This is a genomic window from Chengkuizengella axinellae (genome assembly GCF_030730905.1).
GTDB classification, from domain to species: Bacteria; Bacillota; Bacilli; order Paenibacillales; family KCTC-33759; genus Chengkuizengella; species Chengkuizengella axinellae.
Genome location: NZ_JAVAMP010000005.1, coordinates 115,344 through 173,014, shown reverse-complemented (window position 1 = coordinate 173,014; position 57,671 = coordinate 115,344). Strand labels below are relative to the sequence as shown.

At 35.3% G+C, this 57,671-nt stretch carries 50 protein-coding genes and 1 riboswitch (2 of these 51 cut by a window edge); of the genes, 39 read left to right on the top strand and 11 right to left on the bottom strand.

Annotated features, from left to right (window positions below; genetic code table 11):
- From queG to Q5Y73_RS12915, 7 genes are all read left to right on the top strand, one after another.
- On the top strand, positions 1–1,111 hold the 3' portion of the coding sequence (queG, locus tag Q5Y73_RS12945; protein ID WP_305992329.1) for a tRNA epoxyqueuosine(34) reductase QueG. The gene continues 62 nt to the left of window position 1, outside the view; only the last 1,111 of its 1,173 coding nucleotides appear in the window; the start codon falls outside the window, past its left edge; it ends in the stop codon at positions 1,109–1,111.
- 87 nt (positions 1,112–1,198) lie between these two features.
- Positions 1,199–1,411 (top strand): YneF family protein, encoded by a 213-nt coding sequence (locus Q5Y73_RS12940; protein WP_305992328.1) that lies wholly within the window; start codon positions 1,199–1,201, stop codon positions 1,409–1,411.
- A 31-nt stretch (positions 1,412–1,442) separates the two neighbouring features.
- On the top strand, positions 1,443–2,036 hold the full coding sequence (gene folE, locus Q5Y73_RS12935) for a GTP cyclohydrolase I FolE (RefSeq protein WP_305992327.1): 594 nt from the start codon (positions 1,443–1,445) through the stop codon (positions 2,034–2,036).
- 189 nt (positions 2,037–2,225) lie between these two features.
- The gene (locus Q5Y73_RS12930) at positions 2,226–2,930 is read left to right on the top strand and encodes a CpsB/CapC family capsule biosynthesis tyrosine phosphatase (RefSeq protein ID WP_305992326.1); all 705 of its coding nucleotides are present in this window, start codon (positions 2,226–2,228) and stop codon (positions 2,928–2,930) included.
- A gap of 6 nt (positions 2,931–2,936) precedes the next feature.
- On the top strand, positions 2,937–3,788 hold the full coding sequence (locus Q5Y73_RS12925) for a helix-turn-helix domain-containing protein (RefSeq protein WP_305992325.1): 852 nt from the start codon (positions 2,937–2,939) through the stop codon (positions 3,786–3,788).
- Between the two features lie 100 nt (positions 3,789–3,888).
- The gene (locus Q5Y73_RS12920; protein WP_305992324.1) at positions 3,889–5,355 is read left to right on the top strand and encodes an amidase; all 1,467 of its coding nucleotides are present in this window, start codon (positions 3,889–3,891) and stop codon (positions 5,353–5,355) included.
- Positions 5,356–5,544: 189 nt separating this feature from the next.
- Positions 5,545–7,503 carry a GTP-binding protein gene (locus Q5Y73_RS12915; protein WP_305992323.1) on the top strand — a complete coding sequence of 653 codons (1,959 nt, stop codon included), beginning with the start codon at positions 5,545–5,547 and terminating at the stop codon, positions 7,501–7,503.
- A 144-nt stretch (positions 7,504–7,647) separates the two neighbouring features.
- On the opposite strand, the gene Q5Y73_RS12910 is transcribed toward Q5Y73_RS12915, so the two are convergent.
- Positions 7,648–8,775 (bottom strand): Fe-Mn family superoxide dismutase, encoded by a 1,128-nt coding sequence (locus Q5Y73_RS12910; protein WP_305992322.1) that lies wholly within the window; start codon positions 8,773–8,775, stop codon positions 7,648–7,650.
- Positions 8,776–9,002: 227 nt separating this feature from the next.
- Between Q5Y73_RS12910 and Q5Y73_RS12905 the strand changes: the two genes are divergently transcribed.
- Both Q5Y73_RS12905 and Q5Y73_RS12900 read left to right on the top strand, forming a co-directional pair.
- On the top strand, positions 9,003–9,497 hold the full coding sequence (locus tag Q5Y73_RS12905) for a hypothetical protein (protein ID WP_305992321.1): 495 nt from the start codon (positions 9,003–9,005) through the stop codon (positions 9,495–9,497).
- Positions 9,498–9,696: 199 nt separating this feature from the next.
- Positions 9,697–10,437: an IclR family transcriptional regulator gene (locus Q5Y73_RS12900; RefSeq protein WP_305992320.1), complete on the top strand. Its 741-nt coding sequence runs from the start codon at positions 9,697–9,699 to the stop codon at positions 10,435–10,437.
- 113 nt (positions 10,438–10,550) lie between these two features.
- Here the strand turns inward: Q5Y73_RS12900 and Q5Y73_RS12895 are convergent, their stop codons facing one another.
- Positions 10,551–11,843 (bottom strand): homocysteine synthase, encoded by a 1,293-nt coding sequence (locus Q5Y73_RS12895; RefSeq protein WP_305992319.1) that lies wholly within the window; start codon positions 11,841–11,843, stop codon positions 10,551–10,553.
- Positions 11,844–12,396: 553 nt separating this feature from the next.
- The gene (gene acnA / locus Q5Y73_RS12890) at positions 12,397–15,108 is read right to left on the bottom strand and encodes an aconitate hydratase AcnA (RefSeq protein WP_305992318.1); all 2,712 of its coding nucleotides are present in this window, start codon (positions 15,106–15,108) and stop codon (positions 12,397–12,399) included.
- 185 nt (positions 15,109–15,293) lie between these two features.
- On the opposite strand from acnA, the gene Q5Y73_RS12885 reads away from it, so the two are divergent.
- The 11 genes from Q5Y73_RS12885 (at position 15,294) to Q5Y73_RS12835 (ending at position 28,383) form a co-directional block, all read left to right on the top strand.
- Positions 15,294–16,313 carry an amidase domain-containing protein gene (locus Q5Y73_RS12885; protein ID WP_305992317.1) on the top strand — a complete coding sequence of 340 codons (1,020 nt, stop codon included), beginning with the start codon at positions 15,294–15,296 and terminating at the stop codon, positions 16,311–16,313.
- Positions 16,314–16,430: 117 nt separating this feature from the next.
- Positions 16,431–17,585 (top strand): D-alanine--D-alanine ligase, encoded by a 1,155-nt coding sequence (locus tag Q5Y73_RS12880; protein WP_305992316.1) that lies wholly within the window; start codon positions 16,431–16,433, stop codon positions 17,583–17,585.
- Between the two features lie 32 nt (positions 17,586–17,617).
- Complete coding sequence (locus Q5Y73_RS12875; protein ID WP_305992315.1) at positions 17,618–17,941, top strand: hypothetical protein; 324 nt, start codon at positions 17,618–17,620, stop codon at positions 17,939–17,941.
- A 289-nt stretch (positions 17,942–18,230) separates the two neighbouring features.
- Positions 18,231–21,509, top strand: a complete 3,279-nt coding sequence (locus tag Q5Y73_RS12870) for a DEAD/DEAH box helicase (RefSeq protein WP_305992314.1) — start codon at positions 18,231–18,233, stop codon at positions 21,507–21,509.
- A 169-nt stretch (positions 21,510–21,678) separates the two neighbouring features.
- Positions 21,679–23,025 (top strand): alpha/beta hydrolase, encoded by a 1,347-nt coding sequence (locus Q5Y73_RS12865; RefSeq protein ID WP_305992313.1) that lies wholly within the window; start codon positions 21,679–21,681, stop codon positions 23,023–23,025.
- A 111-nt stretch (positions 23,026–23,136) separates the two neighbouring features.
- A complete protein-coding gene (locus Q5Y73_RS12860; protein ID WP_305992312.1) occupies positions 23,137–23,664 on the top strand; it encodes an NfeD family membrane protein in 528 nt (175 codons plus the stop codon).
- Positions 23,665–23,759: 95 nt separating this feature from the next.
- The gene (gene floT, locus Q5Y73_RS12855) at positions 23,760–25,217 is read left to right on the top strand and encodes a flotillin lipid rafts scaffold protein FloT (RefSeq protein ID WP_371320204.1); all 1,458 of its coding nucleotides are present in this window, start codon (positions 23,760–23,762) and stop codon (positions 25,215–25,217) included.
- A gap of 98 nt (positions 25,218–25,315) precedes the next feature.
- Positions 25,316–25,993, top strand: a complete 678-nt coding sequence (locus tag Q5Y73_RS12850) for a PspA/IM30 family protein (protein WP_305992311.1) — start codon at positions 25,316–25,318, stop codon at positions 25,991–25,993.
- Between the two features lie 105 nt (positions 25,994–26,098).
- Positions 26,099–26,509 carry a DUF350 domain-containing protein gene (locus tag Q5Y73_RS12845; RefSeq protein ID WP_305992310.1) on the top strand — a complete coding sequence of 137 codons (411 nt, stop codon included), beginning with the start codon at positions 26,099–26,101 and terminating at the stop codon, positions 26,507–26,509.
- 131 nt (positions 26,510–26,640) lie between these two features.
- The gene (locus Q5Y73_RS12840; RefSeq protein ID WP_305992309.1) at positions 26,641–27,456 is read left to right on the top strand and encodes a sulfite exporter TauE/SafE family protein; all 816 of its coding nucleotides are present in this window, start codon (positions 26,641–26,643) and stop codon (positions 27,454–27,456) included.
- A gap of 90 nt (positions 27,457–27,546) precedes the next feature.
- Entirely contained in the window at positions 27,547–28,383 is an 837-nt protein-coding gene (locus Q5Y73_RS12835; RefSeq protein ID WP_305992308.1) for an inositol monophosphatase family protein, read from the top strand.
- A gap of 83 nt (positions 28,384–28,466) precedes the next feature.
- On the opposite strand, the gene Q5Y73_RS12830 is transcribed toward Q5Y73_RS12835, so the two are convergent.
- From Q5Y73_RS12830 to Q5Y73_RS12820, 3 genes are all read right to left on the bottom strand, one after another.
- A complete protein-coding gene (locus Q5Y73_RS12830; protein WP_305992307.1) occupies positions 28,467–29,129 on the bottom strand; it encodes a response regulator transcription factor in 663 nt (220 codons plus the stop codon).
- A 42-nt stretch (positions 29,130–29,171) separates the two neighbouring features.
- The gene (locus Q5Y73_RS12825; RefSeq protein WP_305992306.1) at positions 29,172–31,562 is read right to left on the bottom strand and encodes a sensor histidine kinase; all 2,391 of its coding nucleotides are present in this window, start codon (positions 31,560–31,562) and stop codon (positions 29,172–29,174) included.
- 239 nt (positions 31,563–31,801) lie between these two features.
- The gene (locus Q5Y73_RS12820) at positions 31,802–32,818 is read right to left on the bottom strand and encodes a TolB family protein (protein ID WP_305992305.1); all 1,017 of its coding nucleotides are present in this window, start codon (positions 32,816–32,818) and stop codon (positions 31,802–31,804) included.
- 188 nt (positions 32,819–33,006) lie between these two features.
- Between Q5Y73_RS12820 and Q5Y73_RS12815 the strand changes: the two genes are divergently transcribed.
- A complete protein-coding gene (locus Q5Y73_RS12815; protein ID WP_305992304.1) occupies positions 33,007–33,309 on the top strand; it encodes a hypothetical protein in 303 nt (100 codons plus the stop codon).
- Between the two features lie 124 nt (positions 33,310–33,433).
- Here Q5Y73_RS12815 and Q5Y73_RS12810 read toward each other — a convergent pair whose 3' ends face one another.
- Genes Q5Y73_RS12810 through Q5Y73_RS12800 form a run of 3 tightly spaced genes read right to left on the bottom strand, consistent with a single transcriptional unit; the run spans position 33,434 to position 36,884 of the window.
- Positions 33,434–34,081, bottom strand: a complete 648-nt coding sequence (locus tag Q5Y73_RS12810) for a class II aldolase/adducin family protein (RefSeq protein WP_305992303.1) — start codon at positions 34,079–34,081, stop codon at positions 33,434–33,436.
- Positions 34,082–35,341, bottom strand: coding sequence for an MFS transporter (locus Q5Y73_RS12805; RefSeq protein WP_305992302.1), 1,260 nt, complete (start codon positions 35,339–35,341; stop codon positions 34,082–34,084).
- A gap of 13 nt (positions 35,342–35,354) precedes the next feature.
- On the bottom strand, positions 35,355–36,884 hold the full coding sequence (locus Q5Y73_RS12800; protein WP_305992301.1) for a xylulokinase: 1,530 nt from the start codon (positions 36,882–36,884) through the stop codon (positions 35,355–35,357).
- Positions 36,885–37,568: 684 nt separating this feature from the next.
- Between Q5Y73_RS12800 and Q5Y73_RS12795 the strand changes: the two genes are divergently transcribed.
- From Q5Y73_RS12795 to Q5Y73_RS12760, 8 genes are all read left to right on the top strand, one after another.
- Complete coding sequence (locus Q5Y73_RS12795; protein ID WP_305992300.1) at positions 37,569–38,138, top strand: TetR/AcrR family transcriptional regulator; 570 nt, start codon at positions 37,569–37,571, stop codon at positions 38,136–38,138.
- A 23-nt stretch (positions 38,139–38,161) separates the two neighbouring features.
- On the top strand, positions 38,162–39,616 hold the full coding sequence (locus Q5Y73_RS12790) for an aspartate aminotransferase family protein (RefSeq protein WP_305992299.1): 1,455 nt from the start codon (positions 38,162–38,164) through the stop codon (positions 39,614–39,616).
- A 249-nt stretch (positions 39,617–39,865) separates the two neighbouring features.
- A complete protein-coding gene (locus tag Q5Y73_RS12785; protein ID WP_305992298.1) occupies positions 39,866–41,668 on the top strand; it encodes a M3 family oligoendopeptidase in 1,803 nt (600 codons plus the stop codon).
- 148 nt (positions 41,669–41,816) lie between these two features.
- Positions 41,817–42,776 (top strand): UV DNA damage repair endonuclease UvsE, encoded by a 960-nt coding sequence (gene uvsE, locus Q5Y73_RS12780; RefSeq protein WP_305992297.1) that lies wholly within the window; start codon positions 41,817–41,819, stop codon positions 42,774–42,776.
- Positions 42,777–42,945: 169 nt separating this feature from the next.
- Positions 42,946–43,051: riboswitch (TPP riboswitch) on the top strand.
- 89 nt (positions 43,052–43,140) lie between these two features.
- Entirely contained in the window at positions 43,141–43,830 is a 690-nt protein-coding gene (tenA, locus tag Q5Y73_RS12775) for a thiaminase II (RefSeq protein WP_305992296.1), read from the top strand.
- Between the two features lie 60 nt (positions 43,831–43,890).
- Positions 43,891–44,481 (top strand): ECF transporter S component, encoded by a 591-nt coding sequence (locus Q5Y73_RS12770; RefSeq protein WP_305992295.1) that lies wholly within the window; start codon positions 43,891–43,893, stop codon positions 44,479–44,481.
- A gap of 15 nt (positions 44,482–44,496) precedes the next feature.
- Positions 44,497–45,942, top strand: coding sequence for an ABC transporter ATP-binding protein (locus tag Q5Y73_RS12765; protein ID WP_305992294.1), 1,446 nt, complete (start codon positions 44,497–44,499; stop codon positions 45,940–45,942).
- Positions 45,943–45,980: 38 nt separating this feature from the next.
- On the top strand, positions 45,981–46,781 hold the full coding sequence (locus Q5Y73_RS12760; RefSeq protein WP_305992293.1) for an energy-coupling factor transporter transmembrane component T family protein: 801 nt from the start codon (positions 45,981–45,983) through the stop codon (positions 46,779–46,781).
- Between the two features lie 5 nt (positions 46,782–46,786).
- Here the strand turns inward: Q5Y73_RS12760 and Q5Y73_RS12755 are convergent, their stop codons facing one another.
- Positions 46,787–47,617, bottom strand: coding sequence for a hypothetical protein (locus Q5Y73_RS12755; RefSeq protein WP_305992292.1), 831 nt, complete (start codon positions 47,615–47,617; stop codon positions 46,787–46,789).
- Positions 47,618–47,828: 211 nt separating this feature from the next.
- Between Q5Y73_RS12755 and deoR the strand changes: the two genes are divergently transcribed.
- The 7 genes from deoR (at position 47,829) to Q5Y73_RS12720 (ending at position 54,691) form a co-directional block, all read left to right on the top strand.
- Positions 47,829–48,770, top strand: a complete 942-nt coding sequence (gene deoR / locus Q5Y73_RS12750) for a DNA-binding transcriptional repressor DeoR (protein ID WP_305992291.1) — start codon at positions 47,829–47,831, stop codon at positions 48,768–48,770.
- Between the two features lie 275 nt (positions 48,771–49,045).
- Positions 49,046–50,260 carry a NupC/NupG family nucleoside CNT transporter gene (locus Q5Y73_RS12745; protein ID WP_305992290.1) on the top strand — a complete coding sequence of 405 codons (1,215 nt, stop codon included), beginning with the start codon at positions 49,046–49,048 and terminating at the stop codon, positions 50,258–50,260.
- Between the two features lie 200 nt (positions 50,261–50,460).
- On the top strand, positions 50,461–51,765 hold the full coding sequence (locus tag Q5Y73_RS12740; RefSeq protein ID WP_305992289.1) for a pyrimidine-nucleoside phosphorylase: 1,305 nt from the start codon (positions 50,461–50,463) through the stop codon (positions 51,763–51,765).
- 33 nt (positions 51,766–51,798) lie between these two features.
- The gene (gene deoC / locus Q5Y73_RS12735) at positions 51,799–52,470 is read left to right on the top strand and encodes a deoxyribose-phosphate aldolase (protein ID WP_305992288.1); all 672 of its coding nucleotides are present in this window, start codon (positions 51,799–51,801) and stop codon (positions 52,468–52,470) included.
- A 22-nt stretch (positions 52,471–52,492) separates the two neighbouring features.
- A complete protein-coding gene (locus tag Q5Y73_RS12730; protein WP_305992287.1) occupies positions 52,493–52,669 on the top strand; it encodes a XapX domain-containing protein in 177 nt (58 codons plus the stop codon).
- 274 nt (positions 52,670–52,943) lie between these two features.
- A complete protein-coding gene (locus Q5Y73_RS12725; protein ID WP_305992286.1) occupies positions 52,944–53,393 on the top strand; it encodes a hypothetical protein in 450 nt (149 codons plus the stop codon).
- 371 nt (positions 53,394–53,764) lie between these two features.
- Positions 53,765–54,691, top strand: coding sequence for an MBL fold metallo-hydrolase (locus tag Q5Y73_RS12720; RefSeq protein WP_371320207.1), 927 nt, complete (start codon positions 53,765–53,767; stop codon positions 54,689–54,691).
- A gap of 136 nt (positions 54,692–54,827) precedes the next feature.
- Here Q5Y73_RS12720 and Q5Y73_RS12715 read toward each other — a convergent pair whose 3' ends face one another.
- A complete protein-coding gene (locus Q5Y73_RS12715) occupies positions 54,828–55,190 on the bottom strand; it encodes a DUF6176 family protein (RefSeq protein WP_305992284.1) in 363 nt (120 codons plus the stop codon).
- A gap of 209 nt (positions 55,191–55,399) precedes the next feature.
- Here Q5Y73_RS12715 and Q5Y73_RS12710 point away from each other — a divergent pair, with 209 nt between their 5' ends.
- From Q5Y73_RS12710 to Q5Y73_RS12700, 3 genes are all read left to right on the top strand, one after another.
- Positions 55,400–55,846, top strand: a complete 447-nt coding sequence (locus Q5Y73_RS12710) for a hypothetical protein (protein ID WP_305992283.1) — start codon at positions 55,400–55,402, stop codon at positions 55,844–55,846.
- 169 nt (positions 55,847–56,015) lie between these two features.
- Positions 56,016–56,459: a hypothetical protein gene (locus Q5Y73_RS12705; protein ID WP_305992282.1), complete on the top strand. Its 444-nt coding sequence runs from the start codon at positions 56,016–56,018 to the stop codon at positions 56,457–56,459.
- Between the two features lie 171 nt (positions 56,460–56,630).
- Positions 56,631–57,671: the 5' portion of an MBOAT family O-acyltransferase gene (locus tag Q5Y73_RS12700; protein ID WP_305992281.1), read on the top strand. Its footprint extends 375 nt past the window's final position; the window shows 1,041 of its 1,416 coding nt (coding positions 1–1,041); it begins with the start codon at positions 56,631–56,633; its stop codon lies beyond the right edge, outside the window.

Genomic DNA, 57,671 nt, shown 5'->3' with positions numbered 1-57,671 from the left:
ACAAGCTGCTTCATCGCTTGGTATAGATAAAATAGGATTTGCCTCGGCAGATCCTTTTTTGGAACTAAAACAAATTTTAATAAATCATCGTGAAAAAGGTTTTGAGTCTGGTTTTGAAGAGCCGGATCTAGACAAGAGAACCCATCCAAACCTTACATTTGATCAACCAAAGTCAATCTTATCCATCGCCATTGCGTATCCATCTAAGCTAAAAGATCCTCCTAAATCGACACCAGGTGCTTATAGAGGGATAATTTCAAGATCTGCTTGGGGAGAGGACTATCATCATGTCTTAAAAAAACGTCTTTTAAACTTAGAAAACTTTATTAAAGATAGAGTCTCAGATGTCAGACTTGAAAGCATGGTGGATACAGGTGTACTAGTAGATCGAGCGGTTGCTGAGCGAGCTGGTATTGGTTGGCTCGGAAAAAATTGTGCGGTGATAACACCAGAGTTTGGATCTTGGGTATATCTCGGAGAAATGATTACAAACTTACCGTTTCCACCAGACACGCCTGTGACGGAAGATTGCGGTGACTGTACGATATGTATTGATGCTTGTCCTACTGACGCTCTAGTAGGTTCAGGTCAACTAAATTCCAATCGATGTATATCCTTTGTTACGCAAACGAAAGGTTTCGTGAGCGATGAACTGAAACAGAAGATCGGCAATCGTTTATATGGTTGCGACACTTGTCAGGTCGTATGTCCCAAGAATAAAGGAAAACACTTTACACATCAACCAGAACTTGAACCTGACCCTGAAATCGTAAAACCATTGCTTAAACCACTGTTAACACTAAGTAATCGAGAGTTTAAAGAAAAGTATGGATTTAGCGCAGCAGCTTGGCGAGGGAAAAAGCCAATACAAAGAAATGCAGTCACTGCGCTTGGAATTTTCAAGGATCAAAGTGCGATCCCTATTTTAAAAGATATTCTTATTAAAGATCAAAGACCAGAATTAAGAGAAGCAGCAGCATGGTCATTAGGAAAAATTAGTACGCGAGAAACTTATGAAATCATTAAACAAGCGATCCATCATGAAAAAAATGATGCTGTATTGGATGCTTTATATAAAGCAGAACAATCCGTAGTTATCGCAGAGTCGTAATAGATTTGACGAAATCATTTGAATCAAGTAAAGTGAATATTGGTTATTTGAAGTTTTATTGAACAAATTGTATAGAGGTGAAAATGAATGGCAGCAGATATTATCATTCCAATCGTGACTCTTATTGTAGGTCTAATTATTGGATTTTTTGTCGGAGTATTTTATTTGCGTAAACAACTTGAAAATATGCAAAACAATCCGGACATGATTAAGGAAATGGCTCAGAAAATGGGTTATAATGTGAACAAACAGCAAATGAATCAAATGCAAAAAATGATGAAAAATAAAAAATTTAAATAAATTGTAACTCGTTAGAAATGAGGAATTTATCATGGCAGGTTTTAAGGATTATAAAAATGACCTAGTAAGTGATAATAGAGAAACAGTAGAGCATCATGTCAGAGAAATTTTAAAGCTTATTGGGGAAGATGTTGAGCGAGAAGGATTATTGGACACCCCAGCTCGTGTAACTCGCATGTATGAAGAGATTTTTGCAGGATACAATGTTGACCCTCGTAAAATTTTAGATGTAACCTTCAATGAGGATCATCAAGAGTTGGTCATTGTCAAAGATATTGTGTACTACAGTCAGTGTGAGCATCATATGGCTCCTTTCTTTGGTAAAATTCATATTGGATATATTCCAAATGGAAAAATAGCTGGATTAAGTAAATTTGCAAGATTGGTGGATGCTGTTACACGTAAATTACAAGTTCAAGAGAGAATTACATCAGAAATCGCCGACATTATAGTAGAAGTGTTGGCACCTCAAGCAGTCATGGTTATTGTTGAGGGTGAACATTTGTGTATGTGTTCACGTGGTGTCAAGAAATACGGTAGTCAAACAATTACTTCAGCGATGAGAGGATTATTTTTAAAAGATTCAGCATCCCGAGCAGAATGTCTATCGTTGTTAAAAAACTAACAATGATAATATTTTAAACAAATCAACACCAGTGTTCAACAATCACTGGTGTTTTTCTTTTTGTAATTTAAAGATTGACTCTCTAGCTGTATTTAGAATAATATTAAACAAGCTAGAAAAACCAAAATATAGAAAATATACATTTATACGTATATATATCCATTCATGAATTAAGAGGTGTGATCATATATGAATGAAGTAAATAGTAAATTAATATATCGTAATGACTCCAAGGATTGGTTTTATAAAGTAAAGATAGTGGAGGAAACTAACTCAAACGATATTTTATCCACTGAAGATGAGTTAGAAGAAAAAGAGAAAGTGATGGATATAAATATTAAAAAGTTTCTTGATCAACAAGTTTATATTTATGAAGTTTTGCTTCAGGACATGAAGAAAGACTTAGTGGTAACCCTTAAAAATAGTCAAAAATACGTATTTATAGAATTGCCTGCTTTTAAAATACCTGCATGTACTTTTAAGCTGGTATATGAATTACAAATGATGGGTTTTATCCCTGTCATCGTTAATCCTGAACTTAATCAGCAAATTATACATAATCCAAATTTATTGTATCAATTAGTGAGATATGGTGCACTTACACAAGTTGGAGGTGCCAGTATTTCTGGAAAATTAGGTAGGAAAACACAGGTTTTATCCTTGCAGTTCATTAAAAATCATTTAGCGCATTTTGTTGCTGATGATGATACTGAATTCTCAAATCATAAAGCTTATTTAAATAAATCATACAAAAAAATTAGAAAAAAATATGGAGAACAAACAGGCTCTAACCTTTTGAAAAACTCGCATAAATTAATTGAGGGCGGAAAGGTTGATTCTCTAGAACCGACTAGATTTAAAAAAAGGACACTCTGGAACAAGTGGGTTGGATAAAAGAATATGGAATATATTCAAAACCTATCGAAAACGATAAACTACATTGAGAACAATTTGAAACAAAAGTTAACTATTGAAGAGATCAGTCAATATTGCGGTTATTCGAAATTTCATTTTCAAAGGCTTTTTCATCAAGTTGTAGGTGAATCAGTAGGCCAATATATCATGAATAGGCGCTTAGCTGAAGCGGCAAAAGCCCTAGTAAGTGATTCGAGGCGTATTTTGGATATAGCATTGGAATTTGGTTTTGATTCGCACGAGGTTTTTACGAGGGCATTCAAAAGAAGATTTCAATTAAATCCATATCAATTTAGAAAAAGTGGACTAACTACAGAATTTGTTTATAAAAAACCTATCGATATTCAATATCTTAAAAATAAGAATTTGAACTTAATAGTCGATATGGAGGAATTGTCTTTGGAAAGTTTGTTGCTTAAAGGTTATCAGGCTGCAAATGGTTCTAGAGAGGCGATTCTATTAAGTTGGTCAAAATTACGTAATAACATTCAATCAAATGAAAATGGAGATTTTGCAGCTTACGGTGTGATACAATATCCCGATTCTTTTGGTTTAGACATTCATTTTACATATCTTGCAGCTGCTGAGTCTATACACATTCATAATAAAACGGACTCGACATTAAAGGAAGTTATCTTACCTGAAAGCAAATATATTATTTTTTCCCATAAAGGTTCTACAGAGGACTTGCCTTTATCGTATGAATATATCTATGGGGTCTGGTTGCCAAAGTCGAAATTTAAATTAAGAGGCTCTTATGATTTTGAGCGATATTGTGCTTTTTGGGATCGTAAAGATCGAGATATTCAAATATGCATACCTGTAATGAATCCTTAAATAGAACTAGATCATAATTGAGCCTTATAAAAGTTTAGCATTAATCATCAAGTTTTTATATTTTATTCCCTGTATCTTAGATTTGAAGGGAGAGATGAATATGAAACAAGATGATTTTTTATTTTATTCAGCTGGAAAAATTGCGAAGCTGATTCACACTGGAGAGTTGACTTCAGAGCGTGTGACAAGATGGCTTATTCAAAGAATAAAACAATATGATCCTAGAATAAATTCGGTTGTGAATAAAACTTTGGATCAACTACTGAAAGAGGCAATAAGTGCAGATGAACAAATAAAAAAAGGTGATGTGTGTGGTCCATTACATGGTGTCCCAATCACTTTTAAAGAATCGTATGCAGTTAAAGGGATGAAAACAACCAGTGGCTTTTCCCCCTTAAAAGATTATATGACTGATTTTGATGCTGATATTGTAAATAGGTTAAAGGAAGCCGGTGCTATTATTGTCGGAAAAACAAATGTACCTCCGCTGTTAATGGATTTGCAAACAGACAATGAGATTTATGGAAGGACAAACAATCCTTGGGATTTGGAGCGAACCTCAGGTGGGAGCAGTGGAGGAGGAGCGGCAGCTGTAGCTTCTGGTTTCAGTTTTTTAGATATTGGAAGTGATATTGGAGGCTCTTTAAGAGTACCTGCACATTATTGTGGTGTTTACAGCTTGAAACCGACAGAACATACAGTATCTGGTTCAGGCCATTTGCCAGTGCCTAATCAACCTAAACAACCAGATTTTATTCATTCAACCCATCTAGCCTGTTATGGACCTTTGGCTAGAGATATAGAGGATTTGATGTTAGCTTATTCGATTATAACTGATTCCAATAAATTGGAAGATAGAAATAAACCCCCTTTAAATATAAAAAAGTTAAAAATAGCTTGGATGGATCAGCTTCCTGAAGTACCAATAACGAAAGAGATGAAAGACCATGTTCATAGATTTATTGAAAATCTAAAATCGCATGGTGTCCAAACTCAGAAAATTGAACAGTTCCCAGTGGACACAAACAAAGTTTGGGAAACATGGGGCAAAATTATCGATGCGGAATTGAATTCAAACCAGCCTTTGTTAATGAGATGGATTGAACATATTGTAACTAGAAGTATTCAAAAAAAATACCCAACTTCCAGTAAACTAGTTCCTTTAAACTCAAAAAATTATATGAATATTTTAAAACAAAGAGAGAATCTGATTTCATCTTTTGATGCATTTATGGAATCATATGATTTGTTTATTTCACCTGTTAGTGCTACCTCAGCTTTTCCACACATTAAAAAAGATAAATTAATCGGACATCATCCGATTTATAAGAAACCTATTTTTGTGGATAATCAACCTTTGAATTACTGGCAAGCCACTACAGCTTATACAAATTTATTTAATGTTTTAGCAAATCCAGTTTTAACTGCTCCAATTGGATTGAATAAAGAAAAAATACCTATAGGAATCCAGTGTGTTGGAAAACGAGGAGAGGACTATCAATTATTGAATGTCATGAATCAGATTGTAAAAGAGATGGACATGAAAGTACCAAGAATCTCATTTTGAAGAAGAAACTATCTTCTCTTTGTAGTTTTCAAAATTTTATCACGTTCTACACGCTGTAAGATTCCCTCACCTTTAAGAGGGAAACACTCTAAACTGATTTTCACCTGCATAGGTATTGTAAACAACCAATATGTACTGATACAATATGATTTAATTTTGAATATTTATAGAATAGGTGATACGGGCTTGTTGAATTCAAATAAAAGAAGAAATGTTGGTATTTTTGCTCATATCGATGCTGGGAAAACAACTACAACAGAACAGATGTTATTCAAAGGAGGGCAAACTCGCTCACTTGGCAGTGTTGATACAGGCACTGCACAAACGGATTGGTTGGAAGTGGAACGTGAACGTGGCATTTCTGTACTTGCTGCTACTACAGAGTTGGAATGGAGGGAGACAAAAGTGAATCTCATCGACACTCCTGGGCATGTGGATTTTTTATCTGAGGTGGAGCGAAGTTTGCGTGTCATGGACGGCGCAATTCTTATTATTTCTGCTGTAGAAGGTATACAGCCGCAAACGGAAGTGATTTGGCACGCTTTACGTAAACTGAATATACCAACCTTGATCTATCTGAATAAGATGGACCGAATAGGGGCTAATCCTAAAAAAGTGATGGAAAGTATCAAGCAAGAGCTTTCTTCGGCTGCAGTTCCTATACAATATATTCATGGAGTTGAAGAAAGCTTCCAAGGGGTTTCTTCTTGGCATGGAGAAGATGTGTTATATGATCAAATTATTGAGGTAGTATCGGAATTTGATCATTTGATTCTAAATCAATATCTTGAGGGAGAAGATATCTCTTGCCAAAAACTTATAGAAAAATGTATGGAGTTATCAAAAGATGGTGAAGTATTTCCTGTATTGTACGGAGCTTCAAATAAAGGGTTAGGTATTAAAGAGCTTATGGATGCGATGATTGATTTTCTTCCGCCACCTAATGGATCCATAAATGCTCCATTGTCTGGAGTGGTATTTAAAATTGAAAGAGATAAAAAGATGGGAAGACTAGCTTACGTCAGGTTGTTTCAAGGAAGAGTTCAGAATCGAGATGTAGTTTATAATGCCACTCAGGATGTTAAAGAAAAGGTGACTCAAATTCGTAAAATTCTAGGAGATAAAAGTGAAGATGTTGGGGAATTAATAGCTGGTGATATTGCGGCATTGAGTGGACTTAGTGAAGTTAGTATTGGAGATATACTTGGTAGTGTTGAAGGAGTTCCTGAACATCCACAAATGGCAGTACCACTTTTAACGGTTCAAGTTGAATGGGAGAAAGAAGAGGATTATCCTAAGATAGTAAAGGCCCTGCAGGAACTTTCAGATGAAGATCCACTGTTGGATTTACAGTGGCTGCAAGAGGAGAGAGAGCTTCATATCAAGGTAATGGGAAAAATTCAGCTAGAGATTCTTACAAGTCTAATGCATGATAGGTATCATTTAGACGTTGAATTTGGTCAGCCATCGGTGATTTATAAAGAAACTCCTAGTCAAGCGGGCGAAGGTTTAATTCGTTATACCATGCCGAAGCCTTGTTGGGCAGTACTTAAATTTAAAATAGAACCTGGTGATAGAGGAAGTGGTTTAACCTATCATTCTGTAGTGCGGAAGGAAGATTTGTTGGAACGTTATCAAAATGAAGTGGCTAGGAGAATACCTGCAGCTTTGGAGCAAGGCTTGTGCGGATGGAATGTCATTGATTTAAAAATCACACTAATTGAAGGTGAACACCATGTTGTTCATACACATCCCCTGGATTTTGCAGTAGCTACACCAATGGGGATTATGAACGGATTGGCTCAAACAGGAACTAAACTGCTGGAACCGATGTTAAACTTTAGAATATCTATACCAGAGCAGTTTGGAGGTAAAGTTCTTCATGATCTTTCACAAATGAGAGCAACATTCGAGGCACCGATGCAGCATGAAGACAGAATGGTAGTGGAAGGAATCATTCCTCTTGCAACTTCTATGGAATATGCTATCGAGCTCGCTTCATTAACAAAAGGAAAGGGTTCGATCATGACCTTTTTTCATGGTTATAAGCAATGTCCAGAAGGTTTTACAGCATCAAGAGTTAGAAGGGGAATCAACCCTCTGGATCAGTCCAAATATATTTTGAGTGTTCGTAAAGCATTGACATAACTCACAAGATGTTAAGCTTAAACACGTTCTACATGCTGGTATCTCCCTTTTCTTCCAGAGGGAGATACCTATATAGACACCAACCTCTATCTCCATCTGATTTCTCGATGTTTAAGCTCTGCTTAATGAGTTCACTGCTAGAGTTTAGTACGCTGCCCATTTCAATCTTCTTGCATGTGCAAAACGTTCGTTTACATGCTCCCAGTTCACCACATTCCACCAAGCTTCAACATAATCGGGTCGATTGTTCATATATTTTAAATAATATGCATGCTCCCAAACATCTAATACCAGCAATGGGATCACATCCCATTGTGAAAGGTTTTGATGTTTTTCTGCTTGTAAAATTTCTAAGCGATGGCTTCTTGGGCTCCAAACCAAAATAGCCCAACCACCACCTTCTACATTGTTGGCAGCTGCAGAGAATTGTTTCTTAAATTCATCATAGCTGCCAAAGTCTTTTATGATTTGTGCACCTATGGCTCCAGAAGCATCTCCGCCACCATCAGGAGACATTATATTCCAAAAAATAGTATGCAAATAATGCCCTGCTCCATTAAAAGCGAGCTCTCGTTCCCAATGTTTTATTAACGAAAAATCATCAGATTGCCTAGCTTTTTCTAATTGCAGCTCGGCATTGTTTAATCCATTAACATAAGCAAGGTGATGTTTGTCGTGATGAATTTTCATTGTTTCTTCATCTATATAAGGTTCTAAAGCATTGTAAGGATAAGGCAAAGGAGGTAAAGTATGTTTTCCGATTGGGATTGATTGTTCTGTCATTTCAGTATCATCATCTAATGAATTTGATGACACACGAGCTTCTTCGTTCACATTCTCCATTTGAGGTTCATTCGGAGTTAATAGATATGCGTTTAGTACACCTAAGAAATAATCAGACTCACGAATAATATGCATCATGACCGTAATGATCGTTTGATTGTTTTTAATAACTTCACTTTGATCCATGATTTGATATAGCTGTTTGATGAATTGCTGTGATTGAGCAATACTGCTATTTACAAACTGCTCCATTTGTTTTACTGGATAACTATGATTTTGTGAACGAATAATTGATTCTATCCACTGTTGTGCGGTACTTTCCATCTTAGCAAAAACGATTTCCCACTCTTGAAGCAGCTTGACATACTGCTCTTCCAATTCAGGAGCAAGCTCACGTATGACTACGGTATGCTCCTTCTCTTGCATCTTCCAAAAACGAATTTCCTCTAAAATCCGTAACGGCATCAAACTTCCATAGACTTTCAACATTTCGTTTTCCCCCTAAAAAATAAAAAGAGCTTGTTCGATGATATGAACAGCCTTCTCACTAAAAATGTTGTATGTAAAATACTATGCAAGAATATGAAAACTATGTCTTTCACGTTTCACGGACAAATGCGGATATTTTTAATTAGATAACTAAAATGGTTTATCATCCAGTCCAACACCTATTTTTGTGCATAAAATAAATCAAAATATGAAGTGGAGGTAAAATGATGGGCAAGTTTGATAGAACAAAATGTGATTGTTGTGTTTGTCCCATGCAGAGTGTCATGCAGCAATTAGGTGACAGTAATCGTAATGATGTGGGTATCGCTACACCTGTAGGAGTTGATGGGGATATTATGATTAATTCAGCAGAGGGTTTTATAGCTAGGACGAACAATGGATCGTATCCGATATGTAATGTCACAGCAGTAGGGGTTGGAGCACCTCCTTTTGACTTTACTGTTAAACCATTGAAGAAGGATGTCAAAGGAGAATGTAGCTGTTGTGAAGACCCTGCGACAAATGAATTAAATTTACTTATTGGAGAAGTTGTTGATATAGAATTTGTTGGAGGAGTAGCACCATTTGCAGATGGTGATATTGTTACTGGTACCGTTACAAAAGTTGGAGAAGGAATTTTATTTTTAAGTGATCTTGGAACATTATCTAGTGCTGCTATTTCCACTTGTCAAATTACAAGAATTGAACTCAGCACTAGTTGATTATAACAGGACCGTTGGATATTGGTAGACCTACGGTTCTTTTTTTATCCTCTTTACATGAGCTTATATCTATATGGTGAACATCAGCATCCGTAAATCCAATACCAGAAAAATATAAAATAAGTTTTACTTTATAAACAAATAGGGTATAATTATTGTAACTTAGTTTCATCATGTGAAACAATTAGGCGGTGTAAATGTGGAAGAATCAAAAAGCGGAACAGTACGTGCAGTGGATCGAGCTTTAGACATATTGCTTTGTTTTACAGATACAACAGATCTGGGGCTAACGGAGATCGCAGAAAAAACTGGTTTACATAAAAGTACAGTCTTTCGTCTTTTAGCATCATTGGAAGCTAAAGGGTTTGTGACTCGTGATTCATCCACTGAAAAATATAAATTGGGTTTCCGCATATGGGAGCTGTCTGTTAATTTATCACAAGGAGATGACCCAGCAACCATTTTATTGCCTGAAATGGAACGGTTACGTGATATATTAGGGGAAACGATCAGTTTATATATACGTGATGGAAGTGAAAGGATTCGGATTCAAGCTGTTCAGAGTAAGCATTCTATTCGGAGAGTTGCCCCTATCGGAGCTCGTCTTCCTTTATATGTAGGTGCATCCAGTAAAGTTCTCATTGCATTTGCAGATATGAATACACAAGAAAATATGATCAATGATTGGAAAGAGTTTATTGATATATCCGCATACAAAGATCAAATGGCAGGGATACGCAAGGTTGGTTACGCTACGAGTGTTGAAGAAAGGGAACCTGGTGTTGCTGCGGTTTCAGCTCCTGTCTTCAATCGATCACATCAATTGGTAGCTGCCTTATCCGTTTCTGGTCCTTTAAACCGATTAACTTTAGAAAATATGAAGGATCATGCAGGATTAATCATTGAATCGGCAAATCGTATGGGGAATATGTTAAGATAACAAAAGATAAGCGCCCTAGTGATTCTTATATCAACTAGGGCATTTTTTAAAAACATGTCTGCTCATGGATGAGCTGATGACGATGTTAACCAACGCTTGTTCTAGCATCACAATTATTTTTGACTTGCATTTAAAGCCTGATCTAAATCATAGATTAAGTCATCAATATATTCCGTACCTATTGACAATCGAATCATGCCAGCAGTTACCCCTGCAGATAATAAATCATCTCCTTGCAATTGAGCATGAGTCGTACTAGCAGGGTGGATAATTAAAGATTTACAATCTCCAATATTGGCTAAGTGAGAGAATATTTCTACGGAATCAATCAGTTTTTTCCCTGCTTCCAATCCCCCCTTCACTTCAAAAGCCATCACAGCTCCTTGCCCCTTAGGCATATACTTCTTTACAAGCTGATAAGAAGGATGACTTTCCAACCCTGCGTAACTAACGCTTTTTACAATATCATGATTTTCTAAAAACTTTGCAATCTTGAGTGCATTTTCACTATGCCTTTCCATTCGTAAATGAAGCGTTTCCAAACCTTGCATAAGTAAAAAAGAATTAAATGGTGAAATGGAGGCCCCCATATCTCTCATTAATTGCGCACGTGCTTTAACAATGTAGGCGATAGACCCTACAGCCTCTGTATATCTAAGACCGTTGTAACTTGGGTCTGGTTCAGTTAATCCAGGGAACTTTCCACTAGCTTCCCAATCAAAAGTACCACCATCCACTATGATTCCACCCATTGAAGTTCCATGACCACCTATAAATTTAGTAGCTGAATGAACAACGATATCTGCCCCATGTTCAATTGGGCGTAACAAATAAGGACTTGGAATTGTATTATCAACAATTAGTGGGATATTGTTTTCATGAGCAATTTTTGCAACAGCTTCTATGTCTAATAAATCCCCTTTAGGGTTTCCAATAGCTTCTGCGTATAGTGCTTTAGTTTTGTCTGTAATGGCTTTGCGGAAGTTTTCTGGATCAATTGGGTCAATTAATTTAACGTCTATCCCGAGTCTAGGTAAGGCGGTTGAGAACAAATTATAAGTTCCACCATATAAGTTTGAACCAGATACAATTTCGTCACCAGCACCAGCAATATTAAAGAGAGAGTAAGTGACTGCAGATAAACCAGAGGATGTTGCCAGAGCTGCTGGAGCACCTTCTAAAGCAGCTACTCTTTTTTCAAATGCATCTGAAGTTGGATTCGTTAAACGAGTGTAAATATTGCCAACTTCTTTTAATGCAAACAAATTTGCGGCATGTTCTGTGTCCTTAAATCCATATGCAGCAGTTTGATAAATGGGAAGAGCGGACGACATTGTTGTTGGATCAATCTCTTGACCTGCATGTACTGATAAAGTTTCCAAACTTAACTTTCTTTTCTCAGACATAAAATTTTCCTCCTCAATTTCCATAAACGCACAATGAAAAATGGTATAATAAATTCATGTAAAACCAAAATCTTCTAACCCATGTTACATATTAAACTATATATTATATATATTCAATAGGAAGTATTTACTGAATCTCGAGGTTTAGTTTAATTGAAATATATATTTTAAATGAATGGTAGAATGGAAATATAGCTTAAAAGAAAAATAGTATAATATATTTATTCATATTGAGAGTTGAGAGATGTGAATATAAAACAAAATTATGATTGTTATATTTGCGTTGTTATCTTCATCATCAGTTTATGCTATTCATTTAGATAATGCGAAAGATCATAATGAAACGATACAAAAAACCAAGGAACTTGATTAAGAGTACCTTGGTTTTTTGTAAATAAAAGAAGCCTCTGTTCAAAAATAAGAAATGAATGAATGTATTTAAAACACATCTTCATTTCTCCTCACGTTTTAAGTAAAAAAACGCCCTAGTTGATGTAATCTTCTAGGACGTTTGCTATAATACTGATTTAATTTTCAAATTGGATTTTACATGTTAGTCCATCAATTGACGAAGTACAGTTTGTAGAATTCCGCCGTTACGATAGTAATCTACGTCAACCATGCTGTCTAAGCGGCTGATTGTGTTGAATTCAAATGTTGTACCGTCTTCACGAGTCGCTTCAACTTTAATGGCTTGACCTGGTTTTACATCATTGTTCAAACCAACGAAGTTGAACGTTTCTTTTCCTGTAATACCAAGAGATTTCCAGCTTTGACCTTCTTCAAATTGAAGTGGTAAAACCCCCATACCTACTAAGTTGCTGCGATGGATTCTTTCAAAGCTTTCAGCTACAACTGCGTGAACACCCAATAGGTTGCTTCCTTTTGCTGCCCAGTCACGAGAGCTTCCAGTACCGTATTCTTTTCCTGCAAAAACAACTAGTGGAGTACCAGCATCTTTGTATTTCATTGCAGCATCATAAATGGGCACCACTTCGTTTGTAGGCAAGTAAGTTGTTACTCCACCTTCTGTTCCTGGAGCTAGTTGGTTACGGATACGGATATTTGCAAATGTACCACGCATCATCACTTCATGATTACCGCGACGAGAACCATAGGAGTTGAAGTCTTTACGCTCAACACCGTTATCTGTTAAATACTTTTCAGCAGGACTTCCTACTGCAATATTCCCAGCAGGGGAAATATGGTCAGTTGTTACAGAGTCGCCCATAAGTGCTAACGTTCTTGCTTCTTTAATATCTGTGATGTCTCCAACCTCTGGAGTTAAACCTTCGAAGAATGGTGGGTTTTGAATATAAGTAGATTTCTCATCCCACTCATACAATTTACCTTCTGGTACAGGAATATCGTTCCAACGTTTGTTCGCACGGAAAACATCCTGATATTTATCACGGAATAATTCTGGGCTCATTGCTGCGTTTACTGTATCAATTACTTCTTGATTAGAAGGCCAGATATCTTTTAGGTATACTGCATTATTATTTTCATCATAACCAATTGGCTCTGTAGTTAAGTCAATGTCAGTTGTACCTGCTAGAGCATACGCAACAACCAATGGAGGTGAAGCAAGATAGTTTGCTTTAACCTGTGCATGAACACGCCCTTCAAAGTTACGGTTCCCACTCAATACGGAACACACTGTTAAGTCGTTGTCTGCAATCGCTTTGGAAACTTCATCAGGAAGCGGACCACTGTTTCCGATACAAGTCGTACAACCGTACCCAGCCACATAAAATCCAAGCGATTCCAAAGAGTCAAGCAAGTTTGCTTTTTTCAGATATTCTGTTACAACTAGGGATCCTGGAGCTAAACTTGTTTTTACATAAGCAGGTACTTTCAAACCTTTTTCAACGGCTTTTTTAGCTAGTAATCCAGCACCTAGCATAACACTTGGGTTTGAAGTATTTGTACAGCTAGTAATCGCTGCAATAACTACAGAACCAGTAGTTAATGTAGTAGTTTCTCCATTTGGATGATTTACCTCAACAGATTCTGTAATTTTGTCTTCTGAAATTCCTAAACCGCCTTGATCAATTGGCTTACGTACAACCTCATTGAACTTTTCTTTCATTTCTGTTAGTTCTACACGGTCTTGAGGACGTTTTGGTCCAGAAAGACTTGGAACTACAGTAGATATATCTAATTCAATTGTATCTGTAAATACTGGATCTGGTGTATCATCCGCACGGAATAACCCTTGTGCTTTATAATATTGTTCAACTAGTGCGATTTGCTCTTCACTGCGTCCAGTACCTCTTAAGTAGTTTAATGTTTCATTATCTACTGGGAAGAAACCAACCGTTGCTCCATACTCAGGAGCCATGTTTGCTACAGTTGCACGGTCAGCTAAACTGATGTTGCTTAGTCCAGCACCATAGAATTCAACAAATTTACCAACCACACCTTTTTTACGAAGTGTTTCAGTAATCGTTAGTGCAAGGTCTGTCGCTGTAGCGCCTTCTGCTAAGCTTCCAGTTAATTTAAAACCAATAACATCTGGAGTTACAGAGTATAATGGCTGTCCAAGCATACCTGCTTCAGCTTCAATACCTCCTACACCATAACCTACAACACCTAATCCGTTGATCATAGTTGTATGTGAATCTGTCCCTACTAAAGAATCAGGGAATACTTCTGTTTCACCGTTTACGTCTTTAGTAGCAGCAACAGACGCCAAATACTCAAGGTTTACTTGGTGAACAATCCCAGTTGCTGGTGGAACTGCACGGAAGTTATCAAATGCTGTTTGCGCCCAACGCAAGAAACGATATCTTTCCTCATTACGTTCAAATTCAACATTCATATTGTATTCCAAAGCATGTTCAGAACCGAATTGATCGATCATTACAGAGTGATCGATAACTAAATCAACAGGAGCAAGAGGATTGATTTTATCTGGATCTCCACCTGCTTTTGCCACTGTGTCACGCATTGCTGCTAAATCTACAACAACAGGAACTCCTGTGAAATCTTGTAGAACTATTCTTGCAGGAACAAACGGAATTTCTTGTTTGTTTTGCCCTTTGTTTTCAGCCCAGCTTGCGATTTGTTTTACATGTTCTTCTGTAATCGCTCTACCGTCAAATTTACGGACAGCTGCTTCTAATAATACTTTAATGGAAAATGGAAGCTTTGAAATATTTCCTCCATTTGTTTTATCAAGATCAGGCAAAGAATAATAAGTATAGGATTTATCTCCTACCGTTAGCTGCGAGCGAACGTTGAATTGATCTTTATTAGCCATGATATTTCCTCCTTCAATGTTTCTTGTTTCATATAGTGAAACCTAATTTCAAAAATAACTTAATTTAAGTATAGCGTTTTAATAGCAAGACGTAAAGATTTTTTTCATGTGATAAGCTATAAAAACATATTATATTACAGCGCTGGGTGTATCCAGCATAAAGCAGAATGATGGAGGGAACGCAAATGAGTTCACATTGGAGAGAAACTTTAAACGAATATGTACGCATGCTTAACCAATTTGAAGTTCATTGCTCTATAGATTCGTTACTTCCTCTATTATTGGACGAACAATACAAGGATATGCAACGAAAAAGATTATCCCGTTTCAAAGAAAGGTCTCAAGAAAGAAACCTGAAGTTGAAGAAGAGTGAAACTAGAATGAAAATATTAAAATTCCAAAATGGATATAATCAAAAAGATGTGGAGATTCAACTTAAACGATATTATTTATATGAGGTAAACCATAAGAGATTTGAAGAAGAGAGAATTGAAAAACAGCGCATTATTCTTAAGAATGAAAAAGGAGAATGGTTGATTCAAAGGGTTGAACAGCCTGTTCCTGAGCGAACGTACTGCAAAAATCCGCCTATAGCTACTGTCAACCCTCATATTAAAGCTCAACCTCTTTCCCTTTCAGTTCAAAATTTGTCTGCTCCTTATATGAATGAACAACTATTAAATAGAGCTTCTTCAAAGAAAAGCTATCGCTATCAGCGTTTAAAGGTGAAATCCTATGCCGATGCATGGTGGGAAAAACCAAATCCTGATTTTCGTGCATTTAATGATGATTGCACAAACTTTGTTTCACAATGCATCTATGCAGGCGGGGCTTCTATGAATTATACTAAGAATAGAACATCAGGATGGTGGTACCATTCAGATCGTGAACAAGATGGGTGGAGCTTTAGCTGGACAGTGTCGCAATGTCTGAAAAATTACTTATTATCTAAATCTAGCGGACTTCGTGCCGAAACTGTTGAAGATCCAGAACAATTGCAGGTTGGTGACGTTATTTTTTATGACTGGGATGGAGATTCAAAATTTCAACATAGTGCGATTGTGACAGGAAAAGACGACAAAGGTCAGCCACTTGTAAATGCACGGACGGTAAACAGCAAACATCGATATTGGGATTATAAAGATTCATATGCATGGTCTAATAAAACAAAATACAGCTTTTGTCACATTTACGATACGCTCTAATAAAGAGAAAATTGCTTTCAGTGAGAGTTTTATAACTCTCGCTGAAAGTTAGATGACCTTATCAGGTGAAATCATTTATTTAACAACGAAAAGACTAAATTAACATGGAGGATGACTATGGGGGATAAAATCAGAGTGGGATTAATTTATGGAGGGAAATCTGGAGAACACGAGGTTTCCTTGCAAACAGCATTTGCAGTTCTTCAGTCATTTGATTTTTCAAAATATGATGTTTTACCAATATATATAACGAAAACAGGCAGCTGGAGAAAAGGTCCTTATTTAGATGCTCCTGTAGAAACAAAAACACAACTTTTGTTGAAAACGGATAAATCTGAAACAAAGAAACAATCAGAACAAGCACGAATATCATCGCTTCCTTCACCAACAATGCCGCAGCAGCTTCAGATATTTGATTTTAACTCTGAAGAAAACTCTAAGATAACTGGTGATGTAGATGTTATTTTCCCTTTACTGCACGGTACAAATGGGGAGGACGGAACCATTCAAGGGTTGCTTGAAATGGCAAATACACCTTATGTAGGTGCAGGTGTGCTATCCTCAGCAATGGGAATGGATAAGACCATAATGAAAAAAATCTTTGCCCATGAAGGATTACCTCAGTGTATTTATCGTTATTTCACTAAACACCAATGGAAAAAGGACCAGTCGTATTATTTGATGGATACAGAGGTTGCGATTGGATATCCATGTTTTGTAAAACCAGCTAATTTAGGATCAAGTGTTGGTATTTCCAAAGCAAATGATAGAGAGGAATTAATTGAAGCCATTGGAGAAGCTTTTAAATATGATCATAAGGTAATCATAGAAGAATTTATTGAAGCTCGAGAAATTGAAGTGGGAGTGTTAGGGAATGAAGAGCCAGAGGTTTCTGTAGTTGGAGAAATCGTTTCTTCTAATGATTTTTATGACTACAAGGCAAAATATGTGGATGGGGAATCCGTCATGACCATCCCTGCGGAAGTAGAGGCAGAGACAGCGGAATATATTCAAAAATTAGCGATGAAGGCATTTCAAGCAATTGAAGGTACAGGGTTGTCACGTGTTGACTTTTTTATAGATAAAACGGATGGTAGTATTTTTATCAATGAAATCAATACAATGCCAGGTTTTACGCCATACAGCATGTTTCCGTTATTGTGGAAACATACGGGTGTGTCTTATCAGGAACTACTAGATCGTTTGATTGAATTGGCTATACTTCGATATAATGAAAAACAAAACCTACAGTATGGATTTGATGCAGAGTAATTGGGTATCGGTTTTTGAGAGGAGATATAGATATGGGGTTTCAATCAGAATTTAATTCAGTCTGTAAATTTAAATCAGAACAAGAGCTGCATGACTTATTGGAATATGGAAAAACAGCAATGGTCAAAAAAGGGTTTCGAGTGTATCCAACAGGGCAAAAAGCAATTGCATATACACCTAATAATGAAGCAGTAGCAATTGTTAAAATTACAGCTTCGATTGCGGAAATAACATTCCAGGGTGAAGAGGTAACTAAGGTAGAAATGGATTTAGTTCGTAAATTAACAGAAGAAGAGGCAAAGGTTCAAACAAATCTAGCCTATGAAATGTTTTTTAAGGATAACGAGTCAAAATAAAGGATATCTTACAGCATGAGAGCGTGATGAAAAATAGAGGGGAAATAGCCTTATTTCGCTTGTGGCAATCAAAATACAGCGAAAGTCAGTGGAGTAAGGCTAAAGAATTCCTCTATTTTTGTATTTCACATTTAACTATTAGAAATAAAACCGTCATTTTTCCTTATTAAAAAAGAATATATCCTTGCAGTGAGGTTTTTAGACCATTAGAATGGAAAGAATAGGAATTATATAACTGAACGCAAAATCGTATGGTAATTAAAAATATTTAATTAGGATGATATTTTAAATGAATGGTATTATATTTGGTTTAACAGAAGAGGATATTAGATCGCTTTCGGACGATATAACCGTATTTAATCGGGGGTATTCTTACTGGAAGAACGGATATGTAAAAAAATTAAACTTCATTATCAGAGAATCGTTGTGTGAAGCAATTGTTGAAGGTACTCATAAATATAATGTTCGTATTCAAATGGATGAAAACTCAAGAGATTTACACGTTCAATGTGAGTGTCCGGCACATGAAGGATTCTATCAATATTGCAAGCATATCATAGCTACCTTGTTAAAGATCAACGAACTGGAAAGCAGTGGTCAATTGCTAAAACATTATGAGCAAAAACGTATAGGAGCTCAGACGGATATTATCCCTTCCATTCCAAAAAAAGATCAAGTTACAACAGATCGCATGATCCAACTTTTTGAAAAGTACCATATAAAAAATGAACAGCAAAACCAAAGTGAAAGAGAATTATTAAGAGTTGAATATACTTGCAACATCATAGACTCTATTGATTCTGGTCATTTGCTTGCTTTGGAAATGAAAGTTGGATTCAATCATTTGTACATCATTCGTAATATGGAAGAGTTTTTGTCTTGTGTGTCACATAATAACCCCCACATTTTTACAAAGAAATTTACATATGACCCAAGTGAGTTTCGATTTTCAGATGAAGATTTAGAAATCATGAGTATATTAGAAGAAATATTGGGAAATGAACAGTTTTATGGAGAAGTATCTGCATATTCATATGCAATAAATGCTTCGAATCGAGATCGATATCTTAGAATTCCTCCACACCGATCAGACCAACTATTAAGTAAATTGGTAAATAGAAATACTAACGTAGAAAACGGATGGGACAAATATGTAGAAATAAAATTGGAAGATGAAGTGCCTTCTTTTGATTTTCAATTAGATAGATTCCATACCTCGGATTTTTTGTTAAAGCTAAATGGATTTGATTCTGCTGTTTTTCTTGAATCATATGGTTATGTCTTTCAAGATGGAACCTTTTATAGAGTGACAAAAACTCAGTTTCAAATGCTGTTGGATTTAAAAAAAGAATTTCGTTTACAGTCCCAATTGCTAATTAATAGTGAACAAATTGAAGGTGTTATTTCAAATGTCGTACCTAACTTGAATAAAATAGGGAAAGTAGAAATTGCAGAGAATATTTCAGATCAAATTATTGATCCCCCGTTAAAGGTGAAATTGAAAGTGGATAAAGAAAACGAGTCTTTATCCTCATCATTAGAATATCATTATGGGGACATAGTGATTGATCCATTGCAGAGGAATATCACAAATAAAGAGCAGAATCTTATTTTAATGAGAAATGTGGAAAAAGAAAATGCTGTTATGTCCCTTGTTGAAAGTACACCTTTCAAATGGAATGGTGAGAAATTATATATTGATGATGAGTACGACATGTTCCATTTTTTGTATGAGGATTTACCTAAACTAGAAAAAGTAGCTGATATTTATATTACAACGGCTGCAAAAGAGATGCTGCCTCATGAAAATTTTGTACCAAAAACAAATATGGAGATTAATCCATCGACGAATTTATTTGAAGTGCGTTTTGAAATGGATGGGATTGAAAGTGAAGAGGTTTCTCAAATTTTACAGTCGGTAGTGGAAAAGAAGAAATATGTTCGTTTAACTGACGGCAGCTTTATTTCTTTAGAACATGAGGATTTTAAAGGGATTCGTCAGTTATTTGATGAGCTCGAGTTGAAAAAAACAGATATTAACGGTTTGACGATTCAAACTGATGCTGTACGTGGATTACAAATGGAAGAGATCATTCATCAAAATAAATCAACGGTTAAGATAGGTCGGCATTTTAGACAGCTCTTAGATCATATCAAACATCCTGACAACTTGGAGTTTGATCCACCCGAAAGTTTGAAAGATACGTTGCGTGACTATCAAGTTTTTGGTTTTCAATGGTTAAAAATGCTTGAACATTATCATTTTGGTGGTATTTTGGCTGATGATATGGGTCTTGGTAAAACAATACAAAGTATCTCATATATTTTGTCTGACAAAGAAAATGATAAAGAAATTTCAGAACCTACACTGATTGTATCTCCTGCTTCCTTAATTTATAACTGGAAAAATGAGTTCCAAAGGTTTGCACCAAATTTGAATGTAGCAGTTGTGGCCGGAGATAAACAATCGCGTTCAAATATGTTGGACGATTTGTCTGACGTGGATGTAGTGGTTACATCTTATCCTCTCATCAGAAGGGATATTGAAATGTATCAAAAACGCAATTTTCGTACATTGATTTTAGATGAAGCACAAAATATTAAAAATATTCAAACACAGACATCTCAAGCTGTAAGAAGATTAAGAGCAGGGAGACGGTTTGCCCTTAGTGGAACACCGATTGAAAACTCTTTGGATGAATTATGGTCCATTTTTCAAGTGATTTTACCCGGGCTTTTTCATGGGAAACAAGCTTTTACACAAATGTCTCATGAAAAGATATCACGAATGGTGAAGCCTTTTATTTTGCGACGAATGAAAAAGGACGTATTAAAAGAACTTCCTGATAAAATCGAAACGCTTCAAGTATCGGAGCTGACATCAGACCAGAAAAAATTATATCTTGGATATTTAGACAAAATTCAGCAGGAAACCAGAGAAGCATTGCGCAAGGGAGAATTGCAGCAAAATAGGATGAAAATATTAGCTGGTATCACTAGGTTAAGACAGCTATGTTGTCACCCAAGTTTGTTTATAGACAATTATGATGGATCATCTGGTAAGCTAGAGCAGTTATTAGAAATTGTGAATGAAGGGCTTGATGGGGGACACCGAATTCTTATCTTCTCTCAATTTACGAGCATGTTAAAAATTATTCGTGAGGAACTGAACCAAAGAGAGATTGATTATTTTTATTTAGACGGACAGACAGATAAACTAGAAAGAATTAAAATGACGGAGCGATTTAATCAAGGAGAAAAGGAAATATTCCTTGTGTCTTTAAAAGCAGGGGGAACGGGTTTAAACCTTACCGGAGCAGATACTGTAATTTTGTATGATTTATGGTGGAACCCAGCTGTGGATGAACAAGCTGTAGATCGTGCTTACCGTATTGGTCAGAAAAATGTCGTTCAAGTGAATCGTCTGATTACTCAAGGTACAATTGAAGAGAAAATCGTAGAGCTCCAACAAAAGAAAAAGGAATTAATTGAAAAAGTGATCCAACCAGGAGAAACGATGCTTTCTGGATTGTCTGAGGATGAAATTAAAGAGATTTTGAGTTTGTAAGCATTTTAATACATTATTCATTATTTTAGATTAAATTAATTATTAGTTCAAAAAACAGAAAACCAATCTAGGTATTCTGTTTTTTTTTTTGAAACTTTTAATAAAGTTGTAACGTATTAAAAGTTATATTTTTACAAATGAGTGTATAATGAAAGAGAGGTTTTATCTAATGAAACAAATAACAATACTTATGATATTTCTTGTGTTATTGCTCGCTTTCGTAGGATGTAGTCCAACAAATCATGAAGTTGTGAATGAGATGGAATTAGAAAAAGAGTCGGAAGCCATCAAAGAGAAACCCGCCTTGAATAATATTGTATTAGAGGAAGTGGAAGGTAAAAAGATAGAAATATTATTGCCACCTTCTTATGATACGTCAGCTCAGAGGTACCCAGTAGTTTACATGCATGATGGTCAGAGTGTTTTTTCAAGTATGGGTTCTTCATGGAAATTAGATAAAACAATAAAGGAATTAACTGAAGATGAGTTGATTGAAGAAATGATTGTTGTTGCGGTTTATCATGGAGGTGAAATTCAAAGAGATAGGGAATATGTACCATATAATGAAACTGTTCATCAAAATACAGATGGAACATATGCAAAAGTTTACGCTGAATTTTTTGTAAATACGATTATCCCATACATCGATGAGCATTATCGCACAATTCCAAACCGTGAGAATAGGGCTATTATGGGAGCTTCATTCGGAGGACTTAATGCCTTATGGTTAGGTTATAATTATTCAGGAACTTTCTCTATGGTAGGCGCACTTTCTCCTTCATATTGGGTGAATAATAGAGCCATTTATGACGAAGTGAGTACTTCAGAAAAACCAGATATAAAAATTTGGTTTGATATGGGGGATGTAGGGGAAACGTACGAAGCACCAATGATTGATATATTAATTGATAAAGGTTTTACATATGGAGAAGATTTATTTTACATGTTAGATAATGGAGCAGCCCATACTTTAAGTGCTTGGGAGAAGAGAGTAAAATCCGCATTGATACTCTTTAAGGGAAAAGAAGCAAAAAGTGCAGTGAAACTAGATATAAATGTCTCTTTCTTAACAAATGGTATTTATCACAATTATTTAAATGAAAGCCTTGTTGAGATCAATCCGATCATTACATTAGATAATGGGATGGTTTTTTCAGCAAGACAACTAGCGTCTTATTCTGTTGAAAATGAGAAGGATGGGGATGTGGACCAAAAGGGGTATGTAACATTTCATTCAGGAGAAAATTTATTAGTCAATGTCAAATATAAAAATATAGAACAACAAATTGAAGTAGATTATCAAAAACTAAAAGAAGATTTAACCAAATATTTAAGAAATCATGTTCCTCAATATGAAGAGGATAATACTAAGATCGTTTACTCAGAAATTAATGATGAATATTTAACAAAAGATCTAGTGGATGAAGCGATTGATAAAATTCTAAAAACTGGTTTTGTTGAGATCAAAGAACAGACAGACGAATATATTATTTTAGATTTTACAGGTTTGAAATAGAGTATATAACAAGAAAAATTGAAAAAAATTTGAAACTTTTATGACAAATGTTACGTATTACTAGTATTAACTTTTACAACACATAATACATCTAGAAAGGGGTGAATTAAAATGATTGAGATATTCTGGGGCTGTTTCGTATTTGGTGTTTTATTTACACTAGTTACTGTTGTTTTTGGAGATATTATTGGTAGTTTTATGGATGGTGTGTTTGATTTTTTATCTGTGGATGGTTTAGATTTTCTTGAGCCAGTTACAATTGTTGGTGGTTTGACGATATTTGGAGGATCGGGAATTTTACTTACACAATATACATCCCTACATATGACAGTTATTATTATTTTATCAATATGTGCTGCGATACTGATGTCCATATTGGTATACTTCCTTTATGTTAAACCTATGAAAAATGCAGAAAATTCTATTTCCCATTCTATTCAAGATTATGTTGGGAAAATAGGAGAAGTAACAGTTACCATTCCACAGAAAGGATATGGAGAGGTTCTAATCAAGATCGGTGCGAGTCAAATCAATGAAATTGCTTCAAGTTATGATGGTGAAGTCATCAATGAAGGTACAAAGGTTGTCGTTATAGAAGTAAAGGACAGCACCCTTTATGTCTCAAGTTTTGATTCATAAACGATACTCAATCAATATAAAGATATTTTGAGTATATTCGGGACTCTTACCAACAATTTATAAGCACGATAATTATTTTAGAGGAGGATTTTATTATGGGTACAATACCAGAATATTTAGTTATTCCCGTTATTGTAATTGGTGTAATCATTTTATTAGGATTAGCATTTTGGGCGAGGTATAAAACAGTAAGTTCGGATGAAGCAATGGTTGTGACAGGATCTATGCTAGGAAGTGGAAATACGATAACAGATGAATCTGGAAGAAAGATTAAAATTGTACGTGGTGGAGGGGCGTTCATTCTCCCAATTTTCCAAAAGTCAGACTTTCTTTCCTTAATGTCACACAAATTAGATGTTTCAACTCCAGAAGTATACACTGAACAAGGGGTTCCAGTCATGGCGGATGGTGTGGCGATTATTAAGATCGGTAGCTCAGTGGAAGATATAGCAACAGCCGCAGAGCAATTTATGGGTAAATCCAAAGAGGATCTACAATCGGAAGCACAGGAAGTTCTAGAAGGACATTTACGTGCAATTTTAGGTACAATGACGGTAGAGGAAGTATATAAAAACCGTGATCGATTTGCACAAGAGGTGCAAGGGGTGGCAGCACGTGATCTGAAAAAGATGGGATTAAGCATTGTTTCCTTTACGATTAAAGATTTAAGAGATCAGCATGGATACTTAGATGCATTAGGTAAACCGAGAATCGCAGCGGTAAAAAGAGATGCAGAAATTGCTGAAGCAGATGCGGTCCGTGATTCCAGAATTCAAAAAGCACAAGCAGATGAAGAAGGTCAAAAAGCGGAACTTCTAAGAGATACAAATGTAGCAGAAGCATCAAAAGATAAAGAGTTAAAAGTGGCTGAATTTAAAAAAGAACAGGATATGGCCAAAGCAGAAGCAGACCAGTCCTATAACATTCAAGAAGCAAAATCAAGACAGCAGGTTGTTGAGGAAGAAATGAAGGTTGAAATCGTAAAAAAAGAGAGAGCTATCGATATAGAAGAAAAAGAGATTTTGAGAAGAGAAAAGCAATATGATGCGGAAGTGAAGAAAAAAGCGGATGCGGATCGTTACGCAGTAGAACAGGCAGCGGAAGCGGATAAAGCGAAAAAGTTACGCGAAGCAGATGCATTGCAATATAAAATTGAAGCAGAAGCAAAAGCAAGTGCAGAGAAAAAACGTTTAGATGGTGTTGCAATTGCCGATGCCGAGAGAGCACAAGGTACAGCAGCAGCTGAAGTTATACGTATGCAAGGTCTTGCAGAAGCAGAAGCAAAAGAGAAACTAGCAGAAGCATTTGAAAAGTTTGGTGAGGCGGCAGTATTGGATATCATCGTTAAAATGCTTCCTGAATTGGCAGGCAAGGTTGCAGAGCCACTGCAAGGTATTGATAAATTAACCGTTGTAGATACTGGAAATGGTGAAGGTGCTGCACGTGTAAGCAATTATGTCACTTCTTTAATGGCAACTGCGCCTGAAATGGTGAAGGATGTATCTGGCATTGATGTTCAAGAATTAATGAAAAATTTAACTAGCAAAAAATAATTGAAACCAACCATAAAGATGATCGTATTATAGAGTATAAAGTAGGATATTATCCACTGAAAAAGGTTATACAGATATATAAGGAGGATTTTAATAATATGAGTATTTTTAAGAGAATTAGAGACATTTCCGCAGCTGCAGTTAATGATCTTATCGATAAAGCTGAAGATCCAATTAAAATGTTGAATCAATATTTGAGAGATATGGAAGATGATATTGCGGAGGCTGAAATTGCAGTCGCTAAACAAATTGCAGTAGAGAAGAAATTAAAACATAAGTATGAAGAAGCACAGGAAATGGTTGACAAACGTGGTCAACAAGCTATGAAAGCTCTAGAAAGTGGGAATGAAGATTTAGCTCGTCGTGCTTTGCAGGATAAAAAAGAACACCAAGAGAAATTAGATGATTTCAAAACGCAATATGACAATGCTAAGTCCAATGCAGACTCCTTACGTAAGCAATTAGAGGATATGAAAGAAGAATTTAATAAGATGAAGAACCGCAAGGATACCCTTGTAGCACGTGCAGAATCAGCAAAAGCTCAAAAGAAAATCAATCAAACGATGTCTGGTTTTGGGAAAGACACAGGTGCTAAAGGATTCGAGCGTATGAACGAAAAAGTACTGCAAATGGAAGCAGAAGCTGAAGCTAGTGAAGATTTGAAGAACTCCTCACGTTCATTAGATAATGAGCTTGATGCATTAGGTAGTGATGATGTAGATGATGAATTAGCTGCAATGAAAGCACAGTTAGCTGCTAAAAACAAATCTGAATAATTTGTGGAAAATTCCCTTAAAATTTAATAATATAGTATAGTAAATGATAACCACCGTTAATAGTATATAACGGTGGTTGAACCATATAGAGGGAAGTGAACGTATTTGTTTGATTTCATTATAGAAAATCAATACCTTTCTACGGTTTTGTTTTATATCGTTGTCATTATATCCATTTTAATTAGTTTGACTATATTTGAACTAGTGACTAGATATAATAATTGGGAGCAAATCAAAAAAGGAAATTTGTCGGTTGCAATGGCAACAGGTGGGAAAATATTTGGAGTAGCTAATATTTTTCGTTTTTCAATTGAGCATAATGATACATTATGGCAAGCCATTCAATGGGGAGCATTTGGATTTATATTATTATTAATTGCTTATTTTATTTTTGAATTTATGACCCCTAAATTTAATGTAGATAAAGAAATTGAAAAGGATAATCGTGCAGTTGGTCTGCTTTCTATATTAATTTCAGCGGGCACTTCATTTGTAATTGGGGCTAGTATTACTTAATTATATAAAAAGGAAATCTTCCTTTTTTCGACTATTATTTTTATTTTTAATGAAAGCGCTTTGAAAAGGGTGTTGCTGGGTATTAGCAGGTAAAATAAGGTATAATGAAATATAAAAAGGCAGGAAGTTTCATGATCAGTTTTTTAATCATACTCTGTATAGGAATTGTATCTGCAGTATTTGGGAGTTTAGTTGGTTTAGGTGGTGGAGTATTCATTGTCCCAGCATTGATTTACTTAACTCCGTTATTGTTAGAACAAGAAATGTCCAGTTCAGTAGCAGTAGGTACGTCTTTGACAGTGTTGATTTTTACTGCAGCATCTTCTACCTTTACCTTTTTTAAGCAAGGCAGAGTAGATTTTAAAAGCGGTTTGTTATTTTTTGTAACAAGTGGTCCTGCTGCAATGTTAGGCGCTTCATTAACCAGTTCTTTTCAAGGTAATTCTTTTCAGTTGGCCTTTGGAATTTTTATTTTTCTGATGGCACTATTATTAATTGTAAAAAAATATATAAAGCCTCTTTCGATCCAATGGAAAATTCAAAAATCGTATGTAGATCCAACTGGAGAAAACTTTACATACGGTTATAATATTTTACCGGCTTTAGCAGTAGGTTTCGCTGTTGGTTTGGTTTCTGGATTGTTCGGGATAGGCGGGGGTTCCTTATTTGTCCCAGTAATGGTGTTATTGTTTTCATTTCCTCCGCATGTTGCTACTGCAACATCTATGTTTGTCATCTTATTGTCCTCCATTATAGGAAGTGCAACACATATATATTTAGGAGAAATCCATTGGTTTAGTTTGATGGCATTAGCTCCAGGGGCATTATTTGGTGGATGGTTAGGTGCTTGGATCGCAGGACGATTGAGCAGTAAAATATTACTGAATCTTTTGCTTGTCATCTTGTTTTTAATTTCATTGCGTTTAATTATAGAAGGGATTGCTTAAAGATTAGGATTAGCAATCATTGAATATAATTCATTTGTATCGAATAACATTTATCCTTATTGATTATTTACAAGAAAAGAGTGGTGTTCAATGTACACAGTTGGCAGGAAAAATTATACAGCGGTTGCAATAAACACAGCCTCCAAAGCAGGCGAATGGATTAAAAGCCGATGTGGCAAGCATTCAAAACTAAAAACAAAACTATCCTCCCATGACCTAGTGACAGAAGTGGATAAAGGCTGTGAAACGATGATACGAAATCTGCTTCAAACCTATTTTCCTGATCACTCTTTTTTGGGTGAAGAGGGGGTAGAAGTTGGACCAGAAGCCTCTGTGAGAGCAGTTGATTCTATACAGGATGCCGAATACGTATGGATAGTTGATCCTATAGATGGTACGACAAATTTTGTGCACGGTTTTCCATTTTATTCTGTCTCCATTGCATTGGCTCATCATGGAGAGGTCATATTAGGTGTGGTATATGATCCAGTGCATGATGAAATGTTTGTTGCAGAAAAAGGAAAAGGGGCTTATTTAAGAGGTCGTAAAATAGGAGTATCTAAAGAGAGTGAGCTTTCGAATAGTTTGATAGGCACGGGATTTCCAGTTCAAGAAAATGCATTAACAACAAATTTAAAAGGAATACAGGTGTTGTCTTCAAAGGTTCGAAATATTAGAACAACAGGTTCAGCTGCTCTTCATTTGGCTTATGTAGCAGCAGGTCGGATGAGTGGGTTTTGGGAATTAGAATTAAATGCATGGGATATAGCAGCAGGTGCTTTATTAATAAAGGAATCAGGCGGGACCGTAACAGATACTAAAGGGAATCCATATAATTTATGTGTGCGTAATGTGATGGCTTCCAATGGACTTATTCATAATTCATTGCAAGAGGAATTGGCTGGAGCACACGCTACTGGATTTTAAGCGATTGGATTAAAAGTTTAGAAAAAGTTCTTAAATCGGTGATTGTAATTAAAACATCGAGTTAAGGCTTTTTTTGTTTTTGTTCATATAAAATCGGAATTGTGAATGAGTCCGTGTTTCCTTGCTTTTATCACAGCTTCTGAGCGAGAACGCACTTTTAATTTTTCAAAAATACGCGTTAAATTATATTCAACATTTCTTTGGCTCATATAGAGGATTTTAGCAATTTCTTTATTGCTTTTTCCTTTGGCCACTTCTTGTAGAATACATTGCTCCTTTTCGTTAATTGAAGTTAACTCTAATGTTTTTCCGCTTTTTTCATCTGTCACACTCATGTCACGTCTTCTTAGTTGTCTAAGCAGGTTTGTTGGAATCACACACTCTCCTCTTAACGCATAACGAATCGAATTGACCAAATGACTTAATGGGCTTGCCTTACTGATAAACCCACTAACACCTGTTTCTACTAATATGTTAAAATTGGGGGCAATATCATATCCAGTATAAATTAAGATCATCGCATCAGAATTAATATTCAATACCCTTCTGGTTAATTCCAATCCATTGATGACAGGCATATTTAAATCAAATAACATAATATCAAACTTTGCTCCATCCTCTATTAATTGTAATGCGTCCGTTCCAAGTTCTACTACAGTGACGCTAAAATCATCTTCTTGCTCTAATCTATTTTTAGTCCCCTCTCCAACGGATGGATGATCATCCACTAACAAAACTTTAATCATTTACCTTCCCTCCAAGATAGATCATTTCATTTGTGATTTGCTTTACAGTGAATAATTTTGGACATTTGTGTTGCCTCCACGAGAAATTAATTGTTTTTGTATATTAAGAGAGCTTTTTACAGGTATAGAGATATCAATACGAAAGCCTTCATCAGGAGTAGAGTGAAACTTAATCGTTCCTTCTAAACTAGCAACTCTTTCTTGTATACCCCATAATCCCATATGTGTAAAGGAAAATTCAAGCTTTTGAAGGTCCATCCCAATTCCGTTATCTGTGTATGTAAAATGAATGGTATCTTCTTTACTTGAGAGATGTAGATTGATTTGGGTAGCTTTTGCATGTTTATTAGCATTTTGAAGCAGTTCTTGAACGATTCGATATAACGTGATCACCTGATCATCATCGAGTTCAGCTTGAAAGTCCATAGCATATAATTCAACAGAATAATTCATCCGTAATCTCAATCGATATAACAAATTGTTAATCGCTTCAACGATTCCTATTTCTTTAAGAAAGGGTGGTCGTAATTCATTGCAGGTTTCTCTTATTTGTTCGATCACATCAATCAGTCCAAAACTAATATGCTCCATTTCACCTTGAACGTGTTTAGGTATTCTAGGTTCTTTCATCATTTGTTCTAACTGACGATACAAAACAATTTGGTCTTGCAATGCGGAATCATGCAAATCGGAGCTTAAACGACGACGTTCTTTTTCTGAAATCGAAAATAGAAGTCTTAATAACCATGCAGGTCTTTGTTTATCCTGAGATATATTATGTTCTAAATTTCCAACAAAGTCATCAATCAATTGTAGGTTTTGATATACTATGGAAACATAACTTAATAACGTTTTTAACCAAGACATTTCGTCACGATTGAATCTCGTATGATTTAATTTATTATCCACCCATATGATTTGTTGATGATTGTCTGTGGTGGTGCCATACAAAAAACAAATGCCTGAATCGATTTTAATGAATTGACCTACGGAAGTATGATTTGCAGTATTGTTAATCTGATCCATAATACTATCATTGGGTAATGAGCCTTGTTTTTTTATGATAGAGCATTTTTCTTTTAGAGGTTTTTTAAAAAGGATAACAGAGCCAACCGGTAAGACTAACTGAATGTTTTTTATCATTACATCTTCTAATTCAGAGGTATTCATGATTTTAGACATGTGCTGTGTAATATGATGAAGACTATCTTGAAAGCGGTGTTTTTCTTTAAACCATAAGGCACTTAATCGATAGTCTAGATTTTCTTTCATATATAAAAAGAGCACAATTCCAATGTAAATCAGTGCAAAGGTTTCAAACCCTTTTACAATCTCCAAACGATCTGGATTCCAAATAAAGTGATGAAAGACCATGATCATTAATGAAGGAATAAATGCTAAGATACAATAATAACGTATTCTTTTGATTATATAATCTATATCTAGCAGTTGATTGGACGATAGTAAATAAAGATACATGATTGGCATAAAGACAGCAAACATAAGTGCAAAATGATATGGGATGAGATAGATGCCAAACAGAATATCAGGAATACCAATGAAAAAAATAAATGGGAAGAAAGCAATAACCTGACCCAACATAATTATTTTATAAACAGGGCGATGTAAAGGGTTTCCTTTAAAAAATTGATTTCCCATAATAACGAAAATGAAGAGGGAATACAAAGTGAAAAAACTTGTGTAAGAATTGATAATTATGTTTTCGAACGTTTGAGCATTAAATATAGAAGTCGTCAAAAATGTTGCCACAATGAATACATGTATTGCTACAATAATATAACCACTAATGATGGTCCAAATCGGGATGAATTTTTCTCCTCTATTCAAAAAATATCGATATAAATAATGCAACAAAAGCACAGGTAAAATGGGATAAGAGAATGAGATAACTAGCTCTCCTAAAGCATTGTCTCTAGTAGAGGCTCCTGTCGTGACGTAAGTTAAAGCAAACATCAAAGAAAAAGCGATAAGCAATTTGATCTCTGATTTAATGCCATGTTTACGATAGATGAATATACTTATGAGCAAAATGACTATAAATACAAACATAGGGATTATTGCATACATGATTTGAGATTTATTGTATGGGGGCGATTCGTATACAACTTCCATACCATTTTGTTGTTTTATAATAAGGTTATCCACTATTTCTATTTTTCCAAATTTGATAAGTCTATTAAAATGTGATGGATCTTCTCCATTTATTTCTTGTATTGAATCTCCAGGTTTAATTTGATTTGATGAAGCCCAGGAGACCGCATTTAAAACCCTGCTTACAGTCCAGTCACCATTTTGATTTGGTTCAGCATATATTCCTATATATGTATATTTGAAAGAAATACAAAAGAAATATACGGCTAATGTAAGGATCATAAATAACAAGATGAAGTCTTTTTTATTTATAGTTTTCATTACTCTCTCTCCTTACCACTTTCCATATTAATGAAGTGAAAAATTTCCTCTATTATGATCATAGCAAAAATAATATTAACCTTCCATACTGTTAAAAGAGTTTAAGTTTATATAAAAAGGAGCCTCCTCTACTCTCGAACCTTTAAGTGAAGATACTTAAACTGAGAATGGAGGTTGACTCCAATTTTTAAAATTTTTGAAAATATATTTCTTTTATGAAATGAATATAAACAATAGAACTAATTTATATTTATATTTATATTTAAAGCATCGACTTCAATATACTTTATATCACCACCATTACTATAGTAGAAATATTGTTTATCTGGAGTTATATACGGACTAAATCTATACCTAGAGCCGCTCTCTAATCCTTGATTTCCTTCTTTAAATTTTATCTGCTCGGCTTCCGACCATGATCCATTAGTATTGTAACTGATATAGAATCCAGCTTCGCTTGCATTTCTGGTAAATATAAGATAACTTTCATCAGGAGCAATAAAAGGAGATTCTTCATAATTAGGAGTGTTAATTTCAGCTCCCATTAATTCAGGTTCTTTATATTCACCATTCTCAAACTTGGATACATAAATATCAATACCTTGTGATCCACGACGGTTAGATCCAAAATATAGGTTTCCGTTAGTTGATACAGATGGAAGCCATTCAGCACGCGGGGAATTTACAATTTCTATAGTATAAGGAATCCCCCATTTACCATCTATCATTTCTGAAACCCAAAGATCAGTAGCGCCCATCGTTTCTCCCTCAGATACGAAGAAAAATTTTTGCCCATCTGGTGAAATGAATGGATCCACATATCTTTCAAAATCTATTTCATCGGGGTTTGGAAAAGTAAATAATTCAGCTGAACTCCATATTCCATCAGAAAAAATAGATTCATACAGAGTAGATCTTCCTGCTGCACCTCGTTGTATGTACATCTTAGTAGCATCAGGATTAAATGTAAACGCCCATTCATTACTGCCCGAAGAAATAACACCTCTTTCAAAAGACTTTGGAGATATCATGTCTTCTTTTTCATTTTCATATGATGATTTTGATTCATCAGTAGAGGTAGTATTAGCATCGACATCCGTTTCTTCTGCTTCAGATGTATTTTCCTCTATACCTTCAGTGGGTGTTACAGTTTCTTTAGAATCATTAGAATATGAATTCGTTGATTCACTAGAACAAGAAACTAATAGTGTTATTAAAGTGATCAATGTAGTTAAAATCATAAATAACTTTTTCATAAAAATCCCCCCCTATAAACATATCATGATATGTTTATAATCTAACATGAGGTAAGATAGGTCCTCCACGAAAAACGATGTGATGAAATCCGAAAACTTGTTTGCGGCGTTGTGAATTTTTTGTAAATAAGAAAAAATGTTGTATGGTTAATAATAAATAATCTTAACCTTAGATAGGATGGAAAATCGTGGCCTTTGGAATTACGAAAAAAGAACTGACAGAGTGGAAAGAGAAAGTATCTAATGGAGAAATTGCATATTTGACACACTATTGGTTTGATCCCAGGTATCCTAATATTAAAACAGTAACTAAAGTTGGATGCAATGACATAGAAAAGCTTTCTAATTGGTGTAAGCAGCACGGAGTGAATCCCAAATACATTCATTACCGAGATAAGTACCCTCACTATGATCTGATTGGTGTGAAACAGAAGGAAATTTTGCAGAAAGAAGGTTGGGTGGAGCACCTTCAACGATTTAAATTGATTTAATTCATCACATAGATGAATTAGCCGGTTTAATGATAACTGACAAGGTCATCTACTTTCAGTGGGAAATAATAAAACTCCCACTGAAAGTTAAATATTTTATATTGCATCTAAAATTGAAGTTGCATTACGCTTGTTTAGAGTATTTTTTTAAATAATACTGATGCATGGCTAAAGCTTCTACTTTGTTAATTGAGACTCCACCACCGATGCTTTGAACATCAATAAAGATTTTGCATGCTTTTTCTAAAACCTGACAAGTTACAAAGGCTTCTTCAAGATCCCTTCCAATACAAACGGCTCCATGATTGGCAAGCAAGGCTCCATTTCTTCCTTTTAAAGCTTTTACTACATTTTTAGTTAATTTTTTTGTGCCAGAGATAGCATATTCAGCAACGCGAATGCTAGGTCCAACAATTTGCACCATATCATCCATAATTGGAGGGATATCCTTGCGTGCAGCAGCCACAGTACAAGCGTGGGTGGAATGATTATGAACAACCGCATTAATTTTTTTTCGCTGTTTGTAAATTTCAGCGTGTAATCCACGCTCGGAAGAAGGTTTCAAATCTCCTTCATAGCTTAAATCATGAATGTTGACAACAACCATATCCTCTGGTGTTTGATTTTCATACTTTTTACCGCTAGGAGTGATCACCATTGTATTGTCATCTACTTTTACGCTAATATTTCCCCAAGTTCCTTCAACAAGTCCTATTGCTAACAGCTTTTTACCAGCATCACAAACAATATGTTTTGCTTCTTGAATATTCAATTAAACTCCTCCTTTAAAAGTAGTTGAATTTAAGCTAGTGTTGGATGAACTGCTCTGAATCATTGTTGATTCTTTTAATTTTGTAGCTACATATATGGCTAATATCATAAACAGAATAAGAATAATTAAGGATGGTGTGAATGATCCTGTTGAGTCCATCTTCCACAAATCCATCATATATACGAATAAAACTCCTGAAATTTGACCCGTTAACATCAGCATTCCAAATGAACTGCCCTCTGGTACCGGATAGGCAATTTCTGCACCGTATTGAAAAGCAATGGGACCAGCTCCCATAACAAAAAATCCAATGATTGCAGCTGAAACTAAGATCAAGCTGAATTCAGTAAATAGAGTGATACCCATAAAGCCTGGGATAGAAGCAGTGAGTGGAATGATTAACAAGAGTCTTCTTTTATGGACACGATCTGAAATCAACGGCAAAATAACAGAGCCGAGCAAACCGAATATGACTAACAGTCCTCCTACTAAACCTGCATCTGAAGCTGAAATTCCTCTAGGACTTAAAATACTCTCTATCCAGGTCATAATGGCATTAAAGATTCCTAGTACGATAAACACACATATCATGAGCATAAGGAAGTTTTTCTTTGTCATCATTTCTTTTAAACCTCTAAAAGAGAAGGACTGTTCTTCTGTCTCATTGGAAACCAGTGAAATTTTTGGTCGTTCCTTAGCAAAGATTAAAAATAACAATGTGGAACCTAGCGCAATCATTCCGTAAAGATTAAGCATTTGTTTTATGCCGTATTGTTCTACCAGAATTGGGGTGAGTATCAATGCAAGAATCATACCGACAGAACCAGCCATCATAGCGATTCCTGAAGCTGTAGCCCTTTCGTCTACTGGAAACCATCTTGCTGCAACCTTTGTAATAGAGTTCATTAAGAAGGGTTGACCAACGGCTACACCTATTTGAGCGATGACTACAATCGTAAAATGATCCCCCCATAATCCTCTCACAATACCAAATCCTGCGGTGATGATTGCTCCGAAACCTACCGCAACTCGAAATCCATACGTATCAATCATCCACGATGCAGGTAGTACCATCAAAATATATACGATCATAAAACTCATAGACAGGAAAGCGATGCTGAGACTAGAAACATCATAATAGTTTTCAGCTAGACCTGTAATAGGAGCAAATGTCAGCCAGAACAAGTTTGTTGTGGCAAGTATAGGCAGCAAGCACAAAAGGACAATCCAACGATATGGTGAAACAGAGGTTTTAATCATATTTTCCTCCTTGTTAAAAACGCGATGCGTTTATTTGTGCATAGGATTTATTTAAAGAGTAATAAATCGATTTATAAGAAGTAAGCAGTTCACTATAAATTTTTGCATTTTTTTGATTTGGCTCGTAGTGTTTGTCAGTTTTGATGAGTTCCTTTGTACAGCTGAAATCATCATATATCCCAAGGCCAATGGCAGCACATATCGCGGAGCCAACAGCACCTGCCATTTGTGGATCTGCAACTGTATTAACTGGTTTTTGAGTGACGTCTGCTAAAATCTGCATCCATTGCTCATCAAGAGAACCGCCTCCAATCAACTTTAGAGTAGAAACCTCAAAGCCATAATCTTTTTTAAAGTTTTCTAGTATCCAGCTTATGTTGTAGGAGACACCTTCATAAACGGCTCGCATCATATGCTCCCTCGTATGCTCAAGACTAATGTTGAATAGAGTGGCTCTTGTTGTAGTAGTGCTCACAGGACATCGTTCACCTAACATCCATGGTGTGCAAATCAAATAGTCTGACCCCGGAGGAATTTCCTTTACATGAGCATCCATTAATTCAAATACGTTATTAATGGATTTATCCTGTTTTTCATGTTTGTAAAACTGATCCGCAATCCATTGAATACAAGAGCCGGCTGCTTCAGTGATTCCAACCACTTGATTCATATTAGGATCTGCACTCTGAATGACTGCGGCTCCATTTTTAAACTTTAAATTCTTCGATGTTGAAACACAAACCCATGCGGAAGTCCCCAGGTAAATATGTGCTTCACCTTCTCCAATGGCATCAGCACCTACCGCGGCACTTTGTACATCATCACAGCCTCCAAATACAGGAGTACCTTCAAGTAAATTCATATCCTGAGCTGCTTCCTTTGTTAATCCTCCTACCTGATCAATGGAACGTACAAGTGGAGGTAATTTATTGGTTTCTATGCCACAAATTTGGAAGAACGTTTTTAGCCAATCCTTTTTCTTTAAATTAAAACCATAAGAGGAAGCACCTGACCATTCCATAATCGGTATGCCTGTAGATTTAAACTTTAAGTAACCGTTTACATCCAAAAAGTAATTTGTTTTGGAGTATATTTCAGGCTCCATTTCCTTCACCCAGAGTAGCTTAGGGATGACATCCTTCCCCATGAGCGTAGTTCCAACGACTCCCTTAAATAATCGTTCTCCCAAAAATTTGTTCATAATTTTCTGTGCTTGTTTCTCAGCTCGACCATCCACCCAAGAAATATTGGGACGCAGTATATTACCTTGACGATCAATTGGAATAACCCCCATCGCTTGCGTTGTATAGATAATGCCTATGATGTCCTTTGGGGAGATTTGTGATTTTTCCATTACCTCTTTAGTAGTTTTTATGATTGCGCTCCAATAGTCTTCGGGATTTTGCTCAACCCAATTCGGATGAGGAGTTAATAAAGGATAGGGAGCGGATGCTGTAGCTAGTATGTTTCCCTTCGTATTCACTAAAACGGTTTTATTGGAACTTGTACCTACATCATGAGAAATGATAAATTGATTCCCCATAAAAAACCTCCCATGTATTTATTATCAATTTGAAAAATCTATGATGTGTACTACTTTCATATTCATCTTGATTTGAAATATGATTTGTCTATTAAACAAGTTTGTTTTTAGTAAATAAGAGTGATTGAAAGATTAAAAAGATTGTTGATGTTTGTGTGTGGTTCATGCCGGATTCATAGGGATTGGTATATGAAATAGCACGATGTGATGAGATATTGAACAATGATGAATTTCTTCGTAGGTTGGTATTGTATTATCGAGATTTACACTTCATGACTTGAAAAATTGGGGAATAAGTCCCTTATTTTAATAGACTTATATTATTATTGCGTATTACATTCTACAAAGTTTAGCTTTTTTGATTTAATAAAAAACATGAAAAATTAAAAATTTCTATAAATATGAATTATTGTTGCTGGAATCTAATCCGTACTAATGAGAATGATTATAAAATGTACTCGAGTACATTTTTATATTTAAATATAAAATAATGATGGAATATAAAAAAACACTGGTGTATAATGGATATATCTTACAGTATAATACAGGTTTTATTCATTGTATAGTGGTAATTTGTTATCTTGAAATAATTTTGTTTAGGAGTATCATTAATCGATGCCCTTACACTTGTAGATTTTAAAGGAGGGGAAACTCATTCAATTATCACGAAGAGAGCGAAAAAAGATGGAAACGACAGCAAATATTTTAAAATCTGCACGACGTTTGTTTCGTGACCAAGGATATGAACATACATCGATTGAAGAAATTACTGAAATGACGGATATTGCGAAAAGTACGTTTTTCAAACATTTTCCAAACAAAGAAAGCTTATTGCTTGGTATTGCTGAGGAAGAAGTGGGAGATGTATTGGAATTACTGCAGGATGAGAAATTCCAATCTGAAAATACATTTGGAAAGATAAATAAAATTATGATCCGTCTTTTAGAAGACTCGATTCCATACTTGGAACTTACAGGAAGAGTTCTTTTTACGACGATGATTAATGAAGCAACTACAGAATCTCCATTTTCAAAAATAAGAAATCTGTTGGGAGAAATAGTGCAAACAGGCCAAGAGCAAGGAGAAATTACAGATGATTATTCCCTCATTGATATTGTTACATTACTTATGGGGAGTTATTATGGCGTGTTGTTCAAATGGCTTGAACAAGGAAACACTTTGGGTTCAGTAGAGGAATTGGAAAGAGGTTTGCAGTTGGTTTTTCATGGAATTAAAGTATATAAAATCACTTGATTCTAAAGAAGGGTGTGTTTTCAATGGAGAAAAGAGGTTATGCGATTTCAAGCTGGCATAATACTGAAAAAATTTATGCTGGGCTTGATCACCTGATGAAACAGCCTATAAGACCAGTCAAAAGAGAAGAAATGGATAATGTTTTAGATTATTTTAATACGAGATGTGCGAAATCAAAAGAGATGGTAACAGAAGCAAAAAACTTCATACCTGGGGGAGTACAGCATAATTTAGCCTTCAATTTTCCCTTTCCTATTGTGGTTAATAAAGCAGAGGGAGCCTATTTATGGGATATTGATGGTAATCAATACATAGATTTTCTTCAGTCAGGTGGTCCGATTATATTAGGGAACAATTATCAGCCTGTGAGGGAAAAAGTGATTGAGCTCATTCATGATTGTGGACCTGTTACAGGATTGTTTCATGAATATGAATACAAGCTGGCAAAATTAATTAATCAACATATGCCTTCCATCGAAATGTATAGAATGTTGGGCAGCGGAACGGAAGCCGTGATGGCAGCGATTCGCATGTCCAGATTGGCTACAGGCAAAAAAAAGGTGATCAAAATTGGAGGCGCATACCACGGCTGGAGTGACCAAATGGTATATGGATTGAAAATACCAGGTACTCGCAGGTTTGAAGCACATGGAATCCCTAGAACGAGTACAAAACATACTCAAGAAGTAAAACCAAATGATATTAGTGCCTTGAGAAGACAGTTGAAACTGAACAAACTAAGAGGTGGAACGGCTTGTGTGATTGTAGAGCCAATAGGACCTGAAAGCGGAACTAGACCTGTATATAAGGAATATAACCAACAAGTTCGCAAGCTGTGTGATGAATTTGATACTTTACTCATTTTTGATGAGGTGGTTACTGGATTTAGAATGGGATTAGGTGGAGCACAAGGATATTTTGATGTGAAGCCAGATCTAACGATTTTCGGTAAGGTGATTGCAGGCGGATATCCTTCAGCAGGAGGAATTGGAGGAAGAAAAGATTTAATGTCACGTTTAGCAGCTGGACTTGAAAGCGGGAAAAAAAGAGCTTATGTTGGAGGAACATTAGCTGCAAATCCAATAAGTGCACTCGCAGGATACTATACAATTAAAGAGATTGAAAAAACAAATGCATGTGAAGCAGCAGGTAGGGCTGGTGATCGATTAACAGCCGGTCTTAATGAAATCATAGATAAATATAATCTACCTTTTGTAGCATATAATCAAGGATCAATTTGTCATTTAGAAACAGCTGCTGCCATGTTTGTGAAACTAGGAATCAATATTATCAGTGCTTTAGGAGAGATAAAAAAGCGGAAACATATGATGGAAGAAATGGGAGCGGCTTATTTAGCAGAAGGCATCATTACACTTGCAGGAAGTAGATTATATACTAGTTTAGCAGATACAGACGAAGTCATCGACGATGCCTTAGAGCGATTTGATCGTGTATTTCAAAAAATCGAGGGTGTTTAGTATCTAAGAATGAAATAGAAAAGAAAGAGCATTTATATCTTATATGGAATGAATGCTCTTTCTTTTTATTTTATGAATAGGAACATAATTGCATCAATCAATAGAACATATGTTTGTTTCGTTTCTGGTTTTTGGTATAATTAACCTATTGGAATCCGAAATAAAAAATCCGGAAATAAGATAAGCTTTAAATCTAAAGTTCCATGAAATCTGGTTACCAAGAATAAATATAGGATAGGATATGTGATAATGAAAAATACTTTAAATCAACGCTGGGATCTGGACTCTATTTTCGATGGAGGCAGCAATTCTCCACAATTAGAGTTATTTTTAACACAATTAGAAAATGATATTTTGAATGAAGCTGAGGAATTGAAAAGAAAGCAGATAACGGATATAAAAGATTGGGTTAAAACGATTCATAGAGTGCAAGATATATATGCAAGATTGTTTGAAGTAGAGGAATTTGTCATTTGCTTAATCTCTAATGATGTGGAAGATCATAAAGCAAAACTTCTTAAAGAGCGCACAGACCGAATAGCCTCTAGTTATAAAACTTTAGAAAATGATTTTGAAATGCAGCTTTTTAATATATCAGAACATACTTGGAATGAACTGATCATTCATTCTGAGATTGAATCTATTGCTTTTCCCTTAAATAAAATGAGAGAGTATGCAAAAACAAAATTTCCTCTAGATCAAGAATCATTAATTAATGATCTTTCTGTAAGTGGTTTTAACGCATGGTATTCTCTCTATCAATCAACGATTAACAAAGTAAATGTAAAAGTCGATTTAGATGGAGAACTTGAAACACTAGCACTTGGAAAAGCTTATAACAAACTAATTAGTTCAAGTGATCGCAAAACTCGAAAACATATTGCTCAGAAAATGGAACAAGCTTGTAAAGAGCATGCAGATATTTTTGCCGCATCATTTAACAACATAGCTGGTTTTAGATTGCAGGTTAATAAACGTAGAAATAAAGAAGATCATTCCATTTTAACCACTCCACTTAGAGAAAACAGATTATCTTATGAAACATTGGATATGATGTGGAGCGTGATAAATAAAAACAAGTCCATAATAAAGGCATATTTTGAACGAAAAGCACAATATCTAGGGATTGAAAAACTAAACTGGTTTGACGTATCTTCTCCTTTAGATATTAAAACTACGCAACATTATTCTTATGAGGAAGCAGCCGAATTAATCATAAACCTATTTAGTAAATTTAGTTCATCTATGTCTTTAAGCGCAAAACAAGCCATTGAAGAAAAATGGATTGATATTGAAATTAGAAGTACGAAAGCGATTGGGGGTTTTGCTGCTCGATTTCCAATAACCAAACAAAGCCGTGTGTTTATGAGCTATCATGGTACACCAGAAAGCTTAAGAACATTAGCGCATGAACTTGGACATGTTTTTCATCAACAGATGGTTTTAGATGATATTCCACCATTTTGTCAGAAGTATCCTACATCCATAGCTGAAACGGCTTCAACCTTTGCAGAAACGATCGTAGCAAATGAGATGGTTGAATCTGCAGAAAAAAAAGAACAGAAAATTGCTCTGTTAGACCAAAAAATTCAAAATTCTGTTTCTTATCTTTGTCATATTCAAGCAAGATTTGAGTTTGAAAAGCAATTTTATGAACTCAGAAAAAAAGGTAGTCTAACGGTTGAACATATCAATGATTTATATGTTAAAGCAGAGAAAGATGCGTATCAGGGATATCTAGAAGATTATAGTGATTTTTTCTGGATGATGATCAGACATTTTTATTTCACGGATCGTTCCTTTTATAATTTTCCGTATACATTTGGATATTTATATAGTCAAGGTTTATATGCTTATGCTTTAAAAAACCGCACTGTGTTTGAAAAGAAATACAATGACTTACTTCGTGATACTGGAAAAATGACGATTGAGCAGTTAACACAGAAGCACTTAGATGTAGATCTAAAAAAACAAGATTTTTGGCAAAATGCAATGGACATGATTGCTGCAGATATTCAGCAGTTTTTAGAGTTAACAACTTCATCTAACTAACAAATAAAATAAATTGGTTGATATTCCCTCCAGTTGGACAAATTAACAATATAAATGGTTAAACACTGTATATTAGGTTGATCTTTATCATGGATCATGGTACTGAAATTCCTGTAATCGTGTTGAAAATGCTGCTGGAGGGATAATCATGATTGTACGTTTTGGATATGTTGCAATGTCAGTCATTGTGAAAAATGCATCACCCTCAAAAACAATGACAGCTACCAGCTTTAAAAAAATAGAGGATCGTGAAGCGGCGATTCGAAAGCTGGAAAGAATAGCAGAAGAAAATCTACAAAATACACTCAGGCTTTTATATCACAATCGGGCACATGACATTTCTTTGTATCGCTTTTCCTCTAAACTGATCCCCTTGATTGGACATGAAATGCTGAAAGGTTGGGATCCCTTTCCTTTTTTAAATGAGAAATTCAAAGAAGTAGGGGATTATGTAAAATTACATAAAATGCGTGTCAGTTTTCATCCTGATCACTTTACAGTACTTAGCACCCCAAGAGCCGAGGTTCTAAAAAATTCCATACTTGATTTACAAAAGCACTTATCTATGTTGGAAGCGATGGGGTTGGATGAAAGAGCAAAATATAATATACACATAGGTGGGTCATACGCCAATAAACCAAAAAGTATTGAACGTTTTATTAAAAACTTTAAAGGTCTTGAGGAAAATGTAAAACGAAGAATCACGTTAGAAAATGATGATAAAACATTCACTGCAAAAGAAACATTAGAGACCTGTGAACAGTTGTCGGTTCCAATGGTGTTGGACATTCATCACCACTGGGTTAATAATGATGGAGAGGAGGCAGTTGAGTTATGGCCTCGAGTTAAAAATACTTGGTCAGAGCAAGATATCCCTCCTAAAATCCATGTTTCAAGCCCTAAAAGCGAAAAAGATCCAAGAGGTCATTCAGATTATGTGGATCCTCAATTTTTATTAGGTTTTTTACGTCCTATAGCAAATAAAACAGGTCAAATAGACGTTATGATTGAAGCCAAAAAGAAAGATGATGCATTGTTTCAATTAATGCGTGATTTAAAAGAAGAAGACGGAGTAAAGGTGATCAACCAGTCGACTATTGAGATTTGAAAGTGGTTTCTTTAATTTCATATCAGTACTTGCTGTATTAGTCTAACTTTCAATAGGTATATGAAAACTCCCACTGAAAGTTAGATTTTCTTTATAGCTGTTAGAAGTGGAAATCATTTTCCTTGTTAAATTAAATAAACTATAGTAATGTATTATTTGAATTTAATATAGTAACCACTAGGGGCGCAAATAAAATTGCTGAGAAGGGCCGAACAGCCTTAACCCTTGTACCTGATCTAGCTAATACTAGCGTAGGAAAGTGGATGAATGCAGTATTTTTTTAAAACTTACTTATATTTGTCTAAATCCCACTCTGGCGTAGAGTGGTTTTTTTGTTTTGATCATCTTGGAAAGGAGGAACGTGGTGAAATTTACTGAGCAGATAAGAAAAGAAGTAGACCCTATATGGGAAGCTAGCTTTAATCATCCATTTGTTGCTGGATTAGCAGACGGAACGCTGTCTATGGATCGTTTTCGGTTTTACGTTTTACAAGATTCATATTATTTAAGTCATTTTGCAAGAATCCAATCGATAGCAGCTGCACAAGCTGATGATTTACATACGATTAGCCGCATGGCATCACATGCAGTTGAAACGAATAGAGCAGAGTTATCTCTGCATAAACATTTTTTCGTGCAATTGGATATTTCTGAAGAAGATATAGCAAGCTTTAAGCCAGCGCCTTCAGCTTATGCTTATGTTTCACATTTGTATCGTGCTGCACATACAGGTCAAATTGGAGATACAGTGGCTGCTATATTGCCATGTTACTGGCTCTATTATGAAATAGGTGAAAAGCAGAAACATGCCATACCCGATGAACCTATCTATCAAGAGTGGATAGCTACTTATGGAGGAGACTGGTTTGGTAAATTGGTTAATGAGGTAATTCAGTTAACAGATGATGTGGCGGAAAAAGTGTCAGAAGCAGACAGAGAACGGATGAAAGAAAACTATTTGATTAGTAGTCAGTATGAGTACATGTTTTGGGAAATGGCTTATCGAAAAGAGACATGGCCCGTGGACTTATCATCGTTACCTACAATATATTAAATTTTTATCAGATATAAAATATGATGATTGTTTTTAGGGAAGTATAAATAAAACTAGGAGATGAATGACATGAGTAAAGGATTAAAACTTACAGATATATTAGTTACATTTGTGATTGCCATTGTGTTTGGAATTGTGTATCAACTTTGGACTCCATTTTATGAGTTTTTAGGTGGTTTGGGACTACACATTGATCAATTAAGCTATGGTATGTGGTTTATCGCTGCAACGGTTGCTTATTTAATTATTCGAAAACCTGGAGTTGCTTTACTAGCTGAATTGGCAGCAGCATCAGGATCATTGATTTTGGGTTCGCCGTATGGAGTAGAATTATTGATATATGGATTCTTACAAGGGCTTTTTGCAGAATTAGTATTTTTTGCAGTACGTTATAAGCGTTATGATATTTTAGTTGTTTCTCTTGCAGGAGCTGCATCTGCAGCTGCATCCTTGTTATTTGACTGGTATAAAGGTTATATCGGTGATTTAGAAGCTTGGAATTTAGCGTTAATGATAGGATTTAGAACGATTAGTGCCATTGTCATTTGTGGTGTATTTGCTTATTTTCTTGTAAAAGCTTTAGAAGCAACAGGTGTTACAAACTTAGTTCGTCCAGCATCAAAAGAAGACTATGATGCGTTGGATAAGTAACCTGAGGTGTCATAGATGTCACATATAGCTAATGTAGAAAACTTACGGTTAAAATTTGCTGGGAGTTCATCTTTATTGTTTAAAGATGTCTCCTCTTCTTTTTTTGAAGGTGAAAAAGTATTAATTTTAGGTCCATCAGGGTGTGGGAAATCAACATTGCTTCAAGTTTTATCAGGTTTAATTCCACATGCAATTGAAGTCCCCATCAAAGCGGATCATATTACTACGCCCGAATCTTGGGGCTATGTTTTTCAAGACCCAGATACTCAATTTTGCATGCCTTATGTAGATGAGGAAATTGCATTTGTGTTGGAAAACTTACAAACACCTCGTAGTGAAATGCAGGATAAAATTCAACAATATTTAGATTTGGTTCATTTGGAACTAGATGATATCCATACTTTAATACATACACTTTCAGGTGGTATGAAACAAAGGTTGGCGATTGCTTCCGTCATGGCTTTGCAGCCTGATGTTTTGTTTTTAGATGAGCCTACAGCCATGCTTGATCCAGAAAGTACAAAGCAAATTTGGGATACCATTAAAGAGGTTGCTAGAGATAAAACAGTAGTTGTTGTAGAACATAAAATAGACCATGTTTTGGACTTTATTGAACGGATTATTCTTTTTAACGAGGAAGGAGAAATTATTGCTGATGGTTCCAAGGATTATATCATGACTACCTATAAGCAGCAATTAATGGATCAGGGCATTTGGTATCCAGGTGTTTGGAAAGATTATATAAAAAAAGAGCAAAAAACAACTCCAATCGTACCTAATAAAGATCATGAATTAATTTCTGTATCTGAGTTTACAGGATATAGGGGGAAATTTCCTAAGATTGAAATAGAAGATACTACTGTTTTTCCAGGGGAATGGATTGCAATCATTGGAGAAAATGGGGCAGGAAAAAGTACACTGCTTCATTCATTGATGCAGCTTATTAAAACAACAGGAGATTATAAGGTGGATGGGCGATCAGTCGATAAAGTAAAAAAATTAACAAATGATCTCGCATTCGTTTTTCAGAATCCAGAATTTCAATTTGTAACAAACTCTGTATATGATGAAATTGCTTATTCCTTGCAAATAGATAAGTTAGATCAACAAACTATAGATGAAAAGGTAACGACTTTTTTAAACGAGTTTCGTTTAAAAGAACAGAAGGAACAACATCCATATCAATTGTCTATGGGGCAAAAACGAAGACTCAGTGTGGCGGCAGCTATCATAAAGGAACAAAAAATAGTGTTGTTGGATGAGCCGACTTTTGGGCAGGATGCCAAAAACACGTTTAAGATATTAGAGCTCATTGAACATTGGCGTAAACAAGGGACATCAGTCTTTATGGTTACACATAGTATGGAAATCGTAAAATATTTTTCAACAAGAGTGTGGTTGATTGAAGAGGGGAAACTAACTTTTGATGGAAAGGCTGAACAGCTTTTCAAAGAAATATAAAAAAAGAACCTTAAATAGGAAGGTGGGGAGAAGAAAGCATGCAATTTGATTTTATACATAAAGAAACCTGGCTTCATAAAATTAATCCAAGTTTTAAATTAATTGTGATTTTAGTGTTGTTTATTATGGTTCTTTTCATTCATAATATCAACATTATGATGAACTATATGGTTGTTATTCTTTTTATGTTTTTGCTTTTTAGCGGACAGCCTGCTAAACGAGTGATATTGATCCTGATCCCAGTGTTATTCATGTTCATAACCACTGCAATACCGATGATATTTTTCGGAAAAGGAGATACAACTTGGTTTGGATGGGGACTTATTCATATTACAGAAGAGAGTTTTTTTCGAGGGATTCATGTTGGACTTCGTGCACTTATTTTTACTGGATTGGGTATCATCTTTGCACTAACAACAAGACCTGTTTTTCTCTTTTATTCTCTAATGCAGCAATTAAAGATACCCTCAAAATATGCATACAGCTTTCTGGCAGGTTTACGTCTTATTCCTATTATGATTGAGGAATTCCAAACAATTCGTTATGCGATGAAGGTTCGAGGTGTACAACACAAACGTGGAATGAAAGGGTTTTATGAAGTACTTCGCAAATATTCTATTCCTATGTTATCACAAAGTATTCGTCGCGCTCACCGAGTAGCGGTAGCGATGGAAGCAAAAAGATTTTCACAAGTCAAAAATCGTACTTATTATTACAAAATCACTTTTTCGTGGAATGATATTATGTTTGTTCTTTATTTTCTGATATTGCTTTCAGCTGCGTATTTCATTAGTGTGCAGTACCCTTATTTTGCTATTACTGATGTGAGGTATAAGTAACTTTGTTATTGTTTCATACCACGATTACGGGTAAAGCTTTTTATCGAGTTTCCAGAGTGTAATTGCCACATATGCCAAAACAAATATGGAACAATTAAAATGAAATTAATGAGGCCCCAAATATGCAGTACATCGGGATTAAACCAGGAGGAAGCGTTCATAGTCATAGGGAAAATATCAAAACTGGCTCTTAATACCAGATGTGCTGCTAAAGTATATATTCGAGCAATGATGTATAATTCTGGACGTCTTTTAATAATAGGATATATTTCAGCAGCTAATAAGATACATAAAGAACTAGCGAAATAAATGGGACTCTCTGCATACACGAAACAAGCATTCCATGAAGTGTAAAGGAAGTTCCAAGAAGCGGTTGTGTAGGCAATTAAATCACCATACTTAGAAGTTGTAATTCTCCAAAACTTAGGTGCGAATGGGATAGTAACACAAAGAAGAAAACCAGTTAAAGCATTATAATAATTTCCCATTGTTGCATCTTTTAAAGTTGCTTCTAAGATATTAAGAAATAAAATACCATAGAAAAACCAAAGAAATTGTTCAGATTTTAAAGTATTCCATAATCTACCTTCTTTGTTTTCATATACAGCAATGCGAGAAAAGCCAACGATAATGGTTGGAATAAGGACGCTCAAAATTTTTGCCCATCGAAACCATCCTTCAACACCACCAATCATCCATAGAGGGAATGTAAATAACATGGCGATCCAAAAATAGGCTGAAAGTATGTAATGTTTTCGAAAAAAAGAGATGATAAACAATAGTATCCCAAAGTAGATGGGCATGGAGATCACATGTGGCCAGATTGTAATATTCATTATGAAATCCCCCCCTTAATAAGGATTTAATAACACTTTCGAAGATCACTCTTAGGATTTTCAAAAAGAATTGTCATGTGTAGTATCAATAACTTTCCATAAGCTTATACATTATTTAGTTTTGGAAAAAATGTTTAACTTCAATGAAATATTTCTCATAGTTTGTTAAAATGAAAAAAAATGAGAATTTTGTAAGGAAGAAGGTGATGAAATGGATAAAGAGAAATTGGAAAAAATGATAGAAGTCTCTAAGCTGTATTATTTATTGGACTATAACCAAAGTGATATAGCTAAACAATTAGGTATTTCTCGTCCAACAATTTCTAGACTTCTCCAACAAGCAAAAGATGAAGGTATTGTTGAAATAAAAATTACAGATCCAACGGAAGATGTTGAGAATTTGTCCGTTCAACTTGAACAAAAGTTCAATCTAAAAAAAGCAATCGTTACTCATGTTCCTCAATATGAAGACGGTATTATAAAAATGTATTTAGGTGAAAAAACGGCGTCCTATTTACATGAAATTGTTAAGGATGGCGATATCATTGGAGTAACATGGGGAACTACGATGCATCATGTTGCTGTGGAGTTAAAGCAGAAAGCAATAAAAGATGTGAAGGTTGTTCAATTGAAGGGTGGAGTAAGCCATTCAGAAACAAATACGTATGCGAATGAAATCTTGTATCTCTTTGGTAAAGCATTTGACACAGCCCCTCATCACTTGCCCCTGCCTGCAATTGTGGATCATATTGTTGTAAAACAAGCAATGGAAGCGGATCGACATATTCATAGGATATTAGAATTAGGAAAACAATCCAACATTGCTCTTTACACGATTGGACCGATTAAATCTGAATCTATATTATTTAGGCTTGGATACTTTACAGAGGAAGATTTAAGTATGATTTATTCTAAAGCTGTTGGCGATATTTGCTCTAAATTTTTTGATAAGGATGGAGAAATCTGCAGTAAAGAATTAAATGCTAGAACGCTTGGTATTGAGTTAGAAGAATTAAAAAAGAAGGAATATTCAATTTTGGTCGCTGGAGGGTCCCATAAAATTGAGGGAATTTACGGAGCGCTCAAAGGCGGGTTTACAAATGTTCTTGTAACGGATCAATTTACAGCTCAATTTTTATTAGATAAGAAATAAAATGATATATGTTATGAATCATATATACTTCCTTAAGTGAAAATGGCTCGGAATCTATCGTTTAAACTCTCGACAAAACGTTTTAACCTTACAGTTACAGAACTGTGAGGTTTTTTCGTGTATTTTATATTGGATTGGAAATAACTTCTTTTACAAATGTTCATTTATGTGTTTACATAATTTCATTTTCTGATATAATTCTCTGTGTAGAAGTGATTTGAATATTCATAACTTCCAGATTTAGTAGCAAACTATACAACAGAAGAGGTGTTCAAATGAATGTACTATGGGGATTATTCGGTATAGCGGTTGTTTTTGGCATCGCTTTCATTTTTTCAAGCAATCGAAGAGCTATCAAATTGCAGACCATTGCGGTTGGTCTCCTTATTCAAATCTTTATTGGCTTTATTGTTTTAAAAAGTGAATACGGTAGAAGTAAGCTTCAGGAACTAACAGAAATTGTAAACTCCATTATAGGTTATGCAAATGATGGAATTAACTTCTTGTTTGGAGGGCTTTTTGCGTCAGAGGGAGTTGGATTTGTTTTTGCTTTTCAAGTATTACCGATCATCATATTTATTTCAGCAATCGTATCTGTTCTTTATTATTTAGGTGTGATGCAGGTAATTATAAGATTTATTGGTGGTCTTCTATCATTATTATTAGGAACAAGTAAAACAGAATCATTATCAGCGGCAGCTAATATTTTTCTTGGTCAAACAGAAGCACCGCTTGTAGTAAAGCCGTATATAGCTAAAATGACGAAATCAGAATTATTTGCCGTTATGACAGGTGGACTAGCTTCCGTTTCTGGATCTGTCCTCATTGGGTATTCATTGTTAGGGGTTCCACTAGAATATTTACTTGCGGCTAGCTTTTTGGCTGCACCAGCAGGGCTTATTATTGCGAAAATAATGTTGCCTGAAACGGAGAAATCAGAAATCGGAGACGACATTAAAATGGAGAAGGATACTGAATCTGCTAATGTTGTTGACGCGGCTGCTAGAGGGGCAAGTGACGGACTGAAATTGGCTTTGAACGTTGGAGCTATGTTGTTGGCGTTTATTGCATTAATCGCATTATTTAATGGTTTTCTTGGTTGGATAGGTAGTTGGTTCAACTTTGAGAATTTAACACTTGAAGGTATTTTAGGATATGTATTTGCACCTATCGCATTTGCAATCGGTGTTCCTTGGGAGGAAGCAGTACAAGCAGGTGGATATATTGGTCAGAAATTAGTATTAAACGAGTTTGTTGCATATTCTTTCTTTGGACCTGAAATAGACACATTAACTCCCAAAACTGCGATGATTATTAGTTTTGCACTTTGTGGATTTGCCAACATTTCTTCCATTGGGATATTACTTGGTGGACTTGGAGGTATGGCGCCTAGTCGTAGAGGGGATATTGCTAAACTTGGATTCAAAGCTGTAATGGCAGGTATGTTAGCATCATTATTAAGTGCATCTATTGCAGGAATGTTATTTTAAAAATACCCCAAAAAGTGAGCAAAATTCGAGGATGGATAGTCCGATTACGGCCCCAGAAACCAAGCAGTTGCTTTATAAGGGTTTATGAATAAAAGTATGTTCAAAGAAAAATCCTTAGTGCTGAAAACTGAACTTTTTGAACTTTTATTTAACCTTATTTGATCAGTAAAATTAAAAAATACAAGGAGGAGAGATAGAATATGAGAATGGTGGATCTGATAGCTAAGAAACGGGACGGACATGAGTTAAACAAACAAGAAATAGATTTTATCATTGAAGGTTATACTTCTAAAGAAATACCTGAATATCAAATGTCTGCATTTAGCATGGCCATATTTTTTCAAGGGATGACAAAGGACGAAAGAGTATATTTAACAGATGCCATGGTTAAATCTGGTGATGTGATCAACTTATCTGAAATTGAAGGAATTAAAGTAGACAAACACAGTACTGGTGGAGTCGGGGATACAACTACACTTGTGCTTGCCCCTCTTGTAGCTGCTGTCGGTGTGCCTGTTGCAAAAATGTCAGGCAGGGGATTAGGGCATACTGGAGGAACAATAGATAAACTCGAATCTGTACCTGGATTTCATGTAGAATTAAGTAATGATGAATTCGTAAGACTTGTAAATGAGAATAAAATTGCTGTCATTGGTCAAAGCGCCAACTTGACACCAGCCGATAAAAGTTTATATGGACTGCGTGATGTAACAGCGACTGTGGATTCTATCCCATTAATTGCAAGTTCCATTATGAGCAAGAAAATTGCCGCTGGTGCAGATGCGATCGTACTCGATGTCAAAACTGGAGATGGAGCATTTATGAAAAAATTAGATGATGCTTCAGATTTAGCTGATGCGATGGTGGATATCGGGAATGGTGTAGGTCGAAAAACAATGGCTATTATTTCGGATATGAGTCAACCTTTAGGTTTTGCAGTGGGAAATGCTTTAGAGGTGAAGGAAGCCATTGATACTTTAGTAGGAAAAGGACCAAAAGATCTCCATGAGCTTTGTTTAACATTAGGAAGTCATATGGTTATGCTTGCTGGTAAAGCAAAAGATACAGAGGAAGCTCGTAAAATGTTAGTAGAGGTGATGGAATCAGGAGCAGCGTTAGAAGCTTTTAAAACTTTTTTAACTTCTCAAGGCGGGGATGCTTCAGTTATTGACGATCCAACAAAGCTGCCAACAGCAATACACACAATAGAAGTTGCGGCAAAGACATCTGGTTATATTTCTAAAATTATTGCGGATCAAATCGGAACAGCCGCTATGTTGTTAGGCGCAGGAAGAGCAACAAAAGAGTCTGAAATTGATTTGTCTGTTGGTCTAGTACTGAAGAAAAAAATTGGAGATTTTGTGCAAACTGGTGAATCACTAGTGACAATTCACGCAAATTCTGAGAAAGTAGAAGAAGTCATCCAGCTCATCTATGATGCTTATTCTATTGTGGAAAAACCAGTAGAAGCACCTACGCTAATATATAAAGAAATTGTAAAATAATAAGAAAAAAGAAAAGAGAAAGAGGAATGGAAAATGAATAAAAATATTGCAAAAATGATTGATCATACGGCTTTAAACCCAACAACTTCAAAATCTCAAATTGAAAAATTGTGTGAAGAAGCTAAGGAGTTTCAATTTGCATCAGTTTGTGTGAATCCGACTTGGGTTGAAACTGCAAGCAGTCTACTAAAAGATGCTGGTGTTGATATATGTACCGTAATCGGTTTTCCACTAGGAGCAAATACACCAGAAACAAAAGCTTTTGAAACAACGAATGTAATTAAAAATGGTGCTACAGAAGTGGATATGGTCATTAATATCGGGGCATTAAAAGATAAAAATGATGAATTAGTGGAGCGAGATATTCGTGCTGTAGTGGAAGCTGCAAAAGGGAAAGCTTTAACAAAAGTTATAATTGAAACTTGCCTCCTAACTGATGAAGAAAAGGAACGTGCTTGTCGTTTATCTGTAAAAGCAGGTGCTGACTTTGTAAAAACATCAACAGGATTCTCAACAGGTGGGGCAACAGTAGAGGATATTGCTTTAATGAGAAAAACCGTTGGTCCAGATATTGGTGTTAAAGCATCAGGTGGAGTTAGAAGCCTTCAGGATGCTGAGGCAATGATAAATGCTGGTGCAACTCGAATTGGCGCTAGCTCTGGAGTAGCCATAGTTCAAGGACAAACATCTAACAATTCATACTAACTTAGTAAAGGATGACAATACAATGTTTAAAGAAATAATCTTGAGTTTATTAGCGGGCATGATTATTGGGATTGTGTTTAAAGCGATCAAACTTCCGCTGCCTGCTCCACCTGTTTTAGCTGGGGTAGTAGGTGTTGCTGGAGTTTACTTAGGTGGCGTTGTAGCTACACATATATTTAAGTTTTTTTCAGCGACTTAGGAAATTTAATTGAAGTGACAAAAAAATAGTGTTAAGAAGAGGCTGGGACAAAACCCAGCAAAAATGAATAAACCGCATGAAATCAAATTTATAAACCTTGATTTCATGCGGTTTTAATTATGCTTATTGTACAAAAACCAGCTAGATTTCAACTTATGTCCCAGCCTCGTTTTATGACTTCATTTTAATTATAATTTCATCACTAATTCTGATAATATAAGAATAGTTAAATATTCTCTGGCTTCTCGACAAATCTAAAGAGGTGGGTAACATTTTGAAAATAAAATCAATCATTGTATACATCTTTATAAGTATTTCATTATTTACAGGATGTGCCAAAGATGAATTTGTAGCAACCTTAAATGATATACAAAGCATTAAAATTGAATTAATAGAAAAAGTTGAACTAAAGGATGGGGTAAGTTATTCTATTAAACTCATTAATGAAAGTGAATTTAATTTAAAGCAAAACAATGTTTATCTTTCTTATCCAATTAAAACGGAACGTGGTTCTAGTGGAAATGAATTTAAGGTAGAAGCTACGGGAAACAGAACAAACATTGAACCTAATGAACAAATCATTTTAAATCTTTTCACTCCATTTGAAGGGATGAGTGATCCAAATCTATTAATCGAAACACCTTATATAGAAATTAATGGATACTTTGATGAAGTTGACGATAAAAATCTGTTTACTTCCATCTTTCCTTTAAAAGAAGAGTAGGGTAGTCATACCTACTCTGTAAAATTCTTGGATTTAAACTTATGGGTAGTAAAGGTGATTCGATTTCAAGAAGGAAGCAGGGTTGTTGGTCATGTTAAAATCACAAAAATTTATAATGATATATTGAAATGGGGAAAATAGTAAATTTATTAATTAAGAGTTGCATTTCATTTATTTAAAATAATTAACTTACGTAGGAGAAGATCATGACATCTTTATATTTAATTATCATATCAGTGGTGCTGATTGTTATAACGTTTTTCTTATTTTACCCACCTTTTGGTAGGAAACCCTCTAAAGAACAAGTTAACAAGTTTACTGCCTCTAAAAACTACCATAACAATAAATTTATAAATCCAATCTCAACTTCAATGAAAATGAGTACAGGAGAGTCCATCCAATTAATGAGAGAATTTTTATTTGAAAAAAATAATCGAAAGCCATCAGCAACTTTACCTATTGAAGTGAACCAACTGATTAACGATTCTAAAGCTAAAGTGATTTGGTTTGGTCATTCTGCTGTATTAGTAGAAATTGAAGGGAAAACATTATTTTTAGATCCAATGCTGGGAAAAGCACCTACGCCATTTCCGATATTTGCAGGACAACGTTACAGTGAAAAAATACCGATTGAAATTCAGGACCTTCCGTATATTGATGCTGTTCTGTTATCGCATGATCATTATGATCATTTAGATTATGGAACAATAAGGAAACTTAAGAATAAGGTAGGGAAATTCTATGTTCCACTTGGCGTAGGGAATCATTTAATACGCTGGGGAGTAGATAAAGAAAGAATCCATGAATTGGATTGGTGGGATGAAATGCAATTTGATAACCTCACTATTGCATGTACGCCATCTATTCATTTTTCTGGTAGAAATATAAATGATCGAAATAAAACATTGTGGTGTTCATGGGTAATCAGTGGGGAAACCACCAATTTATATTTTAGTGGGGATAGCGGTTTTGGCTCTCATTTTTCTGAGATTGGCAAAAAATACGGACCATTTGATTTGACCTTGATGGAATGTGGACAATATGATGAGCGATGGTCTGCTATTCACATGACACCAGAAGAAACCGTTCAAGCACAATTAGATGTGAATGGGAAGATGCTGATACCGATTCATTGGGGAGCCTTTACCTTATCATTACATGAGTGGACAGACCCTATAACTCGGGTGACTACAGAAGCCATAAAGAGAAATGTGAAGATTGCTACTCCAAAAATAGGAGAAGTGGTTCACATTCATTCTGATAAATACCCGAATACTAGCTGGTGGAAAGAGGAATAGTTATGCAGTTTAACGAATCATATAAAAATTCATCAAAGGGAAAACAAGCAGAGTCGTATACTTAGAAAACAACTTTGCTTGCTTTTGTTTCATAACTTTCATTCTTTAACAAGCTTGATTTAAACAAGTCCCCTTATTAAACCATATTCTTTTCAATATTCTCAGGCACCATAACCACATCAGTAACTATAGGTGTAGCTTGATATTCCTGATCTATGCACTCTTCCCAATATTCCATATGTTTTTTGATGATTTCATTTTTTTTAGTTATTTCATCTTCTGTTAAGGTTGCATCAGGTTCACTTTCTCCTTGAACTGCGTACCAATACAGATACTCGCCCTCATCACTTTTTTCACGAAACATCGTTTCGATATGTAAATTTTCATTTTTTAATATAAGAAGTACTTTATCCATGTTTTGATTTAGGAATTCCATCCATTCATCCACACGCTCCGTTTTTCCACTTTTAATACGGTATTTATTTAATCTGACTTTCATTTGAATATTCCTCCAATTCATTATGTCTGGTCTAATGTTAACTTCAATAGGTGAATACTGTCAATCAGGTGGCATACAAATCGATCAAATGTGACCACGTCAGTGATTGATTTTGTGCGAAATCCCAGAGACATTCGTCCAAGCAAAATCATCACATATGTCATAAAATATAATGCACGATGAAATTAAAGCAGATAGGAGGAGTTTTTATGGGATTAGATAAGGGGCCTTTTGTAGAAGGGGTAAGTGTTTCAGTAGATGATCCATATGGAGGAACGGATTCAATTAATTTAAATAATGGTACTGTGGATGTACTCATTCTTGAAGTATGTGTTAAAGATCCAGAGAAAACACAAGTATCCATTGATTCAATGGCACAAATTGCTGTAGAAAATGGTGCTACGGGTCCTACTACTTTTGAAGTGCTTTATGAGGTATTAGCGAATGGAGTTACTCTCGGGTCTATCAATGATTTAATGGATTATGAGGCAGTAGTAGCGAACAGTGGACAGCATAATAACTTTCCAAACTTTCCTTTATTAGATGAGAACCCAATTGCAGGAATTAACACGTATATTCTTAGATGTACAGAAGTACAAGGTCCAAGTGTATTTGTTGGATCTCGCAGTCTGACAGCAACTGTATTTACAGTTTAATTTCTGAGGAATATTTTTTAGGTGCCCCCTTTGGAATCAGAAAAAAGGAGAGGGTTCATATTTGCACATATTTTGTGCGAAATCCTAGAGATATTCGTCCAAGCAAAATCATAACATCCGTCATAACATATATTGCACGTTTAAATTAACTAGGAGAGGAGGCGTTTTTATGGGACTAAATAAGGGGCCTTTTGTAGAAGGAGTAAGTGTTTCAGTAGATGATCCATATGGAGGAACAGATTCAATTTCTCTTGGTAGTGGTACTAGGGATGTACTCACTCTTGAAGTGTGTGTTAAAGATCCAGAGAAAACACAGGTATCTATTGATTCAATGGCACAAGTTGCTGTAAGAGCTAGTGGTACCCCAAGTTCAGTTACTTTTGAGGTACTTTTCGAGGTATTAGCTAATGGAGTTACTCTCGGGTCTATTAATGATTTAATGGATTATCAGGCAGTGAGTAATGGAGAACATAATAACTTTCCTAACTTTCCTTTATTGGATGAAAACCCGATTGCAGGAATTAACACGTATATTCTTAGATGTACACAGGTACAAGGTCCAAGTATATTTGTTGGCTCTCGCAGTCTGACAGCAACTGTTTTTACAGTTTAATCTCCCAAAGTGGATTTTCCTTTTTTTAGTATAGTGCCTCCTTGAAATCAGAAATAAGTTTCATCTTATTTCTGATTTCAGAGTGGTGAAAGTTCCTATAAAAGGGTTTTCATCCCCATATATCGAATGTATATCCCTATAAGAATTCCATGTTAAAGGGGTTGAACACATTTGGTTTTTTCCAGTCTAGTATTTCTCTATGGTTTTCTACCCGTATTATTTTTACTATATTTCATTTTTAACTCTACCTTATATCGCAACTGGATTCTTATCATAGCCTCCTTTACTTTCTATGCATGGGGTGAGCCGATTTGGGTTCTCCTTTTAATATTTTGTGCTTTCATTGGATATTATTTTGGCAAACTATTAAATAAACATCGTGGGAAGCATTACAATAAATATATTTTAACTGTAGCAGTAACGATCAACTTAAGTGTTTTAATATTTTTTAAATACATCGATTTTTTACTTCAAAATCTAAATCTTCTATTAAACTCGAACCTCCCTTATAGTGGGATAGGATTACCAATTGGGATTTCTTTTTTCACATTTCAAGTGATTTCTTACCTTGTGGATATATACAGAGGCAGCATTTCTGCCCCAACTTCAAAAGTCCATGTATTGCTGTATATCTCCCTTTTTCCACAGTTAATTGCAGGACCTATCGTTCGTTATTCGGACATTCAGCATGAAATGGATCATCGAACTTTTTCACTTTCTAACTTTAGTCAAGGCATTAATCGTTTTGTAATAGGCTTAGGGAAAAAAGTGATCTTGGCCAACACAGCAGGAGAAATTGCTCCTCTCTTTTTAGATGCTCCCTCAAATGAGATTTCCGTTTTAGGCGCTTGGTTTGGTATCAGTTTATTTGCATTACAAATCTATTTTGACTTTTCCGGGTATTCAGATATGGCTATAGGTTTAGGGAAGATGTTTGGCTTTACATATCCTGAAAATTTCAATTATCCTTACATATCCAAATCAGCAACAGAGTTTTGGCGCAGATGGAACATGTCCTTGGGTCGTTTTTTTCGTGATTATGTGTATATACCTTTAGGAGGAAGTCGTAAGTATTATGTAAGAAATTTATTTATCGTTTGGTTTTTAACGGGTTTTTGGCATGGGGCAAGCTGGAATTTTATGTTCTGGGGTTTATATTTTGGAACTTTAATTTGGATGGAGAAAAAGTTTTTATTTGCGCTTTTTAATAAA

What these genes read in the sequence shown, in the direction of transcription:
- Q5Y73_RS12940 (WP_305992328.1), top strand. Translation starts at nt 1,199, where the DNA reads ATGGCAGCAGATATTATCATTCCAATCGTGACTCTTATTGTAGGTCTA.
- folE (WP_305992327.1), top strand. Translation starts at nt 1,443, where the DNA reads ATGGCAGGTTTTAAGGATTATAAAAATGACCTAGTAAGTGATAATAGA.
- Q5Y73_RS12930 (WP_305992326.1), top strand. Translation starts at nt 2,226, where the DNA reads ATGAATGAAGTAAATAGTAAATTAATATATCGTAATGACTCCAAGGAT.
- Q5Y73_RS12925 (WP_305992325.1), top strand. Translation starts at nt 2,937, where the DNA reads ATGGAATATATTCAAAACCTATCGAAAACGATAAACTACATTGAGAAC.
- Q5Y73_RS12920 (WP_305992324.1), top strand. Translation starts at nt 3,889, where the DNA reads ATGAAACAAGATGATTTTTTATTTTATTCAGCTGGAAAAATTGCGAAG.
- Q5Y73_RS12910 (WP_305992322.1), bottom strand. Translation starts at nt 8,775, where the DNA reads ATGTTGAAAGTCTATGGAAGTTTGATGCCGTTACGGATTTTAGAGGAA.
- Q5Y73_RS12905 (WP_305992321.1), top strand. Translation starts at nt 9,003, where the DNA reads ATGGGCAAGTTTGATAGAACAAAATGTGATTGTTGTGTTTGTCCCATG.
- Q5Y73_RS12895 (WP_305992319.1), bottom strand. Translation starts at nt 11,843, where the DNA reads ATGTCTGAGAAAAGAAAGTTAAGTTTGGAAACTTTATCAGTACATGCA.
- acnA (WP_305992318.1), bottom strand. Translation starts at nt 15,108, where the DNA reads ATGGCTAATAAAGATCAATTCAACGTTCGCTCGCAGCTAACGGTAGGA.
- Q5Y73_RS12885 (WP_305992317.1), top strand. Translation starts at nt 15,294, where the DNA reads ATGAGTTCACATTGGAGAGAAACTTTAAACGAATATGTACGCATGCTT.
- Q5Y73_RS12880 (WP_305992316.1), top strand. Translation starts at nt 16,431, where the DNA reads ATGGGGGATAAAATCAGAGTGGGATTAATTTATGGAGGGAAATCTGGA.
- Q5Y73_RS12875 (WP_305992315.1), top strand. Translation starts at nt 17,618, where the DNA reads ATGGGGTTTCAATCAGAATTTAATTCAGTCTGTAAATTTAAATCAGAA.
- Q5Y73_RS12870 (WP_305992314.1), top strand. Translation starts at nt 18,231, where the DNA reads ATGAATGGTATTATATTTGGTTTAACAGAAGAGGATATTAGATCGCTT.
- Q5Y73_RS12865 (WP_305992313.1), top strand. Translation starts at nt 21,679, where the DNA reads ATGAAACAAATAACAATACTTATGATATTTCTTGTGTTATTGCTCGCT.
- Q5Y73_RS12860 (WP_305992312.1), top strand. Translation starts at nt 23,137, where the DNA reads ATGATTGAGATATTCTGGGGCTGTTTCGTATTTGGTGTTTTATTTACA.
- floT (WP_371320204.1), top strand. Translation starts at nt 23,760, where the DNA reads ATGGGTACAATACCAGAATATTTAGTTATTCCCGTTATTGTAATTGGT.
- Q5Y73_RS12850 (WP_305992311.1), top strand. Translation starts at nt 25,316, where the DNA reads ATGAGTATTTTTAAGAGAATTAGAGACATTTCCGCAGCTGCAGTTAAT.
- Q5Y73_RS12840 (WP_305992309.1), top strand. Translation starts at nt 26,641, where the DNA reads ATGATCAGTTTTTTAATCATACTCTGTATAGGAATTGTATCTGCAGTA.
- Q5Y73_RS12835 (WP_305992308.1), top strand. Translation starts at nt 27,547, where the DNA reads ATGTACACAGTTGGCAGGAAAAATTATACAGCGGTTGCAATAAACACA.
- Q5Y73_RS12830 (WP_305992307.1), bottom strand. Translation starts at nt 29,129, where the DNA reads ATGATTAAAGTTTTGTTAGTGGATGATCATCCATCCGTTGGAGAGGGG.
- Q5Y73_RS12825 (WP_305992306.1), bottom strand. Translation starts at nt 31,562, where the DNA reads ATGAAAACTATAAATAAAAAAGACTTCATCTTGTTATTTATGATCCTT.
- Q5Y73_RS12820 (WP_305992305.1), bottom strand. Translation starts at nt 32,818, where the DNA reads ATGAAAAAGTTATTTATGATTTTAACTACATTGATCACTTTAATAACA.
- Q5Y73_RS12805 (WP_305992302.1), bottom strand. Translation starts at nt 35,341, where the DNA reads ATGATTAAAACCTCTGTTTCACCATATCGTTGGATTGTCCTTTTGTGC.
- Q5Y73_RS12800 (WP_305992301.1), bottom strand. Translation starts at nt 36,884, where the DNA reads ATGGGGAATCAATTTATCATTTCTCATGATGTAGGTACAAGTTCCAAT.
- Q5Y73_RS12795 (WP_305992300.1), top strand. Translation starts at nt 37,569, where the DNA reads ATGGAAACGACAGCAAATATTTTAAAATCTGCACGACGTTTGTTTCGT.
- Q5Y73_RS12790 (WP_305992299.1), top strand. Translation starts at nt 38,162, where the DNA reads ATGGAGAAAAGAGGTTATGCGATTTCAAGCTGGCATAATACTGAAAAA.
- Q5Y73_RS12785 (WP_305992298.1), top strand. Translation starts at nt 39,866, where the DNA reads ATGAAAAATACTTTAAATCAACGCTGGGATCTGGACTCTATTTTCGAT.
- uvsE (WP_305992297.1), top strand. Translation starts at nt 41,817, where the DNA reads ATGATTGTACGTTTTGGATATGTTGCAATGTCAGTCATTGTGAAAAAT.
- Q5Y73_RS12770 (WP_305992295.1), top strand. Translation starts at nt 43,891, where the DNA reads ATGAATGACATGAGTAAAGGATTAAAACTTACAGATATATTAGTTACA.
- Q5Y73_RS12765 (WP_305992294.1), top strand. Translation starts at nt 44,497, where the DNA reads ATGTCACATATAGCTAATGTAGAAAACTTACGGTTAAAATTTGCTGGG.
- Q5Y73_RS12760 (WP_305992293.1), top strand. Translation starts at nt 45,981, where the DNA reads ATGCAATTTGATTTTATACATAAAGAAACCTGGCTTCATAAAATTAAT.
- Q5Y73_RS12755 (WP_305992292.1), bottom strand. Translation starts at nt 47,617, where the DNA reads ATGAATATTACAATCTGGCCACATGTGATCTCCATGCCCATCTACTTT.
- deoR (WP_305992291.1), top strand. Translation starts at nt 47,829, where the DNA reads ATGGATAAAGAGAAATTGGAAAAAATGATAGAAGTCTCTAAGCTGTAT.
- Q5Y73_RS12745 (WP_305992290.1), top strand. Translation starts at nt 49,046, where the DNA reads ATGAATGTACTATGGGGATTATTCGGTATAGCGGTTGTTTTTGGCATC.
- Q5Y73_RS12740 (WP_305992289.1), top strand. Translation starts at nt 50,461, where the DNA reads ATGAGAATGGTGGATCTGATAGCTAAGAAACGGGACGGACATGAGTTA.
- deoC (WP_305992288.1), top strand. Translation starts at nt 51,799, where the DNA reads ATGAATAAAAATATTGCAAAAATGATTGATCATACGGCTTTAAACCCA.
- Q5Y73_RS12730 (WP_305992287.1), top strand. Translation starts at nt 52,493, where the DNA reads ATGTTTAAAGAAATAATCTTGAGTTTATTAGCGGGCATGATTATTGGG.
- Q5Y73_RS12720 (WP_371320207.1), top strand. Translation starts at nt 53,765, where the DNA reads ATGAAAATGAGTACAGGAGAGTCCATCCAATTAATGAGAGAATTTTTA.
- Q5Y73_RS12715 (WP_305992284.1), bottom strand. Translation starts at nt 55,190, where the DNA reads ATGAAAGTCAGATTAAATAAATACCGTATTAAAAGTGGAAAAACGGAG.
- Q5Y73_RS12710 (WP_305992283.1), top strand. Translation starts at nt 55,400, where the DNA reads ATGGGATTAGATAAGGGGCCTTTTGTAGAAGGGGTAAGTGTTTCAGTA.
- Q5Y73_RS12705 (WP_305992282.1), top strand. Translation starts at nt 56,016, where the DNA reads ATGGGACTAAATAAGGGGCCTTTTGTAGAAGGAGTAAGTGTTTCAGTA.